The sequence below is a fragment of the Methylobacterium endophyticum genome, assembly GCF_050591105.1.
Lineage (GTDB): Bacteria > Pseudomonadota > Alphaproteobacteria > Rhizobiales > Beijerinckiaceae > Methylobacterium.
The window spans coordinates 57,672-113,677 of sequence record NZ_JBNHES010000008.1 but is presented as its reverse complement, the minus strand read 5'-3'; the positions used below and the strand labels follow the sequence as shown (position 1 = coordinate 113,677).

The following is a 56,006-nucleotide window of genomic DNA, read 5'->3' as shown; positions in this document are numbered from 1 at the left end:
GGTGGCGCAGACCACGACGCACAGGAGCAAGGCGCCCAGAAGCGTGAGCCAGGAATGCGCGTAGATGGCCCACGCGGCGGCCAGCACGCCGACGATCTCAGCCGCCACGAACAGCGTGACGGCCTGCCGGCGCTCGTGGGCGGCCAGCGCGCGCAGGTCGGCGCCCTCCAGGGCGAAGGTGCGGCCGAACTCGGCCAGTGCGTACTCCGCGCCGCAGGCGGGATCGTCGCACCTGCGCCGGTCGAACGCGTCGGGAACACCCATCAGCCGCCCGCGGCGGCAGGCCGGGCAGATGGTCCGGGTGCCGCCCAGGACCGTGCCGGTCATGCCCGCGAATGCGCGGTGCTCCGGCCCGACCCGGCGCGCGAGCCGATCTCTCAGATACGACCTGATCCCCATGGCTCCCGCTCGTCGAAGACGTTTCTACGTTCCGTCTTGTGGAACAGTACGGGGCGCGACGGCAAGACAAATATAAACAAAATCATCAGGGGCATCTGCATGGATTGTTGCCGCATCACATCCTTTGTTCGACTGGCCATCGTGCTTCTCGGCATGTCCGTTCTGCTTCCGGCCTGCGTCAGCACCGGCAGCAGCACCTCGGGCCACGTCGACGCCAAGCTGCGCGAGCACGGGATCTGAGCCATGCGCCTTAAGGAATGGATCCTCACCGGCGCCCTGTGCCTCGCCGGGCACCCGGCCGCGGCCCAACTCGCCAACACCTATTGCGCCCAGAACCCGGCGGCCTGCGCCCCCGTCGCGACCGGTTATGGCCAGGGTTACGGCGGAGCCTATGGCGGCTACGCGGCCCCCGGCGGCTATGGTTACGGCGCTCCGGGTTACGGGGCCGGCTACGCCGCTCCCGGCTATGGCGGGTACGGAGGCTATGGCGGGTCCGGCTACGGCGGGTATCCACCGCCGGGCTACTACGGCCCCGGCGGCATCGCTCAGGCCAACGCCCTCGCCCAGATCGCCAACGGCCCGCGCCCCCTGCCCGGCCAGGATGGCCCCCAGCCCTTCCCGCCCAACCTCGGCGACACTGCGCCGGCACCCGCGCCGCCGCACCCGGCCAACCCCGACTTCAGCCGCTACTCGGCCGGCGTATTCGGCGACGCCAACCGCCCGACCAAGGTGGTCCAGCGCACGGCACGCTCGGCCGGCATCCAGGACGGCTACCGCGAGGAGTCGAGGCGCATCGCCGCCTACCTCGACACGCCCGAGATCAGCGCCCGGCTCGACCAGCGCTATCCGTTCGCGGCGGTGATGGTCGGCCCCGACATCGTGGCCCCGGTGGTGTCCGAGTTGCGCGAGGTGCGCCAGACCCCGACCCGCACTCTCCTCGTCACCACCCTCGGCTCGTTCGAGATCCTGCGCGACGCGCGGGTCACGGTGCAGCCGCCGAACTGGCGCGACTACCTCACGGTTGCCCCGCCCCCGGAGGCCAGGACCACCTGGACCCCGCCCAAGGGCGATGTGGAGCAGGCCAACTGGGACGTCGGCTACAAGGGCGGCCTGGAAGTCGGCGTGGCCCAGGCGAGGGCTGCCTTTGACGACGGCCTGGCGCGTCTCGACCGCGATTTCTCCGGCATGCGCCGCTACCAGGATCTCGCCGCGCAAGGGGCGGTCAGCCTGCCGATCGTGAAGGTGCGCGCCACCGCCCTCAAAGTCGGCCGGGACGGTCGCTCGGCCGCGGTCGAGCAGCGCCTGCTCAAGATCGTCGTCTCGCCGAAATTCCTGAAGACCGCCTCGGCGGCCGCCCTGGTCGCGGAGTGAGCCATGCTCTGGACCGGCGCCACCCGCTACCCCGAGGAGGACATCGTCGTGCACGGTCGCGACGAGGTCTCCCGCCTCCTCGTCCACGCCGTCGCGATCGACGCCTCGGACGTGATCTTCCAGTCCGGTCGGCCGGTGCTGGCCTCCGTCCACGGCCACCTCTACGCCCTCACCCGGGTCTGGCTGCAGCCCTCCACGCTGGCGCGCATCGCCACCGAACTGACCGCGACCGACTCGATCATGTCGAAGCTGTACTCGGGTCAGGACTTCGACCGCGCCATCACGATCGAGGACCGGGCCGGGGCCGGGGCCGGTCGCGAGGCCGAGCCGGTCCGGCACCGGTTCCGCATCAACGTCACCGCCGGCTACTACGAGGGCGACGTCGGCGTGCAGATCGTCAACCGGTACATCCCGGCCGATCCGCCGACCGTCACGACGGTCGGCGTCGAGCCCGAGATCGTCGCGGAGTCGACGCCGGCCCAGGGCGCCGTAATCATCGCCGGCGAGACCGGCTCGGGCAAGACGACGACGCTCGCCGCCCTGATGCGCCGCGTGCTCGAGGAGCCGACCCCGATCCACGGCAACGTGCTGAGCTACGAGGCGCCGATCGAGTTCGTGTTCGAGGCCGTGCCGTCGGCGAGTTGCACCGTCATGCAGCACGAGATCGGCCTGCATCTTCCGAGCTTCGCGGCCGGCGTGCGCAACTCCCTGCGCCGCAAGCCCGCCCTCATCATGGTGGGCGAGTTGCGCGACATGGACACGATCCTGGCCAGCGTCGAGGCGGCCCAGACCGGCCACCCGATCTACACCACCACCCACGCCAACGACGTCGCCCACATTCTGCGCCGCCTCACCCTGAAGTTCCCATCGGACCTGCAGGTCCAGGCCTTCCACGACTTGCTGGCGAGCACCCACCTCCTCGTCTCGCAACTCCTGGTCCCGCGCGTCGGGGGCGGCCGGGTCTGCCTGCGCGAATGGCAGGTCCTCACCGACCGGGTCCGCCGCGAGGTGGCGCGCGCCGGCATGGCGGAGGCCGTCGACACCCTGCGGGCGATCATCGGGCGGGGCGAGGACGGCCGCTCGATGAAGGTCACCGTCATGGCCGCCCTGGAACAGGGCGCGATCGACGTGAAGACCGCCCGCCGCGTCCTCGACCGCTACGGATACCGCGATGCCCGTCTCGCGGCGTAGCCTGCTCTCCGGCCTCGCTGCCGTCGCCGCCCTGCCCGCCTGCGGGCTCGACCGGGCTTACGCCGCGGCGCTCGTCGGCACGGCCGCGCTCCCGCCGCCCGTGCGGCTGTGGCTACGGCGGGAGGGCACCGGCGAGGAGGTGAGCGCGATCGTCCGGACGCCGGACGGCGACTACGCGCGCGACCTCCTGCTGCTGTCCTGGCTCCTGCGCGATGTCGGGGACGCCAGCTCGGCGGTGTGGATCGACCCGCGCCTGTTCGACCTCCTCGCCTCGGTGCAGGGCGCGATGAGCGCGGTCCATGGCGCCGTCGTGCCGCTGATCGTGACCTCCGGCTACCGCACGACCCGGCACAACACCGGCCTCGAGGGCGCTGCCCGGGACTCGCTCCACCTCGCCGGCCGGGCCGCCGACCTGAAGGCGGCCGGCTACGCCCCGGACGCCGTGGCGGTCGCCGGCGCGCTGTGCGGCCGCGGCGGGGTCGGGATCTACCCGTCGTTCTGCCACCTCGACATCGGGAAGGCCCGCGTCTGGGCAGGCGGGCGCAAGGCACCGCCCGCCGGGCAGCCGACGCCCGGCACGCCGATCACGAAGCCGAAGGAGCCCGCATGAGCGACGGACACCTCCCGTGGCGATGGTCCGCCGTGCCGCTGCGGTTCTTCGGCCTCCACGGCAGCATCGCGGCCTTCTTTCCCCTGCTGATCGTCACGGGACTCAGTCGATACACCTTCCTGGCGTTGCTACTGTATGCGGCGTTCCTGGCCTACTGCAATCATCGCAAGATGGGGCCGATGCGGTTCCTCAAATACATCTGGGCAAAATTCATTGAGGGTGGCAAATGGCCTGCGTTCTAGAACCGACTCCGTTCCGGATCCGGGTGCGGACCTGCTTGCGCCTCGCCGTCCTCTTCGGCGGGCTCGCGCTCGCCGGCGCCGCCCCGGCTCAGGCCCAGACGAGTGGAAACAACTGCTTGGTGCGCCAGGCGGCCGACGCCGCTGTGCAGCGCCAGATCGCCTTGATCGACGCGGCCAAGGTTAACCCGTCGAGCTTCTTCAACGGCCCGAACTCCTGCATCGCCGGCGATCTCCTGAAGCGGTTCGACCTCTCGAACCTGATCCCGGATCTCAGCGGCTTTCTCACGGGCGCGGCGCAGAACCTGATCTCGTCCGTGCTCGACGCGGCCAAGCGGCAGGTCTGCCAGATCCTCGACGATCAACTCCGGGACACGATCCGCAGCATCAACCAGCAGATGGGGAGCTTGCAGAACTCGATCTCGGGCGACCTGTTCCGGCAACTCAACGGCTCGATCTCGCCGATCACCCTGCCGAGCATCACCGGGCTCGGCTCCTACAACCACGTCCAGAACACGGCCTTCGGCTCGGCGCTCAACCTGACCCAGGCCCCGCAAACCCCCGCGCCCGTCGTCGTCCAGCCGGAGGTGGCTCCGTCGGCCACGCCCGGGCTCACGAAACCCGTGCCGTCCAGCGGCAACTTCGGGGAGATGTTCCAATGACCCGCCGTGCGGTCCTGCTCTCTGCGAGCCTGTTCCTAGCCACCCTCGGTTCGGCGCAGGCCGAGAAGCTCATTCTGCCTGTCGGCGACTGGGCATACTCACCTGTTTCTCCGACGGGCTGCAAGAGGCCGTCGCTCACAATCAAGAAAGATCGGCTGATCCAACGCATCGACCAGGAGGGTATTCGCGGCGAAGCCCGATGCAACATCCTCAAGCTAAAACGAGGGGGCAAGGGTGTAATTTTTATCGACACCAAATGTGACTGGGACTCTCACGTTCCACAGGGAATGCGTGAGAGTCCAGATAACGAAAATGATGATTCATTTTCCCTCAAGATCATTAGCCCAACGAAGATACTATTCAACAACAGCGATCACGAGCTTTGCGCGCGCAAGTCGGAGGGTGACCGATGATCCGTGCTGCCGCACCAGTTTTCGCGTTGATCGCGCTTGGCCTCTCGCAGGGCACGGCATGGGCCGGCACCTGCCTCACGGCCGACATCATGAAGCCGTCGGGTCAGCGGGTTTCTTCGCCCTATGGTGTCAATAGATCCGGCCGGCCAGGTGCCTCGGCCGGTTATCACCAGGGTATGGACATCGTAAACAGTGAAGGTGCGGGAACCCCGATTTATTCCGGATCGGCCGGAAGTGTCTTGTACCATCATTTCGGAGGCGGCGGCATCATCGCTGACGTTGTTTCTGGAGATACGCGGTTTCTCTATCTCCACATGAACACGACGACGCTGAAAGAAGGACAATCCGGTCAGGTGGCCGTCGGCGATCAGGTCGGCACGATGGGATGCAAGGGCATGAAGCAGTGTGCCCCCCATCTCCATCTTGGCACGCTCCTCAAGGGTAGCGCTATCTCGACAACCGGCACCAATGGCCGCGTCTGGAAGATGTATTCCGGCAAGAGCGCCAGCCCGATGACCGCCGACGCGATCAAGTCTGCGGTTCCTCAGGCTTGGTATTACGTCAACCCTGAGCCGTTCCTGCCGCGTCAACTCCCGATCTCCAACAAGTACCCGGACATGGCCGGCGGGCCACGCGACACGACTCTGCCGAAGACCTGTTCACCCGGCGCCAACGAGGGTGCCGCGAGCGAGACCGTGTCGCGCTCCGACACCCAGTCGCGACAGAAAGCGATCGCCAGCGCTGCCGAGAAGGCCAGCGGATCCGAGGACCATGCGGTCAAGGTCGCCAACCAGCCCAACCGCAGCCTCTACATCGAGCTCGCCCGCATCAACGCCACCGAGTTGACCGCCAACACCTTCGACTACGACGCGCAGATGGATGCCGCGCTCGCCCAACTCGTCGCCCTCTACGCTCTCGACGCGCGGCCCGTGGAAGGCAAACCGTGATGCGGCAGCGTCCCCTCCTCCTTCCGGTGAGCGCCGTCCTCGCCGCTGCCGTGGCGTCCCCGGTCCAGGCGCAGGGGCTCTTCCCGCAATGGGAGATCTCCTTGCAGCGCCTTCTCTCGGGCATGAAGGTGTCCGCGGCGCAGTCGAGCGCCACCGCGCTCCAGACCACCAACGGCCGCAAGGCGGCCGCGGAGGCCGCCGCCTCGACCCTGGTGAGCCAGGACAATGCCCTGCGCCTCGCCCGGGCCCAGCACCAGTACGGCTACGATACCGGCACCGGCTACGCCGCCTGCACGCTCGCTCTCGGTCTCTCGCAGGAGCGTGACAGCGCCGCTTCCGCGTCGAGGGTCCAGCAGGCCTTCCGAACGGCCGACCAGCGCTGGCTCACCAGCGGGGGCGACGCCGCCGCGCGCATGGGCGCCGCCCTTGAGCAGCGCCGGACCTTCTACTGCTCGCCCTCCGAGCAGGCCACGGACTGGTGCACCGGCGCCAAGCCCGGCGGCTACGGCGCGGGCGACTCCGACGCCGCGCCTTGGCTGTTCAACCGTGACTACAGCGCCGAGGAGGTGATGACCGCGGCCGACTACCTCGACATCGTCGCACCCCTGCCCACGGTGAAGCCCGACCCGACCACCGCGGAGGAGGATGCCGCCCTCGTCCAGGCCCGGCGCCAGGGCGCGATCATGAGCGGCGCGCGCGCCAGCCTCGTCGGCGTGATCGTCGGCGGCATGGGCGGAGACCGCCGCCAGGGCAGGACGCCATGACGCGACGCACCACCATCGCGCTGGCTGGGCTCAGCGCCGTCGTCGCGGCCGTCGGCGCCTCTACCCCGGTGCAAGCCCAGACCTGCTTCGGGGTCGAGTACCGCGTGAACGGCGCGACCACCGCCCTCACCACGGCGATCACCGGCGCGATCACCACCACCGAAGCCGCCCTGGTGGCGCAGGAGATCGCCGAGCGGGCGCGGCTCCTGTCCGCGGTCAAGGTCCTGACCGCCCAGTCTGCTGCCGGATCCGACCAGGTCTCGAACGGCTTCCGGGCGTCGAGCGAGGCGCTGGCTACCACCGTCGCCACCCAGGAGCAGCGCCAGGCCGTGGCGCTCGCCACCCATCGCTACGGCTCGGTCGGCTACGACCCGTGCGGGTCGAACACCAAGGCGCAAGGCCTGTATTCGGCGATGGTCGGGACCACGGCAGTCCGCCGGCAGATCGTCACGCCGGTCCGGGCGCAGCCCGGCCGCTACGCCGACCCGAAGGAGTGGGTCGCCGACGTCAAGACCGGTGACGCCCCGGACGGCGCCGCGCTCTACAGCGGCGACACCGCGGCCGCCTCGAAGTTCATCAACACGATCGTCGGTCCGCCCGACCCGCAGCCGCGGATCGGCGCCACGACGGCCACCACCGATCTCGCCAGGCTGGAGAAGACCGGCCGGGACACCTACCGCTCGATGACGGCGGTCGTGCTCGCCGACATCGCGGCCGATTACCGGGCCGACGGCCCGATCGCGCAGGCGCGCAACCTCTCGACCCACTGGCAGGGCAACGATGGTGGTGCGGCGTGGGCCGCCGGCGTCGCCGGCCAGCACGACCGCGGCATCATCCAGGACGCGGTGCGGATGGAGGCGGCCAACCTCGCCCTCCTCGCCCACCAGATCAAGCGCGGGATGCGCACCGAGGCCACCGCCGCGGCGCTGCTGCTCGCCATGGTCAACGCCCGCATCTCGAACAGCGTGCCCGTGCCCGGTCGCGGATCCACCCCAGCGAGCTTCCAGACGCCATGATGAAGCCGGTTCTCCTCGCCGCGGCCCTCGCCGCCGCTGCCGTCGCCCCCGCGTCAGCACAGAGCTGCTTCGTGGCCGATCCGATCTGGATCGCGGGCCACAACAGCGCCACCACCACCCTGAGCACCCGGGTGGCGACCATGGGCACCACCGTCGCCACGCAGCGCAGCCTCACCCTGGAGATGCTGCTCTCGGCGATGAAGGTGCAGACCGCCCAAGTCTCGACCAACGGCGCACGCGAGGTGAACCTCGTCAGCAACACCCAGCAGGCCGTCGCCTCGACCCTGTCCCAGGTCGCCCAGCGCCGGGCCCTGATCGACGCGCGCGAGCAGTATTCGATCGACACCGGCCAGGGCGTGAACGCCTGCGGCTCGATCGACCTGATGAACGCGACCAACCGGGCCATGGGCACCATCACCATGACCGGCCGGGAGACCTATCGCGGCCTCGACGTCGCCCCGGGCAAGACCACCCCGATCCCGCAGGCGACCCGCGACCGGCTGCAGGATCCGACCAAGACCGACGCGGCGGTGCTCCTCGATCCGGCCGCCAGCGACGACGACCGCAAGGCGGTGATCCAGGCCATGGCCGGCCTGCCGATGCCAAAGCCCACCGCCGCAATGCCGGGCGCCGAGGCCGACCTGATGATGCTCAAGGCGCGCCGGGTCGAGGCCCTGCGCTCGCCCGCCCTGGTGTCGCTCAGCGCCGTGCGGGCGATGTCCTCGGCCGCGGGGCACGAGGTCGGCAGTTCCGCCCCCTCCCCTCTCGCCCAACTCGACGCGCTGACCGGCCAGTACGGCGGCGGTCCGCAATACGAGGCGTGGTCGGCCGGCCTCGCCGGCCAGTCCGAGCACGGCCTGCTGATCGAGCTCACCCGCATGCGCTCGATGGCGCTGGCGCTGCGCCAGCAACTCATCGAGCAGCAGGCCCGTACCTCGGCCGTGTTCGGCACCATCCTGGCCGTGCAGGCCGGCGGCAGCCTGTAGACGTGCCCATGCTCCGCAGGATCTCGCCCGCCGGCAGCCTCGCCAGGATCTCGGCCGCCGCCGGCAGCCTCGCCCTCCTCGCCGCCGCGACGGCCGCCCAGGCCCAGACGACGGGCCGGGAGATTTTCACGCCGGTCCAGAACGACCTGGCGCTGGTCAATTTGCGCAAGCTGCTCGGCTGCGTGGTCGACGGCGTCTGGACCGCCGCCACCTGCACCGACGACCGGCCGCTCACGGTCGCGCTCGGCTACTTCAACGTCGGCTGCCTGATCGTCGCGACGATCCTCGCTTGCTACCTGCTCTACTCGCTGGTCGCCGACACGGCCAACGACGGCCAGGCCTTCGGGCGCGGGTCGAGCGCCAGGTACACCCTGCTGCGGGTGATCACCGGCGCCATCCTCAGCCTGCCGATCAAGAGCGGCCTGTCGCTGGTGCAGATCCTGGTGGTGCAGATCGCCGTCTGGGGCTCCGGGTTCGGCGACACGCTCTGGACCCGCGTCGCCGGCACCCAGCTCACCGGCATGTACGGCACGCTCGCCCAGCCGAGCCAGCAGCTCGGCGACTTCACGCTGCGCGGCAAGCTCGCCGATGCCCTCCAGGGGCGGCTCTACGGCTACGTTTGCGCCCAGGCGCTGCAGAAGTACGCCGCCAATGTGTCGGGTCGCGACGATGCCGCCTCGATCCGCTCGGAGACGACGACGGACAGCGCCCTCTGGGGCCTGTCCAGCGCCCGGTCCACGACCTACCACTTCATCGATGCCAACGGCTATTTCCGCAAGTCGAACAACCTCTGCGGCGGCATCATCCACGAATACACCAAGATCAGCCCCAATCTGACCGACTCCAACGACGCCAGCACCACCAGGACTCTCCTCGACTTGGCCGAGCAGCAGAGCCAGCGCTCGTTCCAGGCGGCGCTCAACAGTCTCGACGGCGCGGCGAGCGGGATCGCCAGCACCATCACCTCCGGCAGCCGCGACGACGTGGCGATCAAGGACCGCATCAAGGACGCGCTCGACGCGGCCTACAACAACGCCAGCCAGAGCCTGACCCAGAGCAACAATGCCCAGCTCGACACCGCGCTGCGCAACTACCTCTCGAACACCGCCGACAACGGATGGCTCTCGGCCGCGCTGTGGCAGCGCTCGATGAGCCTCGTCCAGCTCAAGCTCCTCGTCGCCTCGGCCGGGGCCGCCGGTTCGATCCGGGTCGTGCCCCCGGCCAACATCAACGCCTACATCCCCTACTTCGGGCACAGCGCCTACGCGCCGCTCGCCGAGGAGGCGCAGCGCAACCTGACCTACGTCGCCTCCTTCGGCGGCTACATCGCCGCCCAGGGCTCGGGCAGCATCGCCCGTGTCACGAGCGACAACCCGGCCGCGCAGAACGACCCGCCGAACCGGTTCGCCAAAGGACTTTCCGCCATCTATGCCAGCATTCTCGCCATCATCAGCAGACCCGAGAGCACCACGTGGAAAGACCCGGTCCTCGAGGTGCAGGAGGTCGGTCAGACCATCGCGAATTTTGGGTTAGTGTCGACGACCGGAGGAATTACATTTGATTTGGCGGACTGGGCGATGGGGTTTTTCAAGGTCGGCGACGACAACGCGATGAGGCAGACGGCCCAAGGAGCCGCAGGGTTCCTGTATTTCCTCGCCGCGATCCTGTTCGCCGCCGCCTTCCTGCTGATCGGCCTCGTGCCGTTCGTCGTGATCGTCCATTTCCTGATGGCGACGTTCAACTGGTTCCTCGTCGTCGCCGAAGCGATGATCGCCGTGCCGATCTGGCTGCTCACGAAGTTCATGCCGGCCCGCTCCGACAGCTTCGTCGGCAACAGCGGCCAGGGCTACATGTTCTTCCTCGGCATCCTGCTCCGGCCGCCCCTGATCGTGATCGGCCTGCTCGTCTCGCTCTTGCTGATGCGGGTCGGCATCGACATCACCAACATCTTCTTCCGCGGCGCGCTCGCCATGATCGCGCCGGACGGCACCATCGCCTACGCCATGGTCGGCACCGCCGGACTGTTCGTCTACGCCGTCGTCCTGTTCTCGATCGTCATGCTGGCCGCCGGGCAGATCAGCGCCCTGCCCGAGACCGTGCTCTCCTGGATCGGGGCGCAGATCGAGCGCCGCACCGGCAACGCGACCGCGGTGGCCGCGGCCGGCATCGTCATGCCGAACTCGCCCAACCAGATCCCGGGCGGCCGTACGCATCGCACCATGGCAGGGATGATCTCGGGCTCGCGCAAGGGCGCGACCATGCTGTCGCAGATGCGCGGCAGGGATGGCGGCAAGGGGAAGTAAGCGATGAACGACGCAACCCCCAAAGAGGTCGCAACGCATTTCGGGATCGCGACCGCCCTCTCCTTCTCGGCGATCGCCGCCCCATTCGTGCCGGAGACGATCCTCGCTTACGCGGGATATCGCTACCTGCGCCACTTCACCTACGGGTGGCGCACCTGGCGGGCGCCGGCCCGTGTGCCGCTCCATCTCGGCCTGCGCGGCTACCGCGACGCAACCACGCGCCGGCGCGGCGATGCCTCCTGGCCGATCGGCCTTGCCGCCACCGGCCAGGTCTGGCTTCGGCGCGAGGACCTCGTCCAGGGCCTGTCCCTCCACAGCGACGATCCGGAATGGCACGCCCAGGCGATCGGCATCCTCGTCTTCGGCGCCTGCCTCAACGGGATGGGGGCGATCATCGTCCAGGGCGCCGACACTCCGATGCTGACCGACCGGATTGCCGAGGTGGCCAAGCCCTTCGGCCGGGACATCGAGGTGGAATCCCTCAGTCTGGAGGACGCACCCCGGCCGCCCCTGCGGATCGCCACCTCGACACTGGCCGCCGCCATCGCCGACCTCCGACTCGGGCCCGAGGCCGTCACCTTGAACCAGGCGCTGCTTCCGATCCTCGAGATGCTCGCCACCCGCTACAGGAAGAATCCGCTCGCCCTTTACGAGGCCTTCGTCGACGAGGGCGCGCTCAAGCGCCTCGTCGACGGCAAGTACGAACTCGACGGCAGGACCGTCAGCGCCGAGGCCTCCGCCTCGTCCGAGGGTGCCGCTCTCGGCGCGGTGCTGGAGCCGCTCAGGAAGATCCCGGAGGAGATCCGCGAGATCGGTCGCAAGGCCCTCATGGTGCACGCCACGGAGCTGGCAGGCCTGCTCAGCGTCTCGCTCACCGACGGCTTCGAACTGCGTGACGCCCTCGCGGCGGGCGGCCTGGTGTGCATCCAGTCGTCCTCCCCCCTCACCACCGCGCTCGTTGTCGCGCGGTGTATCGAGGCCCTGGCGTCGGAGGGGCCGGGCGAGGCCGGCCGCGCCCTGGTTCACATCGCCTACCCCGATGCGCTCTCGGGCGCCTCCGCGAAACGGTTCCGGGCGGCCGCCGTGCAGGCCGGAGCCATCGGCAGCCTTTCCTTCCCGGCCAAGCCGGCGAACCACATCTACAAGGCCACCCGGAAAATCTGCGCCCTGCGCATCGACGACCATACCGGCAGCGACGCGCGCACGGCTCTCGCCGGAAAGATCTCTTCCAGGATGAAGGAGTGCTCGTTCGCCCTGGATCTTCAGCTACCCGAGGCGCCAGAGTCGCCGCCGCCAGATGCTCCAACAAATACAGATATACGCTGAAAATACGCTTGAATCACATCCGGCTCGCGATTCGGGTTGACTCTTTTCAGCGTGGCCACCGAGATGCCCATTCACCGACTCTCGCACGAGAGTCATCGCAATCCCCGGAGAACCCGCCGCCGCAGTCAGACCCTGAAAAGCCATCGGCCCCCACCTCCTGCCAGGGAGATGAGGGCCGAGTGACCGTCATAGAGTTTGTGAGAACCTAAAAACCACCTCTCACAAGCCACAGAACGCCCCCCGGCGTCAAGCGAGAAAGCGCATTTCTCGCGACGGAGAGGCTTTGCCTGGACGGAGCCCGCTCTACAGAGCGGCTCCGAACGACTTGTCGCGGCCCGACCAAGGAAGGATCGGGCGTATGACAGACACCAGTGGCCGCCTCGGTGAGGTGGCCAGGCGAATCACCGCGCCGTTCGGCGCGCGATCGCTGACGGCTGCGCAACTCGCCGCGCAGGCCGACGCCAACCGCCGGCCAGCCGGCGTCGTCGCCGAGAAATGGCGCGTGCTGCACGACCTCACCGCGGCACGCACGCGGCTCGGCCTCTCGGCCGCGACCCTCGTCGTGCTCGAGGCCCTGCTGACGTTCCATCCCGAGACCGTGCTGGCTCCGGATCCGGACGACGACGTCGACCTAGTGGTGTTTCCGTCGAACCGGACGCTGGCCGCTCGGGCGCGCGGTCTCTCCGAGGCTGCCCTGCGCCGCCACCTCTCGGCCCTGGTCGAGGCGGGCTTGGTGATCCGGCGCGACAGCCCCAACGGGAAGCGCTACGTCCGCCGCGGTGAGGGCGGGCAGATCGAGCACGCCTTCGGCTTCGATCTCACTCCCCTGGCCCTTCGCGCGGCCGAGATCGCCGACATGGCAGAGGCCATCCGGGCCGACGCTCTCGCCCAGCGCCTTGCCCGCGAGAAAGTCAGCCTCCTCCGCCGCGATTGCGGGAAACTCCTCGACGCCCTCGATCGCGACCACGGCATCGAGCCCGCCTCGGAACCGCTCGCCGACGAGTTGCGGGCGCAGTTCCTCGCGCTTCTGACAGCCTACCCGCGCCGGCCGGAGCCAGCCGACGTCACGGCGTTTGCCGACGGCCTCGAGGCCCTCGCCCTGGCTGTGAGTTCCGCCCTCACCTCCCGCATAGAATCTAGAAAAACGAGCGGCAGTGCCGCTCAGAGCGAGCGGCACTTACAGAATTCAAATCCCGATCATCCTGCTTGTGAAAAAGCATCCGGGGATGCGCAGAAGCCGCCCTCATTGCCAGATTCGAGCGGCGTCCCTGCGGACGTCGCCGATTCCGCGATCCGTTCAACCTATCCGCTCAGCTCGGTGCTCGAGGCCTGCTCGCAGGTGCAGGATTTCTCGCCCTCCGGAATCCGGTCCTGGCACGACCTGATCGAGACGGCCGACCGAATCCGGCCGATGCTGGGTATAAGTCCCACGGCCTGGAGCGACGCACAGGACGCTATGGGGCCTGAGGCGGCGGCGATCACACTGGCGGCCATCCTCGAGCGGCATGAGCGCATCAAGAGCCCGGGTGGCTACCTGCGGACCCTCACGGAGCGAAAACGCTCCGGCACCTACTCCCTCGGGCCCGTCCTGCAAGCCCTGCGCCGGGCACGACTGCAGCCAAAGGAGGCATCGTGAAGCTAGACGCCGGGAAGCCGGTCCGGCGGGCCCAGAAAACCCCGAGATTGGACTGCATCCCGCGATTGTTCGCATGCCCGCACATGGTGACACATCGTTGCCGTCGTGCTGGCGGAGAACTCGGCGAACTTGCTCTTAAGACTGCGCGGGTTCGAGAGGCGGGTAGACGTTGGTGCCGGTAGCGGAAGAGATGGCGAGAGACGCTGATGTTGATGATTATATGGCTTCTTGGATGGCCATGCATGATGCTAGGTGCTTGGCTGATCTACATCATGCTTAAAAAAATCGTTATACCTCACAACAAATTCGTCTTTGAAAACTCGAATGAACACGGTGTCGTTGTTCTCCCGAATTGGGAAGAGGCGGTAAAATTTCAAAAATCAGAGGCAAAGAAGGAGATTTTAGAGCTAATTATCGGTTTTCCGGGTATGACTCTTCTGGCAATTGGAGTAATGATGATTGTATATGCAACTTGCAGCTACATGTTTGGATAGTTATTCTGGCTGCTCCATGCCGAGCATCCATCCCCGCTCAGACATGCAGCAACTCGTCCCACCGCGCCGTGTAGCGGGGCGAATGGAAGTTGGCCCGGAGCTTCCACGCCCGATCCAGGCCGGTGCCGGCGGTTGATCGCGTCGATCGCCAGCATCAGCGACACCCGCCGCCGGTCGTCCGACCGGCGGAACAGCGAGCCCTGCACGCCGTCGGCCGGCGCCAGGTCGAGGCAGGCGGATGCCTCGCAAATCCAGCCCGTTGTAGCCTGCCCGCTAGCGTCAAGGGGATGACCACACCTTATCGCTTGAAATCCCACGCCCACATGCGTGAAAGCGTAAGATCGTGTTCTCTATCCGCCAACTGCGGAGGACGCTTTCCACGCCCCCCTTTGTGCGAGGCAATCCGTGCGCTATCATGATAGCGAAAGGATGAGCTATGGCCCAAATCCTCGTCCGTGACGTCGATGACGGTGTGAAGGAACGCTTGCAGCAACGCGCGGCCCGGAATGGCCGCAGCATGGAGGCCGAATTGCGCGACATCCTTCGTGCCGCAGCGGCCGAGGACGAGCTGACGACGGGATTGGGAACGGAGATCGTCGCCCTCTTCGAGGGAATCGGCTTGAGCCCCGGCGAGGAACTGCCCGAGTTCCATGGCCATGGTCTCGCCGATCCCTTCGCATGATCATCCTCGACACGAACGTCGTATCCGGTCTGATGCGCGCGCCCTCGGATCCGGTGCTCGTCCCCTGGCTCGACACGCAACCCAGAAACTCCGTCTGGATCACGACCATCACCGTCCTCGAGATCAGGTTCGGCCTCGACCTCATGCCAGATGGACGGCGCGCCGCGGCGTTGCGCACCGCCTTCGATCGCCTCATCGCAGAAGTGCTCCAACGGCGGATCGCCCCGTTCGACGCTGCGGCCGCCAGCGAAACGGCGGCCCTGATGGCGGCTCGACAGAGACGGGGCCAGCCACAAGAACTGCGCGACAGCATGATCGCGGGTATCGCCGTCGCTCGCCGCGCCACGCTCGCGACCCGCAATGTCCGGCACTTCGCCGATCTGGCCGAGCCTCCCGTCAATCCATGGGAGGATTGAGGCAGCCGCGCTCCTTGGAGCGAAACCCGATCAGCGTGTCGGCTCTGCGCATCGGTGGCCTCGGGTGCAGTCCGTGATAGAGCCGGCACCTCTTTCCCAAGCCGGCGGAGCCATGTGCGATCTCTGGAGCGTCGACGGCGAGGATCTCGACCAAGGCTATCTCAACCTGCGTACCGCGTCTCATCCCGAAGAGCAGGACATGCGCGGGCAACTCGACCGCCTATGGGAGACCTACGCGCCTTATGCCGACGCCACCTTCCGGCAAGGCTTCGCGCGCGACCCCAACGCCCGTTTCTGGGAGATGTACCTCGGCTGCCGCCTCCTGCAGGCAGGCAAGCGCCTGATGCCGACGGCCGAGCGGCCACGCCGAGGCGGCCAGCCTGACATCTGCATGATCGAGGACGGCGGCCGGATCTGGATCGAGGCGATCGCACCGGAGCCGGGCGCCGGGGAGGACGGCGTGCGTGGGCCGAAGCCAATCAACCAAGGCGGCCGGTTCGGCCCAATGCCGACCCGCCAAGCGCAACTCCGCACTACCGGAGCCCTCTTCAAGAAGACCAAGGTGTTCGAGCGTTACCTGCGTGAGGGCGTGGTCGCTCCGGAGGACGTCCGGATCATCGCCATCGGTGCCGGCAGCTTCGGCCTCTACGCGACCGAGCGTCCGCTCCCGCTGATCGTGTCATCGGTCTTCCCGATCGGCGACGCCTACGTCACACTCGACCGTGCCACGGGAGAGGTGGTCGGTGGAGGGTACGAGCCGTCCTACCAGATCGAACGGAAGGGTGCCGCTCACGGCCCGATCCCTCGCACGGCGTTCCTCGATCCGACTTTTGTGCAGATCTCGGCGGTCGCTTGGTCGCGCGTCAGCATCGGCAACATGTCGAGCGCAAAGCGGCCTCTCACCCTCGTCCACAACCCGCTGGCGGCTGTTCCGATGCACCAGCGCTGGGGCTGCTGGGACCGCGAGTTCGTCGCAGTGGGCGAAGGTGACGACTGGGCGGTTTCGGACATCCTCGCCGCGGACGAGTAGCCCCCCTGCATCCTCGTTTGACGATGGGGTCACGGCTCGTCGTCCGAAATCCTACTCTCCCATGCGTGAAAGCGTAAGAGCGTGAACATGGGGCCCCTCCCCTCACTCACGTGGCGATCTGGGAACGTCCTTTCCTGGCGAATTCCCGGTTGACCATCTCGACCACGTAGTCCTGGATCGCTTTACCCTCCTCCGCAACCACGCTCTTGAATCGGCGGAAGGCCCTCCCATCGATCCACGCCGACAGGTTCCGGCGGCCAATCCGACAGCTCGGTGTGGATCGGCTTGGGATCTTGAGCGCCGATCACGAGCAAGAACAACGACTTGCAAGGCGATCGGCGTGGAGCTTCAGCGCCGAGCAACAAGCCCTCCTTCGAAGAGGGCACGGACGCGGTGAGGTGCTTCCGGCTGTTCCGTCTCATCGAAAGTTGGCCATGGCCAACTTTGAGATCGTCTGTCGCTCACGCAGCCGAAGCGATTGGCAGCTTCCCTCTTCGCTCCATGCCCGCCATCAGCGACCTAAGGAACTGTTAACCAATAAGTCCTTGCGACGCTCGGCCATCTATGGCTTTGTAAAACGGATTTAATCACGTCTGGCGGAAAAATCCGTTTCGAGAGGTTCGAGCATGTCGTCGGTCGCGGCCTCGTATGGAAAATCCGACGTCACGTCGGACGATCGCGTTTCAGCCCATGCTCGACTCCTCTCCTCCCAATTGCAGTCGCTGCGTGAGCGATTGTTTCCCCCCGAAGCACATAAAGAACTCAGAAAATTCACTTCCGGCGAAGTCTCGCGGCTGGTGACTGTATCCGACAGCTATCTGCGTCAATTATCGCTCGATAAGCTCGGCCCATCTCCCGATATTCAGGCAAATGGAAGGCGTCTATACTCTCTCGAACAAGTCGGAGAGCTCAGAAAGTATCTATCCGAGGCGCGTCCGAAAGATGGCTTGAATTTCCTACCCTGGCGTCGGAGCGGCGAGCGTCTTCAGACTCTTGCTTGTGTCAACTTTAAAGGTGGCTCTGCAAAAACCACGACCACCCTCTACTTGGCACAATGGTTGGCGCTACAGGGCTATCGCGTCCTGGCAGTCGATCTTGATCCGCAAGCATCGCTCAGTGCGATGTTCGGGATACAGCCGGAGTTCGATCTCCGCTGGGACGATACGCTCTATGGAGCCATTCGGTATGACGACAAGCGCAGGCCTTTGCGGGAGATCATCCGAAAAACCTATTTTCACGGCCTCGATCTCGTTCCCGGAAATCTTGAACTCATGGAATTCGAGCACGAGACTCCTCGCATGCTATCCGCGACTCAGCGAAGCGACGGGGGCATGTTTTTCGAGCGTGTAGGCAACGCTCTGGCCACGGTGCAGGACGAATACGATCTGGTCGTCATCGATTGCCCCCCGCAACTCGGTTATCTGACACTAGGCGCCGTTTGTGCTGCGACGTCACTCTTGATTACGATCCATCCGCAGATGGTGGATGTCGCGTCCATGTCTCAGTTTCTGCTGATGGCGTCCGATCTGATGCGCGTCGTCCGCAAAGCTGGCGGCGATCTCTCCCACGACTTCATCCGCTACGTGGTGACACGGCACGAGCCGCACGATGGCCCGCAGAGCCAGATCGTCGCCCTCCTACGCAACCTGTTCGGTGACGATGTCCTTGCTGCCTCCGTGTGGAAGTCGACGGCGATCGCAGACGCTGGTTTGACCAAGCAGAGTTTGTACGAACTCGATCGAAACAGCGTCGGTCGAGCGACCTACGACCGCGCCTACGAAAGTTTGGATGCTGTGCACCGAGAGATCCTTGGTCTCGTCCACAAAGCCTGGGGGAGAGCAGCATGAAGCGCCGCGACGCAATCCGAAGCCTGTATTCCGCAACGTCCGACTCCGGAAAGTTGGCCATGGCCAACTCTCAGCCGGACGAAGAAGCGGAGCAGGGCAACCAAGCCGGCGCCATGTCGGCCGATCGCGCGCCCTCCCCCGGAAAGTTGGCCACGGCCAACTCCCGGTCAGATGAGGGAGCGAATCCGAGCGACCGAGCCGACGCCGCACTGACCGATCGCACGCCCTCCCCTGGAAGGTTGGCCATGGCCAACTCTCAGCCAGACGAAGCGACGGACGGGAGCGAGCAGGCCGGCGCCGCACAAACCGCCCGCGCGCCCTCCCCCGAGAAGTTGGCCATGGCCAACTCCCGCACCCCTGACATGTCCCACGAAGGCAGGGTCTTAGCTGGGCCCGTCCGCGCTATGAGCCTCTCGCTCAATCGGTTGGATGAGGATCGTCGCGCTCTCCAAGAAGCGCTCGTCCGAGGAGAGACCGTCGTCGACATCGACCCGACGCTGATCGACCCGTCCTTCGTGAAGGATCGGCTCGACCATGACGGTGACAGCTTCGCTGACTTCAAGCGTCTGATAGAGGAACGCGGACAGGAAGTTCCGATCCTGGTCCGGCCGCACCCCGACCGTCCTGGCCGATTTCAGGTTGCTTATGGGCACCGGCGACTGCGAGCGGCGAGTGAACTCGGGCGGCAGGTCCGCGCCGTCGTTCGTGCGCTGAGCGATTCCCAACTCGTCGTCGCTCAAGGACTCGAAAATTCAGCTCGTCAGGATTTGACCTATATTGAAAAGGCGTTGTTTGCTTGCCGGCTTGAAGATCGCGGCTTCGAACGTTCCATCATCATCGATGCACTCTCGACCGATAAAGGTGAGTTGTCGAAGCTGATCGCTGTCGCGCGTGCGGTCCCGGAATCTATCGCGAACAGGATCGGTCCCGCGCCCAAGGCAGGCCGTCGTCGTTGGCTGGCGCTCGCGGAACATCTCAAGAAAGCCGCCGTCGCCAGAGCGGTCGAGAAGGCTGTATCGGAGGATGCCTTCGCGTCTCTCGACAGCGATGCACGATTCGTCAGAGTTGCCGCGCTCGCAGCCCCGCGCGACCGTTCTGATCCTGCGTCGACCCGTTGGGCAGGGCAGGGCGGTCAAGCAACGGCGCAGATTTCCCGCAAAGGCACCAGCGTTACACTCGCCATCGATCGAGACCCGTCGTTCGGTGATTTCGTGGCCTCCCGCCTCGACGAGCTTTACGCGGCCTTCCTTGCTCAAGGTGCTTCGCAGGCGCCGCGCGAAGACAGGAGCGGAAGCGGTTCCGAGAGCCGAGAATGATCCTTTCAGAATCTCGAAGTTGGCCATGGCCAACCGTGTGGGTCGTCTTCTAAGTGGGGCGCGTCCCTTCGGGACCGGGCTCTACTCACCGCCGGCGGCGGCTCCCCGAACCCGCTGCGCGGTTTCGGCCCTGACGGGTTACGATCGACCTCGCGTGGGCCCCCAGAGGAAGGGGAGGAGGACCAGTCGACCAAGTGTTCATTCCAAGAAGCCTCTCTTCCTTGCAAGTCTTCTCGCTCTGGCTTGCACGGTCGCACGCTCGGAGACGGTCGAGAGCGATCAGATCCGCGTCATCGACGGCGACACCGTCGACCTGGCCGGTGAGCACATCTGCCTCGTCGAGCCGCACGCCCCAACGATCTCCAAGCCCCGCTGCAAAACCGAACTCGCCAAGGGCCTGCTCGCCTCCGAACACCTGCGCCAGTTCCTCAAGGTACCCGCCCGCATCGAGCGCTCCGGCTGGACCGACAACTACGGCCGCATCCTCGCATTGATGCCCGGCATAGGGGAGGGACCCCAGGTCGCTCATTCTGGCCCACAGGCACATTGTTGCCGGGGTTGAAGGCCGCCCTCGGAGTTGATTGACGATGCCTGCATTACGGCATTACGTTTTCGTAAAGAGAGGTTGCCTTGCCCACCACCCTGAACGTCCGAAACCCCCGTGCTCACGAGCTCGCCAGCGAACTGGCGCAGCGTCGCAAGACTGGCATCACCGAGGCCGTGATCCAGGCCCTCGAACATGAACTGGAACGCGAGAGATCCTCAACCCCCCTGGCCCAGCGTCTCGCGGCGCTTGCGGATCGCGCCTTGGCGAAAGCCGGACCCAACCCCCGGCCCATCACCGAGACGGATCGCGCCGCGATGTGGGACCGCTGATGTTCATCGACACGTCCGCCTTCGTAGCAATCCTCTGCAAGGAGCCCGAGGCCGGCATCTTCGCCACCTGCATCGAGCGGGCGAAGCGCCGATGCACCTCGCCTATGGTCCGCCTGGAAACCTGCATGGTCCTGGCAGACCGCCTGGATCGCGATCCGCTGGATGTCCAGGCTGATTTCGACGAGTTCCTGACCGAGGCCGGGATCACCGTCATGTCGATCAGCGACAGCATCGGCCGCGGCGCCGTCGAAGCGTTCCAGCGGTACGGGAAGGGCAGGGGACACACGGCGCAACTCAACCTCGCGGACTGCCTGTCCTACGCCTGTGCACGTGCCTACCGGAATCCCATCCTCTTCAAGGGCCGACACTTCGGCCACACGGACCTGAAAACCGCACTTTAACCCTGTTCCACAAAGGATTTCGTTCGTTTTCTTCGAGTGGCTGGTAAGTTTCTCCGCTCGTAAACAATGCAGATTCGTAGATTTACAAGTGCGTGCAATCGTAAGAGCGTAAGATTTGGTTCAGTTGCTGATCAGCTTGCAGTTTGTGAGCAACCTGAGGTCGGCAGCCAAGCCATGAATGGCGCGTCCCTGCGGGACCGGGCTCTACTCGCCGCCTGCGGCAACTCCCCGAACCCTCGGAAGCGGATTCGGCCTTGGCAAATGACGATCCCATCGGGCGGCACGCGTCAGCTTCATGCCTCAGTTATCACTGCATGGCGCTAATGCACCAGTGCTTCATGAAGTCGACCTTGTCTATGTTCATATCGATATAAAATTAACTTTTGAGGTGAGAACGAGGTGGTGAAATCGATTAAGCCTGTAACGCTGAGTGCTCTGCATACTGCCAAATCACTGAACCAATGAAAATCCGTACGGTTTAGGATTGAATATTCGGTTTTCATCGCCTCAAATAAGATTTTATTGTTAATTATGTCGATTTAGTTCGAGAAATCGGCTTTGGTAGCGCTGCGTTGTACGGAAGCCCCGTAGATGCTTCCGCCGACACAATGAGCCCACATCTCCCGAACACCGGCTCGCCCTAACACCTCGAGATCACTCAGGCTCAATGCTCGGTCGTCAGGATGTGAATGGTGGTAACGAACCTGAGACACGGGATTGTCATAGGCCGCCTCGAGCGCCGGATCTGCGGTGACGTACGTGGCTGCGCCGGATTTCTGGTAGATATTTCCGGCATGATCGATCGCCCAGTAGTGCTCGAAGCCGGTTTGTCTCTGCTTGCTCACGAGCAGATCCCCGATGTCTTTCTCGATCTGGCCAAGGGTTACCATGTTGATTGTCTCTCAAGCGCGTAAGCGTACCAGCGTAAGGGTGCTGACCCACACGCTCCTCGTGGCCAGTATGATCTCCATCTCCTACGCAACAGCTAGAGCCGAGACGGTCGACGGCGATCGGATCAGGGTGATTGACGGCGACACAGTCGAACTGGCGGCCGAGCGCATCCGCCTCGTCGAGCCGGATGCCCCGGAGATTACCAAGCCTCGCTGCAACACCGAACTCGACAAGGGCCTGCTCGCCTCCGGACGCCTGCGCCAACTCCTCAAGGGGCCGGTCAGCATCGAGCGCTCCGGCCGGACCGACCGCTACGGCCGGACCCTCGCGTCCCTCGTCGGCCTCCAGGGCAACCTCGCGCTCATCCTGATCCGGGAAGGACTCGCGATTCCCTACAAGCCGGGCCATGAAGCCTATCGGCGGCGCGCAGCGCATTGGTGCCCGGAATAGGGGAGGGGCCAGATGCCCCGTTCAGGTCCGTGGACAGGCGGGGCCGTGTCCTACTCTCCGCCTGTGGCACCTTTTCGAACCCGCCGCAGGCGGGCTCGGCCCCGTCGGTGAACGAGAAGGTGCCTCACCCGTACAGCCCCTCCGTCTGCAGGTAGGCGAGAAGCTGGCGAGCCCGCTCCTGAGCTGCGGCGTCGCGCTTCTGCTCGTCGAACCCGTGCGCGAACATCGGCAGCAACTTGCTCGTCGCCCGCTCCATCGCCGAGCCCTGCCACAGGATCAGCACCTCGCGGTCGGTCAGGTCCTTCAGGACGTACCAGAGCGTCAGCATCACGCTCAGCGCCGGCCGATCCTTCCAGCCGGCGATCACGCCCCGCGTAATCCGCTCGACCTGCCGCAGCAGGGCGCCTTTCTTCTTCTCGGACAAGTCCTCGAGCGGCGCGAAGCAGGCCGCCTTCAGGTCGGAGCGCATCGCCGAGATGTCGGCCTCGGCCCTGGCGGCCTGGGTCGGGTCGGCCGGGACGAACACGCCCGGCGCGGAGGTCAACGCGTAGAGGAGGTAGGCTGGGATCGCGAGTTCGACGCGCTGGCGATCGGTCAGGGTTGGCATCACGGCATCATCTGGCTGAAGGGGCACGTCACATGTGGCGCCGATCCGGTGCCCTTGCTTTAGCGCTCCGACGCGCATCGGAGCCAGGGTGGGCCGGGCCCGGATGACGGTTCCCAGGTCTGGAGAGAGGCTCCGATCCAGGCCGGCGAGGAACCTTCCCGCTCTCTCGGGAGACGATCCGATGACCATCCAGCCCATCATCACCTCCGCCACATCCGACGCGCAGCGTGAGGAGGCCGAGCGTGTCGGCGTGCCCTCCTTCGTGCGCGGGTTCGAGGGTTGGCTCGCGACCACCGAGGCGTTCCAGGGTCAGAACGACATCGACGGCGCGGCGCTCGCCTCCGGCATCGCCACGATCCGCGCCCAGGCCGAGGCCGGCTTCGACGCCGGCATCTACCTCGACCTGCAAGGCTCCCGCAGCCCCGGCGGCCTCCCGATCTGGGAGGAGGCGCTGCTGGCAGCGCTGGCGACGCATATCGGCCTCGCCGGCGACGTCGACCCGGGCGATTTGGAGACCGCCCGCCGCATCGGCCTCGCGTGAGGGCCGCGCCATGCCGAGAACCAGGAAGTCCCACCACGTCCGCCAGGACGTGACGCGGCTGCCGGCTGGCAGCGACGCCCGCTGGCGGGCCGAGTACCGCCAGGCGCAGTACGAGCGCGCCCTGATCGGCATCCAGCCCGACCTACTCGGCGGGCCGACGGTCGAGGTGTTCCGCGCCTCACCCAAGCAGCCGCCGCCGCAGGCCTGGTCGCCCGACTACGAGGTGGAACTCTTCCACGATCTGGCCCCCGAGGAGCAGGCGCGGCGCCTCGCGGCCGATCCCCAGACGCCCTTCGCGCGCACCACGCGGGCGATCCTCACCGCCGAGGAGATCGGCGCCCTCGTCGCCGGTGCGGCCAACTGGCTGCGTGTGGGCCAGCCGGTGCGGATCACCGGGGCGCCCCTCACCCTGGACGGCTGCGCGGAGCGGCGCGTCGGCCGCACGGGTGTGATCTGGCGCCTGTGCAGCGCCGTCTTCGCCGACCACGTCTACGTCAATCTCGACCTCATCGGCGCCGAGCGCTCGGAGAAGGTCGCGTTCGTCGAACTGCGCGACGTCGCGCCGATCACGTGATGAGGGACAGGCGCCGCGGGCCCTACTAGAGTCACGGCTGGCCAGGCCTGCGCGACGGCGAACGTGATCGGAGAGGCTCCGATCGGAGGGGATGACCTCCATGATGACGATGATCGGTGGCTTCACCATCACCGCCCTTGCGGACGGCGCGGCGGTGCAGTTTTCCATCGCGGACCCGATGATGCTGCCTCGGTTCAAGCAGAGCTTCCCGAGGGCGCGCTTCGCCGCCGCAACGCGATCATGGTACGTGCCCGGCCGGCTCGCGGTCGAGCGGGTGGCCCGTTTCGCCGACGCTGTCGCGCGGGAACAGCGCGAGGCGCAGGCCAGGATCGATCGGATCCTGCGCGATGCCGAGTTCGAGGGGCACGCGATCCCCCTCGACACTCCCGGCCTCGAGGGCCACCAGTATCTGACCGCCCTCGCGCACAATGGCCAGCAACTCTCGACGCGGCACGTCCACGTGACCGTGACGGGTGACAGGGCGACGATCCGCTTTGCCTACGACGAAGCCGCCGTGGCGCTCATGCGCGCGATCCCTGGCGCTTACTTCCTGCCGGATGCGAAGGCTTGGTCGGTGTCCGTGGCGAAGGTCCGGGACCTGCACGGCGTGATCGACCGGATGGAGGAATCCCTGGCGAAAGCGTCTGCCGCCGAGACCGTGGCACGGGAGCGGGGCGGTCAGGCCCTGGAGCGGTTCGCCGACGAGATCGCCCGCGAGGCAGTCGCGCGCGAACGCCGGGCCCACCGGACCCTGGTGCTGCTCGCCCTCCGGCCGGCCGTCGGCGCGGTGGTGCGCCTGCACGCCGAGGTTCGTGTGATCGAGGGCTACGGCCGGTCGTTTCTCCTCGACGAGAGGACCGCGACCATGTGGAGCCCGCACTTCCTCGGCCAGCAAGGGCAGCCGTGCTGCTACGCCTATACCCGCGGCGCCACACCCGGAGAGGCCAATGCCCTCAAGGCACAGGAGGCCGCCTACGAGGCCGTGAGGGCCCGCCTGCAACTCCCTGGCCGAGCCAGGCTGGCCGGGCGTGGACAGGCCGCGGCTCACCTTCACCCGTTGGCCCACCGACACCGGTGTTGAGGCTGGCGACGGCTCGACCTCGCCGCACCAACGCCGACGGCATCGTGGGGCGGACTGACAGGAGGATGATGCTCCCGGCCCAGGCCCCGTGGTTGTGATTTTCGACGATGGCCGCGACCCTCGTTGCAGGGAATGGTTCCCTCGAAGGCTGTCATCACATGCAGGCCGCTATCACCACCACCGCCCGGGTCACGCTGCCGGCCGTCGGCATCGGCACCATCGCCGCGATCTTCACCCTGCCCACGGGCATCGCGTCCGGGCCCGTCGCCCCCTGGATCCCGCTCCTGTGGCTGTCCGGCGGGATGATCGCTGTCGGCGCCGCCGCTTGGATCGCTCGCTGACGCGCGCACCATGCCCCGCCGAGTTCACCCGGCGGGGCACATCCGGACTAACAGATTTCTCGGAAAGGAAGAGGGGACTGCCTGAGAGGCTTCCAGTTCGGTTCCTGCGTGACGTCGAGGACCGAGCCGGCCTCGGTGATCCTGAGCCGGGTCGGCGGGTCGCCGGCGAGCAGCCCGCGCTTCACGAGGCCGCGACAGATCCCGAGGACCACAAGGTAGTCGAGCGGGCACACGCCCCAGGGGGCATGGAAATCGAACGCCTCCCCGGGATGCTGCTGGCCGTAGGCCACCAAGCGCAGCGCCGACAGGGAAAGCGGCTTGGGCTCCTTGCTCCGCGGCCGTGTCAGCGGCTCGCCCCGCAGGAGACGGGCCACCTTCCGGCCGTCGGTCGTCAGCCGCACCATGAGGGACCGGATCGCCCGGCGGCTGCGCGTGTCGATCAGGCCGGTATGCTCGTATCGCGTGGTCAGCAGGCCGCGCTCGGCCAGTGCCGCCCATGTGGCGCCGGTGCCCTGGCTGACCATGCCGGACTCCGCCAGCTTGGCCCGCAGCAGGCGGGATCCCGGCCCATCGAGCCATTTCGCGCCCACGGGCCCGTACTCGATCCAGCGCCAGCGCCCGGCCGGCGGACCGCCCGGTCCGCAATGCGTCGCCTCGCGGGTCTGATCCTCATCGTAGGCGGCGAGCAGATAGGACCGTTGACGCTCGTTGAGCATCGCAGCAACCCCCTGCAAGTGCGCCAAGCTCGCCATGGTTTTTTCCATCGGTGAGGCGGCAGCCCCGTCCAGATCAGACCTCGGTCGAATCCCATCCTTGTTGGTGGGCGACGACAATGGCACTCCACCATTCCGGTCCGAGTCGTTCGAAAGCGTCGATCGGGTGGGAGTACATCGGCAGCAACCAGCCAAAAACCGCCCGCGGCGTTGCGCCGGTGCGGCTGGGTTCGTGCTGTGGTGGGTATCGGTCCGAGGCGACCGATGCCGCCGATTGGGGTGAGATCCGGTCCGCCTGCCTCCTGTCGGGCTGGGTCGAGACCGCCGGCGTCGGGTGCCCGGAAACCGCTGTTCGGGCCGAATCGGCTCGCATCGAGCGACGGCTGCGCTCCCTTGATGCCCTTGGGGTCGGCTGGGAGGGCGCATGAGGCAGCCGAGGGGCCGAGGGGCCTAGCAGTCCTCCTCGGCTCCCAAACGAACGCGACAGGTGTCGAGGTCCGTGAACTTATAGACAGCGCTTGCCCGCGGCGGAAGATTCAATCAAAATCAAACGTGGGGGAGAAAGGCCATGGTCGGATACGCGAAACCGTTTGTGATTGCGGGCCTGTTGAGTGGTGGCGTTGTCGGCATTTTAAATCTCAGTGACTCGGCTGTTGCCGAAGCTCCCCCCGCTGCCGTTTGCAATACCCCCACGACACCATTCTGCAATGCCGTCGTCTCTCCGCCGTCGGATTGGCATGGTCGTGTATTCCAGATGAGCCAGAACTATCCTGGAACAGCGCCGAGCGATGCGCAGCCGTGGAAAAGCTTTGATCCTGTCACGCAGCCGCAGCAATACATTGCGGCCGTGCTAGCCTACTTCTACGAGGGCAACCTGCGCGCCGACGTCGAGGCCAGCTTCGACCCCAAGCTCAATCCCGTGCGGGGCTGGTACAACGCGCCCTGGCAGGATTTCGGCACGAACGGTCGCGAGCCGATCCATGGCCTGACGCGCGAGCGCGTGTCCCGACCGGGCGAACTCGACCCGCACCAGACCCGGCAATGGAACAACTACGCGGTCGGTTTCTACAATGCGCCGGGCGGGGCGACGATCGGGCGCGTGTGGGCCAACCACGGTCAGCCCAACCCTGCGCTCGGCCTCATGCCGGAGGGCACGGTCGCCGCCAAACTCCTCTTCACGACCGCGCCGGTCCAGGAAGTCCCCTACCTGCAGGGTGCGCCGGTCTGGACCGCCTACGTTTACGCCAATCCGAACGATCCCGCCCCGAACCCGGCCAGCCCGCGCGCGATCCAGCAGGTGCGCTTGTTGCAGATCGATATCGCCGTCAAGGACGCGCGGCTGGCGAGCACGACGGGGTGGGCCTTCGGGACCTTCGTGTATGGCGGCGGGCCGGGTGGCAAGCCGGGAGCGGGCTGGACTAACGTCGCCCCGGTCGGCCTGATGTGGGGGAACGATCCAGGCTATTCCGGTACTGGCCCGCTGACCGAGACCTGGTTGAACCCGGCTGTGCGCATGCCGCACGTGGGATATCAGGGGCGCCTGAACGGGCCGGTCGACAACAAGATCTCGTCCTGCACGTCCTGTCACGGGACCGCCGAGTTCCCGGCCGGCACCATGGTGCCACCCAACGGAGCCGATCCGGCCCCCTGGTTTCGCAACATCCCGTCGGGGGCATCGTTCGATCCGGGTCGCCAGTCGCTCGACTACTCGCTCCAGATCGCCGTGGGCCTGAGCAACTTCCATGCGGCGCAGGCGCTCAAACACGCACCAAGCCCGGCAGCATTCGAGACGCTGGCGGCGCGGATCCGCCAGACCGATACGCGGCCGCCTCGCGATGGAGGGCCGCTCCACTGAGGTGTAACCACCTCGGGGCAGTGGTCCCGAGGCGCCTATACGCCTGAAGCCTTGCTTGGTGAAGGCACCAGAAGGTCGGGCCGAAACGGCGAGCGCCCCTGAGCATCCTTGATCCTGAACTGACCTCCGGCAGCGTCGGCCGGATCGTGGTCACCGTGCTCGGCATGGTCGCCTCGATGGAGCGCAAGGTCAGCTTGGAACGCCAGCACACCTGCATCAGGGCCGCCAAGGCGAGCGGCGTTTACGCTTGGCAAGGGACGAGCAAAGACGGTTCGTGATGACGAGATCCGTCGACGGCATGCGGCGGGGGCCCTGCTGCCCGCGCTCGCCAACTCGGGATCTCGAGGACCAGCGTCTACCGAGCCCTCGGATCGAAAACCGACGGCAACCCATACTCGTCCCTTGCAGAAGCCGACCTCGCAGCCTATCTTCAGCGGGTCACGGGCCGCCACACATCCTCTCCGGGGGGTGTGCAAAAGGGCGGCCCTTCCTTTTTTGAAATGGCCCTCACACCCTACACGAAGCCGCATGCGACACCCGAACAGCGGGTGGCTCATCTGCGCGCACGGGGCTTGGTGATACCCCGCCCGAGGGTCGCCGCTCGCAAGATCGAGGTGATCGGCTACGAACGGCTCCGTATCTACTTTCTCGCCCGGCGCCAGTTCAACGTCCCGGGCCGGCCCTTCGTGCCCGGGACGTCCTACCGTGACATCATCGCCCTGTACGAGTGTGATGCGATCCTGCGAGACGCGTGCTTTGGCGCCGTCGGCCAGTTCGAGATCCTGTTGCGCAACTCGATCTCCGAAGCCGTCAGTCAAGCCTACGGCAGCCATCCATATCTGAACTCGGCGGCATTCAAAGACCCCGCTTCCCATATCAGCGCTATCAAGAGTCTGTCCGACGTCTACGAAAGAACTCATGACGCGCGGGCAAAGCACTATCGCAATACCTACGGCGATCCTTATCTTCCTGCAATCTGGACTTTGAAAGAATTCTTGACCTTCGGCAGATCATCCAACCTTTATAAGTGCCTATCAGGGCCGCTCCGAACGGCTGTGGCGGCCGATTTTGGAGTTCCTTCCGATGAAGTCTTCGAGAGTTGGATCGCATGCTTGGTCGATCTGCGCAATATCTGCGCTCATCACGACAGACTTTTCAATAGGAAGCTTCAGAAGCAACCCAAGACCCTGACGAGCGCGAGCATTCCAACCGCTCCGAAGCCTAAACTCAAGGCCATCCTGGAATGCCTTGACCACGCCATGACGGCCCGGGGTGCTTCGGTCGGTATTGTTGCCAGAGTGGGCAGGATCATCGCTGCTCACCCCCAAATGCAGCCGGCCGAGGCCGGCTACTGATGGAGCTAGGGGTGGCTCGAGTGGTCTGAAACAGCCTTCGGGGCCGCCCTGAGGCATCTGCGTTCTACCAACTCAGGTAGACATCGCCCCGATCCACGGTGCGGATGGGGCCGTCCTTGTACTTGTCGGAGAACTTGCCCTCCTAGGCGACCTCGAACTCCTCGAACAGGATCTGCGTCGCGTATTCCAACTCGCGGCGCTTGCGAGGGGGCAGATGGGCGAGACGGTCGGCGAGCGTCATGAGCTTTGGCGGTCGGGCAGGGCGGTGATCCGGGCAGGTGCTCCGGCCCCATCCCGAACGATGACGCCCGCTGCCGCCTACGGCAACTGGTCCCCGTCCGATCCCAGGATCTTCACTCACGCTGCTGCGCCCACCACACAGAGCCTCGATGAGTCCGGCTTCGATGCCCTTTGCCGACCCCGGCCCATCACCGCATAGCAGGTCCGGTTGCGGCCCGCCGCCTTCGCTTCGTAGAGGGCGGCATCGGCCAGGCGGAGCAGGTCGGCCGGCGAACTGTCCATGTCGGGCAGGCCGAATGCCAGGCCGATGCTCACCTTGATCGGACCGACCCCGACACCCTCCGCCTCGACCACGAGCGCGGCGACCGCCTCATGCACCGCCTCGGCGACGCAGGCAGCGCCCTCGGCGTCGGTGTCCGGCAGCAGGACGGCGAATTCCTCGCCGCCGACGCGGGCGACGAGATCGCCCGGCCGGCGCGCGCTGAGTCCCAGGGCCCGGGCCAGCGCGCAGAGCACCAAGTCGCCCACCGCGTGGCCGTAGCAGTCATTGTAGCGCTTGAAGTGATCGGCATCGACGACGAGCAGGCAGATCGGGCCGGCGCGGCGGCGCACCTCGGTCCAACTCCGCTCGAACGCCTCCTCGAAGTGGCGGCGGTTGGGCAGATCGGTCAGGACGTCGGTGCGCGAGAGGCGGGCCAGACCCGCCTCCGCCGCGACGCGACGCCTGAGCTCCCATCCGACCAGCAGCGACAGCCCGACCGTCAGGCTGGACAGGCAAAGCACCGTGCAGACGATCACGATCGCCTTCGCGCGCCATTCGGCCTCGATCGCCTGCGTGCTCAGCGCGACGTTGAGGATGAGCGGCAGGCTGCCCACCCGCGTGAAGGCGTAGAAGCGCTCGACGCCGTCGCTCTGGGTGGCGGCGACGAAGCTGCCCTTGCCCTCGCGCAGGAAGCGCTGGAAGTTCGGTGCCTGCGCGAAGTTCGGGGCGGGCTCCGGATCGGGTTCCGGGTGGCGCACGAGGCGCGTGCCGTCCTGCAGGAACAGGTTGATCGTGCCCGCCCGTCCCAGCTCGATCCGATCGAACAGGCGGCTGAAGTAGGACAGCGACAGGCTGCCGAGGACGACCCCGCCGAAGGAGCCGTCGGCCTTGTCGATCCGGCGGCTGAGGACGACGGCGCGCGCCTTGGTGAGTTGCGAGACCAGGGGCCGGCTGATGTGGAGCCCGCGACCGGGATCGGCCTTGTGGGCCTGGAAGTAGGCGCGCGCGGCGTTGTTGAGGCGACGGGCTGGCCAGCCGGCCGCGTCGAAGGCGGTGTCGCCGTTCTCGTCGAGGACGAGCATCACGCCGAGATCCTTGGCGTTGACGGCGCGATCGAACAGGATGAGCTGACGGAACTCGGGGCTGATCCCGCCCAAGCCGGGCATCTTGAGGTTCTCGACGACGGCCTGCAACGCGAGGTCGATGATCTCGAAGTTGCGGTCGATATCGCGCTCGATCACCTGGAGCAGGTTGCGGGAGGTCTGCTCGGCCTTGTCCCAGGCGTCCCGGCGCAGCTCGAGCAGCATCAGGGCGCAGACGGCGACCATGCCGAGCGAGGCCAGGATCCCGAGCCCGATCCAGACCCAGGCCGACCGAACGCGGCGCGCGAGGCTTGCCGATAGACCCACGGACTTGATCTCCCAGGCAGAACCATGCTGATTCTTTATGTGTTCAATCGTGTGGAAGCTCTAAATCCATTCTTCATGACGGCCGTGTCGTGCCGGTTTGTCCCCTGCGGGCCGGTTACGTCGTGCCTCGTCGGAGAGGAAGCTCGGTTCATCGGGTCCTGATATTGCCGAAGGTTGCTGTGCAAAGTCAGGGTCGCGCCTCGATTGCCTCGCATGGCCATCGAGCTAATCAGGTACTGACCGCAGAACATGCGTGATGAAATCATCCTTAGCCGCTCTGTATTGCTCCATGAGCCGCCCGTCATACCTGCGCTTGAGTGCGTTGTAGCTTTGCACCAGTTCGGGATCGGCGCGAAGCGCGGCGGCGAAGCGATGGAAGAGGTCGAACGCACCGCCTTCGACGGTCAACTGGATACCCAGATGTGGTGTCCGAGCCCGGTCCTCGAAGGCGGCGAAGTCTTCGGTGGAGGCCGAATTCCCGTTGCGTGCGAAGCGGTGGGCAAGCTGCGCTTCGGCTGCTCCGAAGTCACTGCACGCGATCCTGACCACCACGTCGAGGTCGCCTTTGGTGAGGCATCCGGGGATGGCCGTGGCCCCTACGTGCAGGATCTCGGCGGAGGCGGGAAGGAGGCTTCCGAGTTCACCCCGCGCTTCCTCGAAGAGATGCTCGGCCGCCCGACGCGCCCCGGCCATGTCAGGAGCGAGATGGAAATGATCGGGATGTCCCATCGCCGCCCTCATGTCCTGGAGACGTCGCCCGACCCATCGTTGAGGGCGATGCGCTGGGAGCTCATTGGGCAGAACCAGATATCTGACCTCCAAAAATGTGCCCACCGCGACGCGAGCCGGGCGGGCGAGATTGGAAAGGACTCTGCGAGCCTCCCGTCAAGAGGGTGCCCTCGCGAGGACCATCAAATCACATCATTCCGCTCGAAGCACACCCCAGAACGACCCCGATGCAGCATGTGCCGCTCGATCGTAACGCGCGTGCAGCAGATAATCGCGCTCGCCTGATTTAGTCGTTCGGTTGACAGTCGTTTAATTTTTAATTACTTCGACTTGGCTTCTCGCTCGAAGGTTACTATTGCGAGATTGATCTACGCTGCCGCATAAGCGGTCGTCGAAATGCTGTAATATGTTCAAAACGCTGAATTGCCTCGTCAGATCGCCGGTTTGGCGCATGCCCTCGAACAGGCGATCGACCGACTGAGAACCGTCAACGATGGCCTGGAACGCACGGGCCGCGTCGCGAAGACCGGTCCGGCCCTGCTCCGGCTGCTCGGCTGCTCGGCTGCTCGGCTGCATCGAGAGCGCCGAGACGATCATCGACGGGAATGCGCCGAAGGCGGTGGTCGCCGCCGCGATCCGGGATCACCGGCAGGCCCTGGACCACGCCACACTCCATGCGCGGCCTCGGCTGGCCGAGCAGCGCTGCATTTAGGCGGCGTTCAAGCCTCGAAGACGCAAAACGGCCCTCCAAGGAACCGCTCGATGCATCTCGGACACGTGACCCGTCTCTCGATGGTCGTCGCCGCAGCAATACTTGCTGCGACGGCGGTGGCATCCGCGACGACGGTTGCGGCGGAACCCCGCGAAGGCAGGGGCTACCCGAACCGGTCGAGCGGGTACGAGCAGGCCTATGTAACGGTAAGAATCGCAGCAACCCCCTGCAAGTGCGATATGCTCGCCATGGATTTCCGGTCGGTGAGGCGGCAGCCCCGATCGGTTCAGACCTCGGTCGAATCCCATCCTTGTTGGTGGGCGACGACAATGGCACTCCACCATTCCGGTCCGAGTCGTTCGAAAGCGTCGATCGGGTGGGAGTACATCGGCGGCAACCAGTCCATGCGGTTGTTGAGCAGCGCTCCCGCGATGGCCTCGCCCGCGCTCAGGGGGCCGCTGCCGCCCTGATCGCGCATCGTGCGGGCAATACGGCCCACCGTTTCAACAAGATTAGGTTCAAAACGATCGGTGCTCATCCTTCCGCCCTCCCATTTCGTCTCTGATCCAATTGGTGGCATTCGCCAAGAGAGCAGTGGCGGTCATCCGCTCAGCGCACCAACTCGACCATGATGCCGACGGCATCGTCGAGCCGCGACCATGCCTGGTCGGTGGTGAGAGCGACGAGGCCGCGGGACTTCGCCAGCGCCAGGCAGGAGCGGTCTCCGAACGACAGCCTGCCTCGCGCGTGTCCTGGCGAAGCATGCCGGCCTGGACGGCTTGCGCTCGATCGAACTCGACGATCATGAGATGGAGATGCTCGAGCGCCTGACCGACCGCCGCAATGGCACCCCCGCGCTCGACGAGCTTGGCGATAACCTCCGAGTAATTGACGGCAGAAATGACGGCTTCGCCGAGCGCGGTACGGACGCGGTTCTGCTCTTCTTCCTGGTTGAACAGATAGGGCAGGGCGGACGCGTCCAAGACGTACTTCGCGGCCACAATATCACTCCTTGGCCGCTTCGGCGCGACGGTCGGCAATCAACTCATCGGACAGGCTAACACCCTCAAGAACCAAGCCCCTGACGAGCTTCTAGATCTCGGCAATGGCCGCATCGCGCGAGCGAACCCGAATCTCTCCATCGACCATTTCCATCACGACGGTATCGCCGACCTGTAGGCCCATTTCGCGTCGGAACTGGGTTACGTCGCAGGCCGGATCAAATCCTGCAGGCGTTCAATGATGGTGGCGGCCTCGTATGGCTTCCGGACCACCGGGACGTGCTTGAGGTGTCCGGGGACGAACGCGCTGTCGCCGTAGCCGGTCGCGAACAGGAACGGCACCTTCCGCCTCTCCAGTTCCTCCGCGACGGCGATGGACGTGCCCATGCCGAGATTGATGTCGAGCACCGCGACGTCCGGCGTCCGGCCGCCCAGCACCTTCAGCGCCTCGGCCTCGGAGCCGGCCGTGACGACGTCCTCGATGTTCGCGTTCGCCAGGATCTGTTCGAGGCCGACCGCGATGACCAACTGGTCCTCAAGAATCAGGACGCTCAGCTTGGCCAGATCGCCTGCGTCGGCATCGGCAGGGACGACGGGCGCGACCGTGCGCACGGCCTCCACGGTCTCGGACACCGTCAGGTGTTTGGCGGGAATCCTGAAATACCCCCGCAGCCCGTCGGGTTCGTACTCGACATTGCTCGACCCGCCGAGGTCGAAGGGAATGCTCCGGTCGATCAGGACGGAGCCGAAGCCGCGTCGGCTCGGGGTGCTGACCGTCGGGCCGCCGCTCTCACGCCATGCGATCTCGCAGGCCCCGCCGGAATCGACGGTCCATGCGACGGCGAGCTTGCCGCCCGGGCGTGACAGCGCGCCGTACTTGGCGGCGTTCGTCGCCAACTCGTGCAGGACCAGCGCCATGACGGAGTAGGCGCGGGCGTCGAGGACGACGGACGGCCCTGCCATCTCGATGGCGTCGGCAGCGGTGCGGTAGGGCGTGAGTTCCGCGTCGAGGAGCGCGGTGAGGCTCCCGCCGCCGTCGCCCCGCACGACCTGGTCGTGTGCCAGCGAGAGCGCCTGGATGCGGCCCTTCAGCGTCGCGACGTAGCCTTGCAGGCTCTGACCTTCCTCGGTCGGGTGCGAGACGAGCGCCCCGATCAGGGCGAGGATGTTCTTGACCCGATGGTTGAGTTCCTCGTTGAGCATGCGCTGGCGCACGTCCGCCTTCGCCCGCTCGTCGGCGAGGAGTTCGCTGCTGTGGAGCGCGACCTCAACCACGGCCGCACGGACGGCCTCGCCGAACTGCCGGTCCTGCTCGGTCCAGGGCTGCGACTGGCGGTGGACGGTCTCCTTCCAGACCGCGAAGCTCTTGCGCGGGGTCAGGCGGTCGCCGAGCGGCCCGCTCTCGTACGACTTGTTCGGGTCGCCGGCCCATTCGAGCGTCTCGACGACCTCCTTGCGGAACAGCAGGAGGTAGTCCCGCGGACGCTGCGACATCGGGACGATCAGCACGCCCGAGGCGTCGGCGGCATAATCCTGCGCGGGGGCATGCGCCGCCGACAGCCGGTTGGACGCCCAGGTGCGGCCCTCCGCGACCCCTTCGGCGAAGCGGAGCAAGGCCGGGAGGGCGGGCTTGGGCGGGGTGATGCCCTCCGACGACCACCGGCCCGCGAGCGACATGCCGATGCCGTCGCAGGGGATCAGCGTCTTGAAGGCGGCCAGGCGGGAACAGAGCAGATCCTCGACGTCGGCGGACCGGTTCGCATCCTTCAGGAGTGTGTCGAGGACCGTCCGCGCGCGCGCCGCAGCCTCGAGCGTCTGCCTGGCGCGCATGGTCTCGATGTGCAGCGAGAAGAACTCGCCGAACATCTCGGCGGCGACCCGCTGGCCCATCGTCAGGGTCCGCGGCGCGTAGTGGTGGCAGGCGATCAGCCCCCAGAGCGCGCCACCAACGATGATCGAGATCGACATCGACGCGCCGACGCCCATGTTGCGCAGGTACTCGCAGTGGATCGGCGAGACGCTACGCAGATGCGCGTGGGACAGGTCGAGCGGCTCGCCCGACAGGTCGAGCACAGGCTCGATGGGGACGGTCCTGCAGTCCGCGTCGGAAATCACGCGGATCGGGTTGCGCAGGTAGAGCGCCCGCGCCTGCTGCGGGATGTCGGAGCCGGGAAAATACTGCCCGAGAAAACTTTCGAGGTCGCCGCGCTTGGCCTCGGCGATGACCTTGCCGGCACCGTCCGCGCCGAGTTGATAGATCATCACCCGATCGTAGCCGAGCATGGCCCGGACGAGCCGCGCCGTGTCGCGAACCAGCCGGTCCGTCCTGTCGACGTCCCGGACATGGGTGATGACCGTGCGCGCGAGTTCGAGCGGTTCCGCGACGTTGTCGCCGGCCGGCTCGAACTCGACGACGACCGTGCCCTTGAACCGGTGGGCGGCGGCGTCGAACACCCGTCCGGAGGCAAGCGCCAAGCCGAAGGTCAGCGCCGGCCGGGCCGCTTCCTTCGCCCGGGCCAGCGCGTTCCGGACGGTGTGGGCGGCCTCGTCCCCGAGGACCGCCTCCAACGGACGGCCGTTCGGGTCGCCGCTCACCCCGAGCATCGCCGGCGCGTTCGCGGAATGACGGAGCACGAGGCTGGCTGAGGTGTCGCAAGCGAGCAGGCAGCCATGGGGCTGGATGCTTCCCGGGATCTGGATCGGCTCCCGGTCGCAATTGGTCAGGTCGACGCGCGGTCCCGAATTCATTGGCTCTGCCGTCCGTGAACGACCGGCTGACCGCGCGACCGCCTTGGAAAAGTTCCAGGCGAACGAGGCACTTGCCAGCGAGGTCGCCACCACCCTTCTACCGCCTGCACCGGTCCCCGTCATCCAGAGCCCGGCATGGCGGATCCTACTCGACCGCCATGGGCCGGCGGTGGTGTTGGATGATCCGATTGAGCGTCCGGCCGAACTGGTCGGCCGCATACGGCTTGTGCAGGAGCGCGAAGCCGCTGCTGCCCTCCTGGGCGAGGACGTCGCTGTAGCCCGAGGCGAGCACGACCGGCAGATGCGGCAGGCGGCGGCGCAACTCCTTGGCCAGCCTCAGTCCGCCCATGCCGGGCATGACCACGTCGGAGAACACGACGTCGAAGCCGGCGCCGTCCCCGCCCAGCCGGGCCAGCGCCTCCTCCGCGTTCGCCGCCCAGTCGGTCTCGTAGCCCAGGTCCTGCAGGATCTGCGTGGCGAAGCGACCGACCTCGACGTTGTCCTCGACGACCAGCACGCGCCGGCCGCCCCCTGCCGAGGAGTGGTTGTCCTCGCCGTCGTCCCGGGGCTGCTGCCCCTCGGCCTCGACCTCGGGCAGGTACAGCGTGAACGTGGTACCATGTCCGGGCGTGCTCTCCACGTCCACGTCGCCGCCCGACTGCTTGGCGAACCCGAAGACCTGGCTCAGGCCGAGTCCGGTGCCCTTGCCGACCTCCTTGGTCGTGAAGAACGGCTCGAAGATGCGGCCGATGCGGTCGGGGGCGATGCCGGAGCCCGTGTCGGTGAGCGAGACCGCCGCGAACGGCTGGGCACTGCCGCCGTGCCCCCGGATCGGCGGCATGCCGGTGAGACACGACAGCCGCAGGGTCAGCGTGCCCTCGCCGTCCATGGCGTCGCGGGCGTTGACGGCCATGTTGATGAGCGCGGTCTCGAACTGGCTCACGTCCGCCAGGACGTGGCAGGGCATGTCGGGCAATTCCGTCACCACCCGGATGCGGGAGCCCGTCACGGTGTCGAGCATGTCGGCCACGCCCCTCAGCCGGCCGCCGACCTCGAACACCTCCGGCTTGAGCGCCTGCCGGCGCGCGAAGGCCAGGAGTTGCCCGGTCAGCTTGGCGGCACGTTCGACCGTGTCCGAGACCGCGTCCATGTAGCGCCGCCGCCGCTCCTCGGGCAGGTCGGCCTGCGCAGGAAGTCGACCGACGAGCGGATGATGGTCAGCAGGTTGTTGAAGTCATGGGCCACGCCGCCGGTGAGCTGGCCCACCGCCTCCAGCTTCTGCGATTGCCGTAGCGCCGCCTCGGCCTCGACGAGACGCGCCGTCCGCTCCGCCACCCTCTCTTCCAGCGTGGTGTTCAGGGCGGCGAGCGCCGTGGCCGCCTCGCGAAGTTCCGCGTCCGCTCGTACCCGCTCGATATGCGCCCAGCAGCGCTCCGCCACCTCGCGGATCAGCGCCAGGTCGTAGTCCGACCAGGACCGCGGCATCCGGTCGTGAATGGCCATCAGCGCGGTCAGGCGACCGTCCTTGACGAGCGGCATGCAGATGGTGGCGGCGATGCCGATGGCCTGGAAGGTCGCGGCCTCCTCCGCTTCCAGTTCCGCGCGGTTGTCGTTGACGATCAGCGGCTCGCCGGCCCGGAGGTTGCGCACGGCGAGCCTGCCGAAGTCGGCGAGACTGTAATGGCCGACGATGCTCGGTGAGCCCTCACGCGCCCAGTCGCCGCGGATGGTGAAGCCGTCCTCGTCGGGGTCCATGTCGGCGTAGGCGCAGTTCGACAGGTTCAGGTGTTCGGCGACCATGCGCGTCGTGACAGCGAGGATGGCGTCGGCATCAGTGCCCTTCACCGTCTCCCTGCCGAGCGCGTCGAGAAAGCGCAGTCGCGCCTCGTTGAAGCGCAGGGCCTCCTCCGCCAGCCGGCGCGCCGTGATGTCGATGGCGGTGCCGAGCGCCCGGAAACAGCGGCCGGTCTCGTCGAACAGACCGCGCCCTTTGGCCGCCACCCAGCGCACGATGCCGTCCTCCTTGCCGACCGTGCGGTACTCGACGTCGTAGGTGGCGCGTCGCTCGGGATCGATGGCCGAGGCGAACGCCGCGCTCGTCGCATCGAGGTCGTCCGTGTGCAGGCCGGCATAGAAGTCGGCCATGCTGCAGGGCACGTCCGGGGAGATGCCGAACATACCCTTGGTGCGGTCCGACCAAGTCAGGACGTCCGTGGTGAGGTCGAGGTCCCAGGTGCCGACTTCGGCCGCCTCGGTGGCCAGCCGCAGGGATTCCTCGCTGAGAACGAGCCGCTGCTGGTTGGCCTGCCTCTCGGCCGTCAGCGTCGCGTTCTCCCCCTCAAGGGCCGTGAGCCTGTCGCGCTCCCGAGTCACGTCGAACTGGCTGGCGAAGAAGTAGGCGAGTTGCCCGTTGGCGTCGTTGACCGGCGCCAGCAGCAACCGGTTCCAGAACGGCGTGCCGTCTTTCTTGTGGTTGCAGATGTCCAACTCGACGGAGCGGGGAGCGGCGACGGCCTCGCGCAGGTGGGCGACCGCTTCCGGATCGGTTTCCGGCCCCTGCAGGAAGCGGCAGTTCCGCCCGAGGACCTCTTCGCGGGTGTAGCCGGTCAGACGACAGAAGGCGTCGTTGACGAAGACGATGGGGTTATCGTCCCGGCGCGGGTCGGTGATGAGCATCGGCAGGCGCATGGCGCGCACGGCCTCGGTGAACGGATCGATGCCGCCATCCGTGCCGGCGAGCTCGGACTGGATGCGGGCTTGGTCGCGCTTGAGCTGCCCCGGCGTCGCGCGGGCAGGCGGTGGTTTGGCCGTGTCATCCATCGAGCGCCATTTCTAGCAGGCTCCAACTACCTTGGCAGTCGAGCACAGGACGCATCCAGACGCCGATCTCGAGCCTGGTGGATCTCTGGCAGCTACCTCGTCCCCTGACGTCGAGGGCGATACCGAAGACGATGGCGAACGCCGAGCGGACGAGCAGTGGGTCCAGCCCCTCGCCGAGGATGACGGCTGAAAGCCCGATGCCGAGAACGGGCGTCGCGAGAACAACCAGGGACGCGGTGGTCGCTGGAACTCGATACCGCTGGCGAAGTCATCTGATCTCTAGTCCCATACAAGGTGGCTTTTCCACGAAAGAGGATGCTGGTGACCCCTCTGAATGACGGCCGCGACGCGAAGGCGGAACTCTCGGCCTCGCCCGCTTTCAGGGCGCTCGCTCGATCGCTCTGGCGCGAAACCGAGTTGCGTGGCGCGGCGCTCATGGTCGGCGCAGGTCTTTCGCGCAACGCAGGCCTCGCGGCGTTCGATAGTCCGAAGCCCGCGTTGTGGAGCGACCTCCTACGCGTGATGCGGGACGAACTCGATCTCGACCGGAACACCGCCCCGGGTGCCCTGAAGCTCGCAGCGCGATACGAAGAAATGTTCGGGCGGGGACGCTTGGAGGGACTGATCCGTCGCCTGATCCCCGATGCGAGTTGGGTGCCCGGTGCACTGCACCTGCGCTTGTTGCGGATGCCGTGGACCGATGTCCTCACCACCAACTACGATACCTTGCTGGAACGGGGCGCCGAGCGGATCACGGAGCCTGCCTATGAGGTGGTCCTCACGCCGACGGATCTGGCTCGGACGCGCGCTCCGCGCATCGTGAAACTGCACGGTACGCTTCCCTCTCACACGCCCTTCGTGATCACCGAGAGCGACTACCGAGAGTATCCCACGCGGTTCGCGCCGTTCGTCAATCTGGCGCGTCAGGTGCTGATCGAGAACGACATCTGCATGCTGGGCTTCTCCGGCGACGATCCCAACTTCGCGGCCTGGACGGATTGGGTGAGGGGGGAGATTGCGCCCTACAGCAGAACGCTTTTCCTCGTTGGTATCCTCGAACTGACGGGCGAGACCCGCGACGCCTACCTCGGACGCGGCATCACGCCCATCGATCTTGCACCCTTCGTTCCCGACGTGACTGGGGATCGCGACGAGCGCAACGCCGCGGCCCTCGACCTGTTTCTCGCGGCCCTCGAGGACGCCCGCCGAGCGCCTCCTGAAGACTGGGCGCCGATGGAGGGCTGGCCTCCTACCTCAGGGTCTCCGCCCGATCCGAACAACCCTGCGGGACCCTGGCCCACCGTCCACGATCCGGACTTCGCGGCGCCCTACGTCGAGCGCTGTGCTCCACGATGGCGTGCGGAGCGCCTCGCGTACCCGGGGTGGATCGAACCGCCCCCTCCGGTCCGCTCGCGGCTGGCATGGGATCTGCGGCAGCAGTTGACGGCCCTGGAGCACGGTCGCGCGCTCGCCCGCCTGGATGATCCGATCGGCACTGTCGCCGACGTGCTCTGGCGCGCCGATCTCGTGCATGCCAGCCTGTATCCGTTCGAGCTGGCCTGGATCGAACCCATGCTCCAGGCAGCCGATCCGATGCGTCTGCGGCCCGCAGACCGCTGGTCGATCGGGCGCCTGCTGCTTCGCACGCATCGGGAGGCGGAGGACCGGGTATCGTTCGACCGCTGGCGCGACTGGCTGGTGCCGACCGCCGAGCGGGACGGGGAGATAGGCGCACTCCTCGCGTACGAAGAGGCGCTCTGGGCACGCGACCATCTGGACTACGGCGCGCTCGCCGGTGGTATCGACGCCGTCAAGGGCCGTGACCCCACTTGGACGCTGCGGCGAGCCATGCTCTTCGCCGAGCTTGGAAAGCACGACGCGGTCGAGGCCGCCCTCCTCGACGCCTTCCGTGAGTTGAAGGGCTTGGCCGCTCGTGATCGCCGCTCCCTCTGGATACGTTCGCGTCTCGCGTGGGCCTGGTTCCTGGCCAACGCCCTCACCCGCGTGAGCACTCCGGACGAGCGCATTCCCGAATTCGTCGCGGAGAAGGTCATGGAGGACGACCGGCTGCACCGCTTCGACGAGGGTGCCTGCAATCCTTGGACATGTATCGAAGCGCTCGATGCAGCCATCGCGGATGGCGAAAAGCAGGCCCAGGACGACGCTGCCGGACCGAAATCCGCCTTCGAGCCGGGCGTCGTCAGGCGTCCTGGCCTCACCTTGCGAACGACGCCGGTCGCGACGGCCGACCGCTACGGCATCCGCCTTGCCGACCACGTCGGCATCCCGCTCGCGGTCAAGGAGCGGGTCAACGTCCTGCAAAGCCGCATTGCACGAGCGGTCGGCATCTTCGCCGATGTAGATCACATCGGCTCCGCACGCGTGCTCGTAGCCGCATCGCGCGGCAACAAAGATCTGATCGAGCAGCGGTTCAATCGCATCGCAGTGGCCCGCCTTGATCAAGCCATCGCAGGCGAGCTCTTTGCTCGCACGCGTCGCGCCTTGGATTATGCGCTGACACTGCGGCCGCCCAATAATTACTGGATTGCGCGCTCACAGAATTTCGTCGAGCTCATGTCCCGGCTGATCCTTCGTCTTCCGCAAGCCGATGCTAGAACTTGTTTCCAATTCGCACTGGCTCTCGCTCGTCATCCGAACTGGCGGCATCCAGCCCTGTTCAAGCCGCTGGGCACACTCATCAGCCGCTCGCTCGACGCGATGGCACCAGCCGACCGAGCCGATGCTGCACTCGGTCTGATCACCTTTCCGCTGCCGTCCGAGGTCGGTGCGCACGTCGACATGGAGTGGCCCGAGCCCAGCAGCCATATCCAGGCCGGGACGGAGCGTCCCTGGGACGATCCGCGTTGGTCGGACCGGATCATCCAACTGATCGCTGCCGCCGAGCACGGTGAGCAAGCCGAGGCCTCGAACGCGACGCTACGCCTTCTCCACCTGTCGCGAAACGGCCTGCTGTCGGCCGAAGAGCGTGTATCGTTCGGACGGGCCTTTTGGAGCCGACGCAGCAGGCTGGGCGATCCGGGTCTCGCCTGGAGCATCGCTCTCTACACCGTGTTCGAGACGCCCGCACCGGACGAGGATGTGCGCCACTCGATGCTCCGCCGCTTCTTCATCGGCACGACAGGCGAGCCGACGCAGCCTTCGACCGGGAGCATGTGGCTCCTGCGGCGAATGGCTGAGCTACAACCGGCAGGCAGTGTGCGCGACTATCTCTCCGATCAAGAACTTCTCGCAGTGTTCGGCACCCTGGCCGCGTGGCGCCTGCCGGAGCCCACAAAAGCCATGCCGGATCTGATCGGAGCCGGGGCGATCCACGAACGACTGGGGCAGGATGTCGTCGCCGCATTGACCCATGCCGTCCTTCCCGCGCTGACCGCCGAGCAACTGGGCGAGGCACGTCTCACGGTCCTTCGCAATCTCGTGCTCGAACCGCCGCTGCCCGATCATGTCATTCTCGTGCCGCAGTCCGTGTGGTTGGGGGCGTTGGATGTCGACGGAGCGACGGCACGGTTGCAGGAGGCGCTGCTCAGCCGGGAGCGCCGCTTCGTCTCCGCCGCCCTCTGGGCCGTCGGCGAGTGGGCTACCCGGCATCACCGCGGCGACGCACCCCCGCTACCTCGTCAACTCGCGGAGGAAGTCGCCGGGCTCGTCTCGCTCCGGGTCTCCAGGGCGCTGCCGGAATCCTTGCAGACTGCCAGGACCCTCGTCGAACACGGCGGTGTGACACCTCCCGATGCGCGACGGCTCGCGATCGGTCTGCGACACCTGCTGGAGGAGACCGCCTACGCCACATGGGCGGGCAACGACGAGGAGACGGCCCGGCTCACGCTGATACGGGCCGATGCCGTCCGGTTGTCCGTGATGCTCGTCCGACACGGGCACGCGAGCGAAGCGACGGAACTCTGGCTCGCAGCCGCGGCATCCGATGAACTGCCCGAGGTACGCTTCGCGGCCGCGTGAGGCAGGGAGGGGAGGGCGGATGGGCGAGGCAGCAGGAGGCGTGCGAGCGCTTCAGCCGGCCGATGAAGCCGGCCCGCTTCGACCTCTAGGCGCTCGGGGTCGATTGGTTCAACAACCGTCGCCTGCTCGAACGGATCGGAACGGACACGGCTCTAGCGTACGTTTTGGAACAGATTCTGCGATGGCCCCAAGAGAGAGGAGGCCGCTGCCGAAACTGCCGGCTGATCTGAAGAAGCTTCACCCGAGTTGTCGATCCCCTCGGGGCGGTCCCCCCTTCTGCCCAGCCGTCGCAATCCATTGTTGCCATCCCGCGGTGGCGTGCGCCTGCAATGCTTCAGGGTGTGGGTGCCGATAGACGTTTCCTGAGCCGTAGGAAAGCACCAGCCTTCTGCCTGGTGCGGCGGGTTTGGGGATGTGCGTCACGGCCGAATGGAACCTCGCGCCGTGATGGGTCGCGATCAGGTGCGAGACCGGGCCGAGGGCGGCAATCGTCGCCGGAAGGCATTGGTAGTCGGCGTCCCCCGTCAGCAACGCAGTTCGACCGCTGGCCAAGGTGACGTGAAGGGCAAGGCCCGTGTCATTCTGATTTGTCGTACCAGTGCAGGCCATGAGCGTGCCGCCCGGAAAGCCCACCCCTGCACCGGCCGGCCAGACGAGCAGATTACCCTTACCCGCAAGGATCAGTGCGAGCCTCGCTGCACCCGGCCCGATCCGCTGATGAGGCGTGATCCACGTGCATTGGTGCAGATGACGCAACGCGAAGGCCGCGTGGAGGTGATCCCAATCCCAGTGCGACAGGACCACCAGGGGACGCTCGGTCGGATCGCACTTGAAGGCATTCGGAAAGGTGTGCTTGTTGAAGGAGATCGGAAAGCCGACGTCGAAGTGGATCAGTGCCCTCCCCTGGCCGTCGACCAGGGACGTGAAGCTTGCTTGGCCGACATCCCTGACAATGACCGCGGCTGGCGCGATGAGCTTCCCCAGTGCGGCATGGATCGCCGGCCCGCTCGCCGCAACCGAAGGGAGTTGGGAGATCTGGCTGACATGCTGCGGCAGCATGGTCTGCGGGGCGACCGCCGCTCCGAGGCTGCGAGGGCGCCGGGGCTCGTCGTCCTCGGACGTCAGGCGGCGCGCGTCGACCGTCACCCCTCGTGAGTGGCTCGAGTATCCCGCAGGTCCAAGCTGGGCGTGCCACGTCATCAGGCCGGGACGGAGGCCGCGAGGTTCGATTTCCAGGAAGAACCAATCGCCCGGCGCAGGAGTGTCCCCGGCGAAGGCCCGAAAGCGGGCGGGCGTCGTGACGATGCGCAAGACGGCGAAAGGCTTCGTGCGTGACTCTTGGAAAAGGTCGCCGATCTGCGCACCGGCCGCGTCCGCGGTGTCGGCGTCGATCGTGTCGAACTCGAAAGAGGAACGCCGATAAGGACTAACGCTCAAGGCATCGACGCGGGTCACACGAGCATAAAGGCGTCGATGTGGAAACTCCGGCGACTCGGACGGCGGATAATAGAAGTAGTAGAAGGTTAATCTCCTTTGATGATTATGTTGTTGAAATTCAGCATATGATCTCGATTCTCACGCCTGCCGCGCGCTGCAGACCTTTCCAAGCTCGATCCGACGTCAAAGCAGGCGCATCCTGGATCTTCGCGGTCGCAAGGCAGGCGCGGTCCCCTAGTGAGAGAACAGCGTCTCGGGTATGCGTGCGCACCTTGGCCGCCTGGGCGGCCTGATCGAGGTCGAACGACAGCGCCGTGAGTTGCAAGCCGGCGACCACGTCATCGACCGTCTCCTCCGGCATGCCGAGATCGGAGAACTTCGTCATGACCTCAGTCACACTCACGCTCGAGACCATAGCACCGGGGAGGTGACCCGCAACGCGCTCCGCGCCCGGCTCCTCGAAGATGACAGCCAGAATAGCCGAGGCGTCGAGCACGACATCAGCCACGATCGGCCCCTCTGTCTCGATTGCCATCGTGAGCAGCTTCTTCCCGGCGATCCGACAGAAACTCATCGACCACGGAGCGTCCTCCCGGCTTATACGGGGCCGCCAGGGCGCGGGCGCGCCGTAGGGCATGATCCGCCGTCGTGAGTATCACGCCATTCTCATCCTGTGTGAGGATCACCCTGCCTGCACCGTTCAGGCCCAAAGCTCGCCGAACGTCCGCTGGTAGATTCATGCGCCCATTCTCAGCAACCTGAACCGAGCGTTGTTGAGGCTTCCCCACGTCGCTCTCCACGAAACTAGGATCATAGGAGTGATAGTTCGTTGCTCCCCAAGCGGTCTATAGGGCTCGACGGCAGTTTGGCCCAAAAGGATGCGAACCAAATGGGTGTACCGTTTTGCGCAAAATGGCGTCAGAACGTTTGTCTCGCCGTTTGCTACACCCCCGGTCGCGGCCATATCGCTGTACGCAATGTCATGAATGGAGAGTCGCGATCCGAAGTGAGACGGTCAAAAGCTGACTTTCGCGACAAATAGAGCGAATCTGGCAGATCAGGGAAATTTACGTCGCATAAATCTATCGCGATAGACTGAGTTTCGTGGTCGACTTTCGCGACAGTTGGAGCGGCCTGATGCATCGGTTCGAGGCGGGCCATCGACGGTGCTAGAGCGTCTCTGCAAAGTCATGTGAGCCAGAGCATGGTCATGCCGAGCGTGACCATGGCGAGGTAGTTTGCGGCTCGCTTCTCGTAGCGGGTGGCGATCCGACGATACTGCTTGGACTGATCCGATGTTCGAATCCTACCTGACGTCCTGGAACCTGTACCCGGACGGCGACCCGATCGTTACCCATGTCGCCCGTCTGCTGCCGGTGCTGCGGGACGGTCAGAAAGCCATGCTCAAACTCTCGGACGAGGAAGAAGAGCGCATGGGCGGCGTCTTGATGGAATGGTGGGACGGCGACGGTGCGGCGCGGGTCCTGGCGCAGGAAGATGGTGCCCTGCTGATGGAGAGGGCCGCAGGACCTGGCTCCTTGTCCGACATGGCCCGGGCCGGACGAGACGACGAGGCGTGCCGAATCCTCTGCGCCACGGCAGCGCGGCTGCATGCGCCGCGACCCAGGCCGCAGCCGGCGCTGATCCCTCTCGACTACTGGTTTCGTGCCCTGGAGCCGATGGCGGCCACCCACGGCGGCCTCCTCGCCCGCTGCGACGCGGCCGCCCGTGAACTGTTGGCCACGTCGCGCGAGGTACTGCCGCTGCACGGAGACCTGCACCACGGCAACGTGCTGGACTTCGGTGCGCGGGGCTGGCTGGCGATCGATCCCAAGCGGCTGCTGGGCGAGCGCGCGTTCGACTTCGCCAACATCTTCACCAACCCCGACTTGGCCGATCCGACCCGGCCGGTCGCCATCCGCCCCGACCGCTTCGCGCGCCGCCTCGCGGTCGTCGCCGAGGCCGCGAGGCTGGAACGGGAGCGCCTGCTGCTTTGGATCCTCGCCTGGTGCGGCCTGTCGGCGGCGTGGTTCATGGAGGACGGCGACACCGCGCTGATCGACCTCAGCGTCGCCGGGCTTGCGGCAGCGGAATTGGATCGATGATCCTTGCGGCATGCAGCCTCCGAGAACCTCGAAGTCGCTCGAACTTGCCGCTTCTTTGTCACGAATATCAGGATTTCTGCGAATCTGCTGTGCAGGGGTTGGTAAAAAGCAATCATAGCACGCCGAGATAGTTCTAGCGGCTCGCGTCTTTGAACATCAGCACATGCGGAGCAATTGTGAGCCGTTCTGCGACAGACATATGTGCCATTGCAGAGCAGATTGATCTGCAACGGCCAGTCAGCGAACGATTTCGACTGTGAGGCCGGGGAGCTTTAGCTTGCCCCACGCCCGATTAGTGGTGAGGACCGGCACGCCGAGCTTAATCGCGAGCGCCATGCAGGTGCGGTCGCCGAGCCCACTGCCGTGCTGCTGCGTCGCCTCCGTCAGCCGCGCTGCGGCGAAGGCGGCCTCGCGGTCGTGCGTGTGCAGTTCAAGGCGCAACTCATGCACCATCTCCTCGACCACGGGGAGAGCGAGACCCCGGAGGATCAACGCCTTGACGAGTTCCTGAAGGTTGACGGCTGACATCGCGGCTTGACCGACACGACTGGCCACCGTGGCTGCGCCAGGCTCGCCGCGCAGCAGCGCGATGACAGCGGAGGTGTCGAAGACGACCGTGCTCACGCCTTGGCATCCTGCCAGTCACTGTCATCGGCGCGCCGCTCATCCAGAAACGCGGCGGTATCGGCGTCGTGCTTGACATGCTCGCGATAGAGGGCCTGGAGCTTGGTGACCACATTCGCGATTGGTGACAGGCGCACCTCCGAGCCATCGACCGTGACGATGATACGTGTCTCGCCGGAGACACCCATCGCTTCGCGCACGGCTTGCGGCAGGACCATCCTACCGTTTGCAGCCAGCTTCACGTCCGTGACGAATGTCATGATTGTCCTGCGCGCGTAAGATACCGATAAGTCTGCTATCACCAATCTACATGGATGTCATGCGGTGGGTGATGGAGCTGTCTGCTGGCTGTCATAGGCTCTGCAATGACATTCAGCGTGACGTGTCCGCTTCCTGCGCATGAAAAAGGTAACCCGTGTGGCACATATGATTGCCCCCGATAATAAGCACTATGACCGGAAATTTGTGGATCGTTAACATGTGAACGGTTACGCTCCCGCTATGGAGCTTGACGCCGCCGAATCCGCCTTCGAACCATCCCGTGACCCCTCGGGTCTGCCGGTCCCTTTCACTGAGGCCTTGCCGCCCGGCCTCGATCTGCTGATCGAGCGGCTGGAACAGCATGCCCGTGCCGCGCGCGGCGCGTTCGCTGATAACACCGTCCGCGCGCTCGCCGCCGACAGCCGCATCTTCGCGGCCTGGTGTCGGGAGGCGGAGAGGGCGATGCTGCCGGCGACGCCGGAGACGGTCGCCCTCTTCATCGACGCGCAAGCCGAGACCAAGGCGCGCGCCACGGTCGAGCGCTACCGCTCCTCGATCGCGGCGCTGCACCGCGCCGCCGGCCTGCCAAATCCCTGCGCCGACGAGATTGTGCGACTGGCTGTGAAGCGGATGAACCGGGCGAAGGGCCGGCGTCAGAAGCAGGCCGAGCCGCTCAACCGCACCAGCATCGAGCGCATGCTGGAGGTCAAAACGCCCGGGCGGCTGCACCGGCGGGTGACGGAGGCGAAACGCGAGACGCCGCTGATCGCGCTGCGCAACGCGGCGCTGGTCGCGGTCGCCTACGACACCCTGCTGCGCCGCTCTGAACTCGTCTCTTTATATATAGGGGATCTGCACAGGGGCGCCGACGGCTCCGGCACCGTGCTGGTGCGGCGCTCGAAGGCCGACCAGGAGGGGGAGGGGGCGATCAAGTACCTCGCCCCCGACACCATGGCGCACATCGGGGCGTGGCTGGCTGCCGCGCGGCTGGAGAGCGGGCCGCTGTTCCGGCCGTTGAGCAAGGGCGGCCAGGTCGGCGCCGCCGCGCTCGGGGGAGGGGAGGTGGCGCGGGTGTTCCGCGATCTCGCCACGGCCGCCGGGCTGAAGCTGGCGCGGCTGCCCTCCGGGCACTCGACCCGGGTCGGGGCGACGCAGGACATGTTCGCCGCCGGGTTCGAACTGCTCGAGGTGATGCAGGCCGGCTCGTGGAAGACGCCGGCGATGCCGGCCCGCTACGGTGAGCGCCTACGAGCTCAGCGTGGGGCGGCACGGAAGCTCGCGACGCTCCAGAACAGGGCCTGATGCCAGAAGTCAGGAGCAAGGGCTCGTTGCGAGCAGCCGTCCGGGGGCCGAGGTCGCCGTGATCTGGCCGGACACGGATGACGAGATGGTTCGCTTGTAGCCGATGGAGCGCCTTCCATGGTAAATTCATCTGCACACACGGAACCGCGGCGTTCCGCTAACCACGAGGGCGCGTCATCGCGTCCGCCCCTGACCACGTGATGCCGAGTACGTTAGGATTGACCCAGGAACTCGGCTTCGCCTCTAATCCATGACGTGACGACGGAGACGAACATGGGCGAAGCAGCCCTGGCTGAGCCAGCCTTCAGAAACGAGAGCGGTCTCGACTTCGTCGATATCTCGAGCGAGGCGTGGCGCGAGTATCGGTTCCTTGGCGGGGATACAATCCGCATTGAGAGGCCGCTTAGGCTCAATGTAAGTGAAAGCAAGGGGCATCGGATTTTCGACGCCGAGGGCCAGTCTCACTACATTCCCTGGGGCTGGATTCATCTCGTTTGGAGCGCGCAAGACGGAGAGCCGCATTTCGTCAAGTAACAAGCAGAGTATGAGACGATCAGCTTTGCTTACACCTAGGGTGCTGGTCCGAGATTGAACGATACCAACCGTTCAAAGAGGGGTGGGGCGGGATCTGGTATCGATTCCTGTAAGCGTGGATAAACAGTCTCGCTTTCCCCATAGGGGACGCCGCGGGGCAGTGTGTAATTGCGGAACCGAGGCATCGGCGTCTCGACAAGACCGTCTAGGATCCGGCACAGGCCGCCGCACATCGCGACCACATCCGCAACCCTCTCCCGCTTCGAGAAATGGTTCAGTCCACCCACCTCGGCGTACAAGATAAGTACAGACCTGGTTGATGTAGCGTCCAGCATAGGCACTGCTAGGTAAGATAGAGGTTGGTCGGTGTCACGTCCCATCTCGCCCAACTCGGCCCGATCAGCTTCGTACGCTGCCCACCAAGCCGCGTCGTCCGGAAGTTCTCGCGTGCGTACGACGCGACGATCGTGGAAGGCCTTACCCATGATACCAGCCGTCGTGGCGAAGATGCGGCCTGCGAGCCGATGTTCCAGCCTCGCTTCTGTGGTGGCATAGGCGCAGAGCTGCTGCAGATAGGCTTGGCCATCCCGGTCCATCGCGCGATGCAGCGTGACCCGCACGCGCGACGCGCCTATCGCATTGGCCAAGTGCCCTGCGACCGCGCCGACGAACGGTAAGGCGACGAGTTGGGAGGCCGGCGGAACGGGTTCCGGGAACTCAAAATTGATGGCGCCAGGCATCAGGTGGGCTCCCCGGGCGGTGGGAACGCGCCGAGCGGCCAGCGGCGAGTCGCTGGCTGATTATGCACGCTGCCCAGATCCACCGCGGTGATATCGGAGAAAATTCGTTTGACGGCCCGGGCGGTGTCCGCGCCGTGCCGCGCAAGCACGTTTCGGCCGGGAACCTGGAACTCGCGCGTGGCCTCTTCAAGCGTTCCGAGCGCCAGCGTGAACGCACCGCACCGGTAAAGCAGCCACAACAGCGTCCGGTTCAGAAACGAACTGTGCGCCGCGAACAAGTGGCCGATGGAGGTCACGCCGCTGTTTCCTGAGGCGTGAAGGATGACATGGGTGTCCTTCCGAAGGCGCGAGCGGAGGCGGCATTCGGCCTTCTCCATGATCTCGCGGCAGCGTGGGGACGCAGCGGTGAGCAGATCGCGTGCATTCACCGCGCTCCGGCCGAAATCACCGCCCAGCCTTGTCCGCAACTCCTGCTCCAACTCCTCCAAATTCGGTTCAAATAATTCGTAGAGGACCGTGTCCTGCCGAAATCGCTCGATGGTGAGGCGACACAGATCTACGAGCGCCCCATCGCCATAGCCAGATACGAGGTAGGTTGAACGCCCGCCGTACAGACTTGGTTGGCCCACAGTGTCGTTGCGCCAGTAAGATGGTGCGCCGTCACTAACTCCACGCTCCAGGCCGAAGCCTGCGGCTAGGATGATAACGTCGAATTCCTGATCGCCGCCCTGCGGCGGTCCCGCTCGGAAATGGTTTCCCACGCGCTGCGCCAATCGGCCCATCCATTCCAACTTGCGCAACGCGGCATCGATGCGCAGGTGGCTCAGCCCGAGGTAGACGCGAAGGGCTTCGGGTCTGGCAACTGCCGCATAGCGGGCGAAGCCGTCGAGGATTGATCTCGATACATCCGACGCCCTGCCTTCGGTCCAATTCAGAACTGGCAGCCCGGCATCCGGTGCGCGGCTGCCTTCTCGCGGCCAGCCGTAGAGATGTGGGTGCACCCATCGTGTGTCGGAGCCCTGCTGGAGCGGGCAGAGATCCCAACGCTCCTCAAAGACCGCGACATCCATCGCCGCGCTCCGAGAGAGCAGGCATGCGGCAACTGTGAGACCGGCGACGCCACCTCCGATAACTGCAACTTTACGTTGGATGGGTGGCGTCTCTTCAGCCTCCAACCCACGCCACAGTGCCCAGGCAAAGTTATGTGCTCGAACCTGCTGGTCGAAGACGGTCAATCCTTTCGCAAAGCTACCTAGGATGTAGATGCTGTCAGCGACTTTGAACTCGGCGAGAAGCGTAGCCGCCATCGAGGCGCTGTCGAGGGATCGCGGGTTCGGCGTCATCGTTTCAGCGTAGTCCATGCTTGCGCCGTTGTCGCTTGCTCCGGTACCTGCAGCAGGGCCGATCCCGCCAGAGAGCGGTTCCATCCCGCCCGTGACACCATCAGCGCGGCGTGTGGGTGAGCGCAGTAGAGCGTGACTGGTCCGCTCGCGGGCAATGATCCAATCGACGAGCAGTCACACGGCACGGCGGACGAAGGCCGTGTCCCAGGCTTGTCCTGGCGAATCGCCTATGTCGGCTTCGGGTGCTGTAGCGGACGCGGCTTCGCGGTCCATCCCCGGCCCGCACCGGACCGTGTTGGGGAGGACCGCTTTGCCTTTGCGCCCGCCTGAGCCTCCTTCGCCCGATCAGGGCGATCCGTCAGGAGTCTCCCTTGTCACTCATCACCGACGACCAGCGCGCTCAACTTCTCGCTAATGGTACCCGAGATGACCATGATCCTCGACCTGTAGTTCGCCTGTTTACGTCCAACGGCGCTGCCAATTGGATCCTCTCTGAACTGGATCCGAAAGACCCCGATCTTGCTTTCGGCCTGTGTGATTTCGGACTCGGATCTCCTGAAATCGGGTATGTACGACTCTCCGAGATCCAGACGGTCACCGCAACTCTTGGGCTCGACGTGCAGCAAGACGTACAATTCAGAGCAGACAAGCCGTTGAGTGCCTATGCCGAGGAAGCCCGGCGCTCAGGTGCCGTGTCTGCCTGATCCGACACTAAGATCGGCGCTCAGCAAGGGCGCCGATCGTTCTCAGCAGCTAACCTTCAGCAGGACCGGGAGCCGACAGATAGTCCTCAAGCGCATCGCGGATGATCTCGGACATCGGCCGCTCTTCATCCACCGCTCGGATCTTCAATCTTCGCCATAGGTCGGAAGGTAGACGCACTGTCTGTGCTTTGACGGGATCCGCTCCAGCAGCGGTCGCTGGCGACGATATCGCGCCCGCTCGATCGCGGCGGGCACGGCTCTGTCCGGAAACTCTCGGCATGCTCAGGAGCACGTCCCCCGCGGTCTCGGCTGGCCGCAACGATGCTCGATATGGCCAGCGCACCGTGGTATCACGGTTCCATCAACAGCACCAAGGGCATCGGGTCTGGTGCATCGGAAAATGCGTGCAACCGTGATACCGCGGTTGCACTTAGGCGCCTCGTGTGGTTCGATGACCTTCGTTCAATCTCGTTCTTTCCCGGAGCGCTGGGCGCGATGCTCCTCTTGCCCGACAAGTCGGCCGTCCGCTCTGAACCGCGCCACCAAGCGCGCTTCTGCGGCGTGCCGCTCAGGCGCGCCCTGGTGATCGAAAAGGCTGAAACCGCGACGGTAGAGGATCCGCTCGACCACGGGACGGTGCGTCAGCGCAGCCGAGATCGCGTGCGCTGCTTCAGGTCCAACCTGCCGGATGTACCGCTCGCACGGCTGCTTCAACTTCTGACGGAGCAGCGCTCGAATGGCGCCTCGCCGTCGACGACCGAGGCGGCGCTACGCGATGCTGCCAGACGTGCTGCGGCCGACCGTCAGCCCTGGAGCAAAGCGGAGACGGCTGTCCTCCTCGTGCTGGCCGACCTTTCAGCCGAAGGCTGGACGCTCGACGTCGCTCGAGACGCGATCTGGATGAAGCCTCCCAGCGAGAGCGCTCGCACCGGCGAGACGCCCGCTGCGGCCAAAGCCCGATTGCGTGCCCCGCGCGAGATCGCACGCCAGCGCCAACTCGCCGAGCCCTCCGTCTCCAAATTCATTGCCAGGATGCATGCGCCTCGCCGGCACGGGACTAGCAAGGTCTCGATCGCGAGCCTGATCGATGACGGTACGGACTTAGCGCGTGCGCTCTCCGAAATCAGCGGTTTGCCAAGCGCTGAACGTGCTGAAAAGCTCGCAACTGTCGTAGACCCCGTCGTTGAGATCGTCACATCCGCGAACCGCTGTCTACATACTGGACTTTATTTGCGGGATGTTTGGCGTTACTTCCGTCATACTTGGTCTCTCGAATACCGGCCGACACCTGGGCGAAACCTTCAAGTCATTGTCCGCAATGCTGCCCGGCCGAACGCTCCGGTGATGGGCATCGCGGCTTTGACGAACCCAGTCCTCAATCTCGAAAATCGGGACCGCTGGATTGGTTGGAACTACGAGGCTCTGCTCGCCCGGCTGAGAACAGCACCGCAGTGCTGGCCGGACGTTCGGGATGCCCTCGTACGCGTGCTGGAAGAAGCGCAGGGCGAGATACGGTGCGACGATCTCATTGATACGGCCAACGCGTTCGAGGGCGAAGCGTTGGAGCGCAACCTTGCCGCCCTGGAACACGCCGCCAATCGCGAGCGGGCGGCGGCGCTTCGAGCTCGCGAAGCGGACCCCGATAGCCGAGCCTCGGCCAAGACGCTTCCGCGAGCGGTCGACGGTGAGGTCGATTGGGCTGAGGCGAGCGCCACGCCGCTGTTCCGAGCCAAGCGCGCCCGTGCTCTCGCGGATGTGCTTTCCGGGCTTCGCGGCCTGGAGCGAGCGCCAGCCGATGGCGTGCGGCTCCTGGCCGAACTCAAGCGGGACGCCGAACTCGATCGTGCTATCCGGCTCGCGCTCCGCAAGCTTCGGGAGCGTGGTCTTGCTTCACGCATTCTGGAGGTCAACGTCTGCGGCGCGGCCGCGCCGTATCGTGAATTGCTCGGCGGCAAGTTGGTAGCTCTCGCGCTGGCAACAGCAGAGGTGCGCGATCAGTACCGTACGCGCTATCGCCACTCCCCGAGCGAGATTGCATCCAAGATGGCAGGGCGGCCACTCGTTCGCGAGAACGACGTCTGCATGCTGACGACCACGAGCCTCTACGGTATCGGATCCAGTCAATACAATCGACTAAAAGTCGATCTTGGCGGAGACCGTGTCATCCGCTGGCGCGAGGTGGGCGAAACGAGAGGATTCGGCACCATCCATTTCCGCGAGGAAACCGTCCATCTACTGCGTCAGATGTCGATTGCGAAACGCGGACATCGCCACGTCAACAATGTGTTCGGCGAGGGCACCAGCCCCTTGTTGCGCCAGATCCGCGATGGCCTGAGTGCACTCCGCTTCGACGCCAACGACGTGCTGGAGCACAGTTGGACGCGCCTCATCTATGCAGCCGAACTCTACCCAAGCGCTCGCGACGATCTTTTGTTCGACCAGTGCACCGCGCCGGCGCTCCCGAGCATGGCCGAAGTCGCGCAGGCTTGGCGCGATCGCTGGCTCTCTGCTCGCATCGCGCGCCCCGACATCCTCGCTCGTGTCGCGACACAAGGGCCGGCTACGCTCGAGGCCGACCTGATCACCCGCCCCTCGGAGCCGACGTTGTTCGAGCACATGCAGGCGACAGACGGGAAAGAGCTGCTGGCGTGAATGATCAGCGAGAGGGCCGGGCGCCGATGGACGCGGTTCGTGCATTGTATCGCGCCGCAGCCGCGGTTGCGGAACATCATGCCGAAGACACGATCGTGGCGCTGCACGTGCCGACTCCAGTCGATGACGTCCTCGCCGCCGAAGTCGCGGCAGGCCGCATTGTCTTCGTCACTGGAAATCCAGGTGATGGGAAGACGCACCTGATTCGTCGGACACGAGATCGGTTCCCCCGCTCTGTCGAGGTCTGCCTCGACGCGAACGAGCGATCGAATGACGATCTTGCCCATATGGTCGATGCTGCCCTGGCCCAAGAGCACGGGCTCGTTATGGCGATCAATGAGGGGATCTTGGTCGATCTCTCGGGGATGGCGCGACCGCGCGCCTGGGCCGCCGACGTCCGCCAGAAGTTGCTCCGCGCGCTGCGCTACGAGGGCGGCCAAGCGGACGATGGCGACCCTCGCATCTGCGTGATCGATCTCAACCTGCGCAACACGCTCGGTCGCGAGGTGGTGGTCCCGGCGATCGATCGCGTTCTCACCCTGGCTGGACTTGGCGAGGAGTGCCCGCCTGGAACTTGGCGCGCTGCCCGCAATGCCCAGATCCTGCGCGAAGAAGCGGACGTGCGGGAACGCCTCGTCGACCTGCTCGACACTGTGGGCCGCTCTGGCGTGCACGCGACCATGCGCGACCTGCTAGGTTTCCTTGCCTACGTCATCTGCGGCGACCGCAGTTCCTGTCCGCCGGGTCAGCCCGGACAGGAGACTCAACCCTATTATGTGAACGCCTTCGAGGGAGGGGCCGGCCCGTTGTTCGACGCGGTGCGTCGGTTCGACCCGCTCTGGCGGCCGATGCCGCTTCTCGACGACGCCCTGTGGCGACACACCGATGTTGCTCGGGATTGGTTGGTCGCGAACGGAGTGGAAGTCCGTCGGCCTGGCGAGGAAGAGCCTGCTTTCGTCAGACGGAAACGACGCGCGTACTTCGAGCATCGCAGTGGCCGCGGCGACCTCGAACTGGCAGGTGGCGATGTCGATCTCGTGTTTCGAGAGATGACCGATCGACGGCGCGCAGG

57 protein-coding genes and 2 pseudogenes (2 of these 59 cut by a window edge) are annotated in these 56,006 nt (G+C 65.9%); 38 read left to right on the top strand and 21 right to left on the bottom strand.

Annotation, left to right across the window (positions count from 1 at the left end):
* Positions 1–327: the 5' portion of a hypothetical protein gene (locus ACP56T_RS11340; protein WP_430912214.1), read on the bottom strand. Its footprint begins 120 nt before the window's first position; 327 of the gene's 447 nt are visible here — the first part of the coding sequence; the start codon lies at positions 325–327; its stop codon lies beyond the left edge, outside the window.
* Positions 328–342: 15 nt separating this feature from the next.
* Between ACP56T_RS11340 and ACP56T_RS11335 the strand changes: the two genes are divergently transcribed.
* From ACP56T_RS11335 to ACP56T_RS11265, 15 genes are all read left to right on the top strand, one after another.
* A complete protein-coding gene (locus tag ACP56T_RS11335) occupies positions 343–639 on the top strand; it encodes a hypothetical protein (RefSeq protein WP_430912213.1) in 297 nt (98 codons plus the stop codon).
* A gap of 3 nt (positions 640–642) precedes the next feature.
* On the top strand, positions 643–1,770 hold the full coding sequence (locus ACP56T_RS11330; protein WP_430912212.1) for a type IV secretory system conjugative DNA transfer family protein: 1,128 nt from the start codon (positions 643–645) through the stop codon (positions 1,768–1,770).
* Positions 1,771–1,773: 3 nt separating this feature from the next.
* On the top strand, positions 1,774–2,961 hold the full coding sequence (locus ACP56T_RS11325; RefSeq protein WP_430912211.1) for a type IV pilus twitching motility protein PilT: 1,188 nt from the start codon (positions 1,774–1,776) through the stop codon (positions 2,959–2,961).
* The gene (locus ACP56T_RS11320; RefSeq protein ID WP_430912210.1) at positions 2,942–3,571 is read left to right on the top strand and encodes a YcbK family protein; all 630 of its coding nucleotides are present in this window, start codon (positions 2,942–2,944) and stop codon (positions 3,569–3,571) included. The genes ACP56T_RS11325 and ACP56T_RS11320 overlap by 20 nt, the downstream gene beginning before the upstream one ends.
* A complete protein-coding gene (locus ACP56T_RS11315) occupies positions 3,568–3,813 on the top strand; it encodes a hypothetical protein (RefSeq protein ID WP_430912209.1) in 246 nt (81 codons plus the stop codon). Before ACP56T_RS11320 ends, ACP56T_RS11315 begins: the two co-directional genes overlap by 4 nt.
* Before the next feature lie 35 nt (positions 3,814–3,848).
* Complete coding sequence (locus ACP56T_RS11310; protein WP_430912208.1) at positions 3,849–4,472, top strand: hypothetical protein; 624 nt, start codon at positions 3,849–3,851, stop codon at positions 4,470–4,472.
* Positions 4,469–4,885: a hypothetical protein gene (locus ACP56T_RS11305; RefSeq protein WP_430912207.1), complete on the top strand. Its 417-nt coding sequence runs from the start codon at positions 4,469–4,471 to the stop codon at positions 4,883–4,885. Before ACP56T_RS11310 ends, ACP56T_RS11305 begins: the two co-directional genes overlap by 4 nt.
* Positions 4,882–5,832, top strand: a complete 951-nt coding sequence (locus ACP56T_RS11300) for a M23 family metallopeptidase (protein WP_430912206.1) — start codon at positions 4,882–4,884, stop codon at positions 5,830–5,832. The genes ACP56T_RS11305 and ACP56T_RS11300 overlap by 4 nt, the downstream gene beginning before the upstream one ends.
* Positions 5,832–6,596 (top strand): hypothetical protein, encoded by a 765-nt coding sequence (locus ACP56T_RS11295; protein ID WP_430912205.1) that lies wholly within the window; start codon positions 5,832–5,834, stop codon positions 6,594–6,596. The genes ACP56T_RS11300 and ACP56T_RS11295 overlap by 1 nt, the downstream gene beginning before the upstream one ends.
* On the top strand, positions 6,593–7,612 hold the full coding sequence (locus tag ACP56T_RS11290; protein WP_430912204.1) for a hypothetical protein: 1,020 nt from the start codon (positions 6,593–6,595) through the stop codon (positions 7,610–7,612). The genes ACP56T_RS11295 and ACP56T_RS11290 overlap by 4 nt, the downstream gene beginning before the upstream one ends.
* Positions 7,609–8,598, top strand: coding sequence for a hypothetical protein (locus tag ACP56T_RS11285; protein WP_430912203.1), 990 nt, complete (start codon positions 7,609–7,611; stop codon positions 8,596–8,598). Before ACP56T_RS11290 ends, ACP56T_RS11285 begins: the two co-directional genes overlap by 4 nt.
* Positions 8,599–8,606: 8 nt before the next feature.
* Positions 8,607–10,901, top strand: a complete 2,295-nt coding sequence (locus ACP56T_RS11280; RefSeq protein ID WP_430912202.1) for a DotA/TraY family protein — start codon at positions 8,607–8,609, stop codon at positions 10,899–10,901.
* 3 nt (positions 10,902–10,904) lie between these two features.
* Positions 10,905–12,227, top strand: coding sequence for a hypothetical protein (locus ACP56T_RS11275; RefSeq protein WP_430912201.1), 1,323 nt, complete (start codon positions 10,905–10,907; stop codon positions 12,225–12,227).
* A 358-nt stretch (positions 12,228–12,585) separates the two neighbouring features.
* Complete coding sequence (gene repC / locus ACP56T_RS11270) at positions 12,586–13,863, top strand: plasmid replication protein RepC (RefSeq protein WP_430912200.1); 1,278 nt, start codon at positions 12,586–12,588, stop codon at positions 13,861–13,863.
* Between the two features lie 242 nt (positions 13,864–14,105).
* Positions 14,106–14,357, top strand: a complete 252-nt coding sequence (locus ACP56T_RS11265; protein WP_430912199.1) for a hypothetical protein — start codon at positions 14,106–14,108, stop codon at positions 14,355–14,357.
* A 37-nt stretch (positions 14,358–14,394) separates the two neighbouring features.
* Here the strand turns inward: ACP56T_RS11265 and ACP56T_RS11260 are convergent.
* Positions 14,395–14,490 (bottom strand): annotated as a pseudogene (locus ACP56T_RS11260) (DUF4113 domain-containing protein); the annotation flags it as partial.
* A gap of 303 nt (positions 14,491–14,793) precedes the next feature.
* Between ACP56T_RS11260 and ACP56T_RS11255 the strand changes: the two are divergent.
* The 8 genes from ACP56T_RS11255 (at position 14,794) to ACP56T_RS11220 (ending at position 20,925) form a co-directional block, all read left to right on the top strand.
* Positions 14,794–15,039, top strand: a complete 246-nt coding sequence (locus tag ACP56T_RS11255) for a FitA-like ribbon-helix-helix domain-containing protein (protein ID WP_430912198.1) — start codon at positions 14,794–14,796, stop codon at positions 15,037–15,039.
* Positions 15,036–15,455 carry a type II toxin-antitoxin system VapC family toxin gene (locus ACP56T_RS11250; RefSeq protein WP_430912197.1) on the top strand — a complete coding sequence of 140 codons (420 nt, stop codon included), beginning with the start codon at positions 15,036–15,038 and terminating at the stop codon, positions 15,453–15,455. The genes ACP56T_RS11255 and ACP56T_RS11250 overlap by 4 nt, the downstream gene beginning before the upstream one ends.
* Before the next feature lie 112 nt (positions 15,456–15,567).
* Complete coding sequence (locus ACP56T_RS11245) at positions 15,568–16,485, top strand: hypothetical protein (RefSeq protein ID WP_430912196.1); 918 nt, start codon at positions 15,568–15,570, stop codon at positions 16,483–16,485.
* A 626-nt stretch (positions 16,486–17,111) separates the two neighbouring features.
* Positions 17,112–18,332 carry a plasmid partitioning protein RepA gene (gene repA, locus ACP56T_RS11240; protein WP_430912195.1) on the top strand — a complete coding sequence of 407 codons (1,221 nt, stop codon included), beginning with the start codon at positions 17,112–17,114 and terminating at the stop codon, positions 18,330–18,332.
* On the top strand, positions 18,329–19,648 hold the full coding sequence (gene repB / locus ACP56T_RS11235) for a plasmid partitioning protein RepB (protein WP_430912194.1): 1,320 nt from the start codon (positions 18,329–18,331) through the stop codon (positions 19,646–19,648). Before repA ends, repB begins: the two co-directional genes overlap by 4 nt.
* Before the next feature lie 154 nt (positions 19,649–19,802).
* Positions 19,803–20,210 (top strand): hypothetical protein, encoded by a 408-nt coding sequence (locus ACP56T_RS11230; protein WP_430912193.1) that lies wholly within the window; start codon positions 19,803–19,805, stop codon positions 20,208–20,210.
* A 68-nt stretch (positions 20,211–20,278) separates the two neighbouring features.
* Positions 20,279–20,524, top strand: coding sequence for a type II toxin-antitoxin system VapB family antitoxin (locus ACP56T_RS11225; protein WP_430912192.1), 246 nt, complete (start codon positions 20,279–20,281; stop codon positions 20,522–20,524).
* Positions 20,524–20,925 (top strand): type II toxin-antitoxin system VapC family toxin, encoded by a 402-nt coding sequence (locus ACP56T_RS11220; RefSeq protein ID WP_430912191.1) that lies wholly within the window; start codon positions 20,524–20,526, stop codon positions 20,923–20,925. The genes ACP56T_RS11225 and ACP56T_RS11220 overlap by 1 nt, the downstream gene beginning before the upstream one ends.
* A 539-nt stretch (positions 20,926–21,464) precedes the next feature.
* Here the strand turns inward: ACP56T_RS11220 and ACP56T_RS11215 are convergent.
* The gene (locus tag ACP56T_RS11215) at positions 21,465–21,815 is read right to left on the bottom strand and encodes a hypothetical protein (RefSeq protein ID WP_430912190.1); all 351 of its coding nucleotides are present in this window, start codon (positions 21,813–21,815) and stop codon (positions 21,465–21,467) included.
* A gap of 40 nt (positions 21,816–21,855) precedes the next feature.
* Here ACP56T_RS11215 and ACP56T_RS11210 point away from each other — a divergent pair, with 40 nt between their 5' ends.
* Entirely contained in the window at positions 21,856–22,266 is a 411-nt protein-coding gene (locus ACP56T_RS11210) for a thermonuclease family protein (RefSeq protein ID WP_430912189.1), read from the top strand.
* A 124-nt stretch (positions 22,267–22,390) separates the two neighbouring features.
* Here the strand turns inward: ACP56T_RS11210 and ACP56T_RS11205 are convergent, their stop codons facing one another.
* Positions 22,391–22,873 carry a hypothetical protein gene (locus ACP56T_RS11205; protein ID WP_430912188.1) on the bottom strand — a complete coding sequence of 161 codons (483 nt, stop codon included), beginning with the start codon at positions 22,871–22,873 and terminating at the stop codon, positions 22,391–22,393.
* Between the two features lie 181 nt (positions 22,874–23,054).
* Here ACP56T_RS11205 and ACP56T_RS11200 point away from each other — a divergent pair, with 181 nt between their 5' ends.
* The 4 genes from ACP56T_RS11200 to ACP56T_RS11185 all read left to right on the top strand — a co-directional run bounded on the left by ACP56T_RS11200 (position 23,055) and on the right by ACP56T_RS11185 (position 25,410).
* The gene (locus ACP56T_RS11200; protein ID WP_430912187.1) at positions 23,055–23,414 is read left to right on the top strand and encodes a hypothetical protein; all 360 of its coding nucleotides are present in this window, start codon (positions 23,055–23,057) and stop codon (positions 23,412–23,414) included.
* 10 nt (positions 23,415–23,424) lie between these two features.
* Positions 23,425–23,988, top strand: coding sequence for a hypothetical protein (locus tag ACP56T_RS11195; protein WP_430912186.1), 564 nt, complete (start codon positions 23,425–23,427; stop codon positions 23,986–23,988).
* Positions 23,989–24,088: 100 nt separating this feature from the next.
* Positions 24,089–25,069, top strand: a complete 981-nt coding sequence (locus ACP56T_RS11190) for a hypothetical protein (protein WP_430912185.1) — start codon at positions 24,089–24,091, stop codon at positions 25,067–25,069.
* A gap of 158 nt (positions 25,070–25,227) precedes the next feature.
* Positions 25,228–25,410 (top strand): hypothetical protein, encoded by a 183-nt coding sequence (locus ACP56T_RS11185; protein WP_430912184.1) that lies wholly within the window; start codon positions 25,228–25,230, stop codon positions 25,408–25,410.
* A 47-nt stretch (positions 25,411–25,457) separates the two neighbouring features.
* Here ACP56T_RS11185 and ACP56T_RS11180 read toward each other — a convergent pair whose 3' ends face one another.
* Positions 25,458–26,162: a hypothetical protein gene (locus ACP56T_RS11180; RefSeq protein WP_430912183.1), complete on the bottom strand. Its 705-nt coding sequence runs from the start codon at positions 26,160–26,162 to the stop codon at positions 25,458–25,460.
* 529 nt (positions 26,163–26,691) lie between these two features.
* Here ACP56T_RS11180 and ACP56T_RS11175 point away from each other — a divergent pair.
* Both ACP56T_RS11175 and ACP56T_RS11170 read left to right on the top strand, forming a co-directional pair.
* A complete protein-coding gene (locus ACP56T_RS11175) occupies positions 26,692–27,978 on the top strand; it encodes a hypothetical protein (protein ID WP_430912182.1) in 1,287 nt (428 codons plus the stop codon).
* 614 nt (positions 27,979–28,592) lie between these two features.
* Positions 28,593–29,333, top strand: a complete 741-nt coding sequence (locus ACP56T_RS11170; RefSeq protein ID WP_430912181.1) for an Abi family protein — start codon at positions 28,593–28,595, stop codon at positions 29,331–29,333.
* 357 nt (positions 29,334–29,690) lie between these two features.
* Here ACP56T_RS11170 and ACP56T_RS11165 read toward each other — a convergent pair whose 3' ends face one another.
* Positions 29,691–31,244, bottom strand: coding sequence for a sensor domain-containing diguanylate cyclase (locus ACP56T_RS11165; protein ID WP_430912180.1), 1,554 nt, complete (start codon positions 31,242–31,244; stop codon positions 29,691–29,693).
* Between the two features lie 225 nt (positions 31,245–31,469).
* Positions 31,470–31,973 (bottom strand): GrpB family protein, encoded by a 504-nt coding sequence (locus tag ACP56T_RS11160; protein ID WP_430912179.1) that lies wholly within the window; start codon positions 31,971–31,973, stop codon positions 31,470–31,472.
* A 493-nt stretch (positions 31,974–32,466) separates the two neighbouring features.
* On the opposite strand from ACP56T_RS11160, the gene ACP56T_RS11155 reads away from it, so the two are divergent.
* The gene (locus tag ACP56T_RS11155) at positions 32,467–32,685 is read left to right on the top strand and encodes a hypothetical protein (protein ID WP_430912178.1); all 219 of its coding nucleotides are present in this window, start codon (positions 32,467–32,469) and stop codon (positions 32,683–32,685) included.
* A gap of 286 nt (positions 32,686–32,971) precedes the next feature.
* Here the strand turns inward: ACP56T_RS11155 and ACP56T_RS11150 are convergent, their stop codons facing one another.
* The 5 genes from ACP56T_RS11150 to ACP56T_RS11130 form a co-directional block, all read right to left on the bottom strand.
* Positions 32,972–33,223, bottom strand: coding sequence for a hypothetical protein (locus tag ACP56T_RS11150; RefSeq protein WP_430912177.1), 252 nt, complete (start codon positions 33,221–33,223; stop codon positions 32,972–32,974).
* Positions 33,204–33,686, bottom strand: coding sequence for a PIN domain-containing protein (locus ACP56T_RS11145; RefSeq protein ID WP_430912176.1), 483 nt, complete (start codon positions 33,684–33,686; stop codon positions 33,204–33,206). The genes ACP56T_RS11150 and ACP56T_RS11145 overlap by 20 nt, the downstream gene beginning before the upstream one ends.
* A 201-nt stretch (positions 33,687–33,887) precedes the next feature.
* Positions 33,888–36,434, bottom strand: a complete 2,547-nt coding sequence (locus ACP56T_RS11140) for an HWE histidine kinase domain-containing protein (protein ID WP_430912283.1) — start codon at positions 36,432–36,434, stop codon at positions 33,888–33,890.
* Between the two features lie 145 nt (positions 36,435–36,579).
* Positions 36,580–37,584: an ATP-binding protein gene (locus ACP56T_RS11135; protein ID WP_430912175.1), complete on the bottom strand. Its 1,005-nt coding sequence runs from the start codon at positions 37,582–37,584 to the stop codon at positions 36,580–36,582.
* Positions 37,542–39,254 (bottom strand): PAS domain-containing sensor histidine kinase, encoded by a 1,713-nt coding sequence (locus ACP56T_RS11130; RefSeq protein ID WP_430912174.1) that lies wholly within the window; start codon positions 39,252–39,254, stop codon positions 37,542–37,544. Before ACP56T_RS11130 ends, ACP56T_RS11135 begins: the two co-directional genes overlap by 43 nt.
* A 315-nt stretch (positions 39,255–39,569) precedes the next feature.
* On the opposite strand from ACP56T_RS11130, the gene ACP56T_RS11125 reads away from it, so the two are divergent.
* On the top strand, positions 39,570–43,232 hold the full coding sequence (locus ACP56T_RS11125) for an SIR2 family NAD-dependent protein deacylase (protein ID WP_430912173.1): 3,663 nt from the start codon (positions 39,570–39,572) through the stop codon (positions 43,230–43,232).
* A 237-nt stretch (positions 43,233–43,469) separates the two neighbouring features.
* On the opposite strand, the gene ACP56T_RS11120 is transcribed toward ACP56T_RS11125, so the two are convergent.
* From ACP56T_RS11120 to ACP56T_RS11105, 4 genes and pseudogenes are all read right to left on the bottom strand, one after another.
* The gene (locus tag ACP56T_RS11120) at positions 43,470–44,687 is read right to left on the bottom strand and encodes a ComEC/Rec2 family competence protein (protein WP_430912172.1); all 1,218 of its coding nucleotides are present in this window, start codon (positions 44,685–44,687) and stop codon (positions 43,470–43,472) included.
* Positions 44,688–44,787: 100 nt separating this feature from the next.
* Positions 44,788–45,204: a type II toxin-antitoxin system VapC family toxin gene (locus ACP56T_RS11115; RefSeq protein WP_430912171.1), complete on the bottom strand. Its 417-nt coding sequence runs from the start codon at positions 45,202–45,204 to the stop codon at positions 44,788–44,790.
* Entirely contained in the window at positions 45,170–45,457 is a 288-nt protein-coding gene (locus tag ACP56T_RS11110; protein ID WP_430912282.1) for an AbrB/MazE/SpoVT family DNA-binding domain-containing protein, read from the bottom strand. Before ACP56T_RS11110 ends, ACP56T_RS11115 begins: the two co-directional genes overlap by 35 nt.
* A gap of 400 nt (positions 45,458–45,857) precedes the next feature.
* Positions 45,858–45,956: pseudogene (locus ACP56T_RS11105) on the bottom strand (IS5-like element ISMra2 family transposase); the annotation flags it as partial.
* An 8-nt stretch (positions 45,957–45,964) separates the two neighbouring features.
* Here ACP56T_RS11105 and ACP56T_RS11100 point away from each other — a divergent pair.
* Positions 45,965–46,774: an aminoglycoside phosphotransferase family protein gene (locus tag ACP56T_RS11100; RefSeq protein ID WP_430912170.1), complete on the top strand. Its 810-nt coding sequence runs from the start codon at positions 45,965–45,967 to the stop codon at positions 46,772–46,774.
* A 237-nt stretch (positions 46,775–47,011) separates the two neighbouring features.
* Here ACP56T_RS11100 and ACP56T_RS11095 read toward each other — a convergent pair whose 3' ends face one another.
* Positions 47,012–47,398 carry a PIN domain-containing protein gene (locus ACP56T_RS11095; RefSeq protein WP_430912169.1) on the bottom strand — a complete coding sequence of 129 codons (387 nt, stop codon included), beginning with the start codon at positions 47,396–47,398 and terminating at the stop codon, positions 47,012–47,014.
* Positions 47,395–47,658: an AbrB/MazE/SpoVT family DNA-binding domain-containing protein gene (locus ACP56T_RS11090; protein WP_430912168.1), complete on the bottom strand. Its 264-nt coding sequence runs from the start codon at positions 47,656–47,658 to the stop codon at positions 47,395–47,397. The genes ACP56T_RS11095 and ACP56T_RS11090 overlap by 4 nt, the downstream gene beginning before the upstream one ends.
* A 319-nt stretch (positions 47,659–47,977) precedes the next feature.
* On the opposite strand from ACP56T_RS11090, the gene ACP56T_RS11085 reads away from it, so the two are divergent.
* A complete protein-coding gene (locus ACP56T_RS11085) occupies positions 47,978–48,961 on the top strand; it encodes a site-specific integrase (RefSeq protein ID WP_430912167.1) in 984 nt (327 codons plus the stop codon).
* Positions 48,962–49,234: 273 nt separating this feature from the next.
* Positions 49,235–49,495, top strand: a complete 261-nt coding sequence (locus ACP56T_RS11080) for a hypothetical protein (protein ID WP_430912166.1) — start codon at positions 49,235–49,237, stop codon at positions 49,493–49,495.
* 35 nt (positions 49,496–49,530) lie between these two features.
* Here ACP56T_RS11080 and ACP56T_RS11075 read toward each other — a convergent pair whose 3' ends face one another.
* On the bottom strand, positions 49,531–50,235 hold the full coding sequence (locus ACP56T_RS11075) for a hypothetical protein (RefSeq protein ID WP_430912165.1): 705 nt from the start codon (positions 50,233–50,235) through the stop codon (positions 49,531–49,533).
* On the bottom strand, positions 50,235–51,596 hold the full coding sequence (locus ACP56T_RS11070) for an FAD-dependent oxidoreductase (protein ID WP_430912164.1): 1,362 nt from the start codon (positions 51,594–51,596) through the stop codon (positions 50,235–50,237). Before ACP56T_RS11070 ends, ACP56T_RS11075 begins: the two co-directional genes overlap by 1 nt.
* A gap of 353 nt (positions 51,597–51,949) precedes the next feature.
* Here ACP56T_RS11070 and ACP56T_RS11065 point away from each other — a divergent pair, with 353 nt between their 5' ends.
* Positions 51,950–52,282 carry a DUF2958 domain-containing protein gene (locus tag ACP56T_RS11065; protein WP_430912163.1) on the top strand — a complete coding sequence of 111 codons (333 nt, stop codon included), beginning with the start codon at positions 51,950–51,952 and terminating at the stop codon, positions 52,280–52,282.
* A 49-nt stretch (positions 52,283–52,331) separates the two neighbouring features.
* Here the strand turns inward: ACP56T_RS11065 and ACP56T_RS11060 are convergent, their stop codons facing one another.
* Positions 52,332–52,562, bottom strand: a complete 231-nt coding sequence (locus ACP56T_RS11060; protein ID WP_430912281.1) for a ribbon-helix-helix protein, CopG family — start codon at positions 52,560–52,562, stop codon at positions 52,332–52,334.
* A 50-nt stretch (positions 52,563–52,612) separates the two neighbouring features.
* On the opposite strand from ACP56T_RS11060, the gene ACP56T_RS11055 reads away from it, so the two are divergent.
* Together ACP56T_RS11055 and ACP56T_RS11050 are read left to right on the top strand one after the other, a co-directional pair.
* Positions 52,613–54,934: a Druantia anti-phage system protein DruA gene (locus tag ACP56T_RS11055; RefSeq protein ID WP_430912162.1), complete on the top strand. Its 2,322-nt coding sequence runs from the start codon at positions 52,613–52,615 to the stop codon at positions 54,932–54,934.
* Positions 54,935–54,960: 26 nt separating this feature from the next.
* Positions 54,961–56,006, top strand: the 5' portion of a protein-coding gene (locus ACP56T_RS11050) for a hypothetical protein (protein ID WP_430912161.1). The gene runs 493 nt beyond the window's last position; 1,046 of the gene's 1,539 nt are visible here — the first part of the coding sequence; its start codon is at positions 54,961–54,963; its stop codon lies off the right edge, out of view.

Coding starts and splice junctions, on each gene's coding strand:
- ACP56T_RS11330 (WP_430912212.1), top strand. CDS start 643: ATGCGCCTTAAGGAATGGATCCTCACCGGCGCCCTGTGCCTCGCCGGG.
- ACP56T_RS11325 (WP_430912211.1), top strand. CDS start 1,774: ATGCTCTGGACCGGCGCCACCCGCTACCCCGAGGAGGACATCGTCGTG.
- ACP56T_RS11320 (WP_430912210.1), top strand. CDS start 2,942: ATGCCCGTCTCGCGGCGTAGCCTGCTCTCCGGCCTCGCTGCCGTCGCC.
- ACP56T_RS11315 (WP_430912209.1), top strand. CDS start 3,568: ATGAGCGACGGACACCTCCCGTGGCGATGGTCCGCCGTGCCGCTGCGG.
- ACP56T_RS11305 (WP_430912207.1), top strand. CDS start 4,469: ATGACCCGCCGTGCGGTCCTGCTCTCTGCGAGCCTGTTCCTAGCCACC.
- ACP56T_RS11300 (WP_430912206.1), top strand. CDS start 4,882: ATGATCCGTGCTGCCGCACCAGTTTTCGCGTTGATCGCGCTTGGCCTC.
- ACP56T_RS11295 (WP_430912205.1), top strand. CDS start 5,832: ATGCGGCAGCGTCCCCTCCTCCTTCCGGTGAGCGCCGTCCTCGCCGCT.
- ACP56T_RS11290 (WP_430912204.1), top strand. CDS start 6,593: ATGACGCGACGCACCACCATCGCGCTGGCTGGGCTCAGCGCCGTCGTC.
- ACP56T_RS11285 (WP_430912203.1), top strand. CDS start 7,609: ATGATGAAGCCGGTTCTCCTCGCCGCGGCCCTCGCCGCCGCTGCCGTC.
- ACP56T_RS11280 (WP_430912202.1), top strand. CDS start 8,607: ATGCTCCGCAGGATCTCGCCCGCCGGCAGCCTCGCCAGGATCTCGGCC.
- ACP56T_RS11275 (WP_430912201.1), top strand. CDS start 10,905: ATGAACGACGCAACCCCCAAAGAGGTCGCAACGCATTTCGGGATCGCG.
- repC (WP_430912200.1), top strand. CDS start 12,586: ATGACAGACACCAGTGGCCGCCTCGGTGAGGTGGCCAGGCGAATCACC.
- ACP56T_RS11265 (WP_430912199.1), top strand. CDS start 14,106: ATGATGCTAGGTGCTTGGCTGATCTACATCATGCTTAAAAAAATCGTT.
- ACP56T_RS11255 (WP_430912198.1), top strand. CDS start 14,794: ATGGCCCAAATCCTCGTCCGTGACGTCGATGACGGTGTGAAGGAACGC.
- ACP56T_RS11250 (WP_430912197.1), top strand. CDS start 15,036: ATGATCATCCTCGACACGAACGTCGTATCCGGTCTGATGCGCGCGCCC.
- ACP56T_RS11245 (WP_430912196.1), top strand. CDS start 15,568: ATGTGCGATCTCTGGAGCGTCGACGGCGAGGATCTCGACCAAGGCTAT.
- repA (WP_430912195.1), top strand. CDS start 17,112: ATGTCGTCGGTCGCGGCCTCGTATGGAAAATCCGACGTCACGTCGGAC.
- repB (WP_430912194.1), top strand. CDS start 18,329: ATGAAGCGCCGCGACGCAATCCGAAGCCTGTATTCCGCAACGTCCGAC.
- ACP56T_RS11220 (WP_430912191.1), top strand. CDS start 20,524: ATGTTCATCGACACGTCCGCCTTCGTAGCAATCCTCTGCAAGGAGCCC.
- ACP56T_RS11215 (WP_430912190.1), bottom strand. CDS start 21,815: ATGGTAACCCTTGGCCAGATCGAGAAAGACATCGGGGATCTGCTCGTG.
- ACP56T_RS11205 (WP_430912188.1), bottom strand. CDS start 22,873: ATGCCAACCCTGACCGATCGCCAGCGCGTCGAACTCGCGATCCCAGCC.
- ACP56T_RS11200 (WP_430912187.1), top strand. CDS start 23,055: ATGACCATCCAGCCCATCATCACCTCCGCCACATCCGACGCGCAGCGT.
- ACP56T_RS11195 (WP_430912186.1), top strand. CDS start 23,425: ATGCCGAGAACCAGGAAGTCCCACCACGTCCGCCAGGACGTGACGCGG.
- ACP56T_RS11190 (WP_430912185.1), top strand. CDS start 24,089: ATGATGACGATGATCGGTGGCTTCACCATCACCGCCCTTGCGGACGGC.
- ACP56T_RS11185 (WP_430912184.1), top strand. CDS start 25,228: ATGCAGGCCGCTATCACCACCACCGCCCGGGTCACGCTGCCGGCCGTC.
- ACP56T_RS11180 (WP_430912183.1), bottom strand. CDS start 26,162: ATGGCGAGCTTGGCGCACTTGCAGGGGGTTGCTGCGATGCTCAACGAG.
- ACP56T_RS11175 (WP_430912182.1), top strand. CDS start 26,692: ATGGTCGGATACGCGAAACCGTTTGTGATTGCGGGCCTGTTGAGTGGT.
- ACP56T_RS11160 (WP_430912179.1), bottom strand. CDS start 31,973: ATGGGACATCCCGATCATTTCCATCTCGCTCCTGACATGGCCGGGGCG.
- ACP56T_RS11155 (WP_430912178.1), top strand. CDS start 32,467: ATGGCCTGGAACGCACGGGCCGCGTCGCGAAGACCGGTCCGGCCCTGC.
- ACP56T_RS11150 (WP_430912177.1), bottom strand. CDS start 33,223: ATGAGCACCGATCGTTTTGAACCTAATCTTGTTGAAACGGTGGGCCGT.
- ACP56T_RS11140 (WP_430912283.1), bottom strand. CDS start 36,434: ATGAATTCGGGACCGCGCGTCGACCTGACCAATTGCGACCGGGAGCCG.
- ACP56T_RS11135 (WP_430912175.1), bottom strand. CDS start 37,584: ATGGACGCGGTCTCGGACACGGTCGAACGTGCCGCCAAGCTGACCGGG.
- ACP56T_RS11130 (WP_430912174.1), bottom strand. CDS start 39,254: ATGGATGACACGGCCAAACCACCGCCTGCCCGCGCGACGCCGGGGCAG.
- ACP56T_RS11125 (WP_430912173.1), top strand. CDS start 39,570: ATGCTGGTGACCCCTCTGAATGACGGCCGCGACGCGAAGGCGGAACTC.
- ACP56T_RS11115 (WP_430912171.1), bottom strand. CDS start 45,204: ATGGCAATCGAGACAGAGGGGCCGATCGTGGCTGATGTCGTGCTCGAC.
- ACP56T_RS11100 (WP_430912170.1), top strand. CDS start 45,965: ATGTTCGAATCCTACCTGACGTCCTGGAACCTGTACCCGGACGGCGAC.
- ACP56T_RS11090 (WP_430912168.1), bottom strand. CDS start 47,658: ATGACATTCGTCACGGACGTGAAGCTGGCTGCAAACGGTAGGATGGTC.
- ACP56T_RS11080 (WP_430912166.1), top strand. CDS start 49,235: ATGGGCGAAGCAGCCCTGGCTGAGCCAGCCTTCAGAAACGAGAGCGGT.
- ACP56T_RS11075 (WP_430912165.1), bottom strand. CDS start 50,235: ATGCCTGGCGCCATCAATTTTGAGTTCCCGGAACCCGTTCCGCCGGCC.
- ACP56T_RS11070 (WP_430912164.1), bottom strand. CDS start 51,596: ATGGACTACGCTGAAACGATGACGCCGAACCCGCGATCCCTCGACAGC.
- ACP56T_RS11060 (WP_430912281.1), bottom strand. CDS start 52,562: ATGCCGAGAGTTTCCGGACAGAGCCGTGCCCGCCGCGATCGAGCGGGC.
- ACP56T_RS11055 (WP_430912162.1), top strand. CDS start 52,613: ATGGCCAGCGCACCGTGGTATCACGGTTCCATCAACAGCACCAAGGGC.